The following is a 56284-nucleotide window of genomic DNA, read 5'->3' on the forward strand; positions in this document are numbered from 1 at the left end:
TCGAAGAAGCCATCGGCGAGATCTGCGCGATCATCCATGACAACGGCGGCCAGGTGTACATCGACGGTGCCAACATGAACGCCATGGTCGGCCTGTGCGCACCGGGCAAGTTCGGCGGCGATGTCTCGCACCTGAACCTGCACAAGACCTTCTGCATCCCCCACGGCGGTGGCGGCCCGGGCGTTGGCCCGATCGGCGTCAAGTCGCACCTGGCACCGTTCCTGCCCGGCCACGCGCACATGGACAACAAGCAAGGCGCGGTCTGCGCCGCACCATTCGGCAGCGCCAGCATTCTGCCGATCACCTGGATGTATATCCGCATGATGGGAGGCGCCGGGCTCAAGCGCGCATCGCAGATGGCCATCCTCAACGCCAACTACATCGCCCGCCGCCTGGAAGAGCACTATCCTGTGTTGTACACCGGCAGCAACGGCCTGGTGGCGCACGAGTGCATCCTCGATTTGCGTCCAATCAAGGACAGCAGCGGCATTAGCGTCGATGACGTGGCCAAGCGCCTGATCGACTTCGGCTTCCACGCCCCGACCATGTCGTTCCCGGTAGCCGGCACGCTGATGATCGAACCGACCGAAAGCGAGTCTAAAGAAGAACTGGACCGTTTCTGCGAGGCGATGATCCGCATCCGCGAAGAGATTCGCGCGGTAGAAAGCGGTAGCCTGGACAAGGACGACAACCCGCTGAAGAACGCCCCGCACACCGCCGCCGAGATCGCCGGTGAGTGGAGCCACCCGTACAGCCGCGAGCAGGCGGTGTATCCGCTGGCATCGCTGGTGGAAGGCAAATACTGGCCACCGGTCGGCCGGGTCGACAACGTGTTCGGCGACCGCAACCTGGTCTGTGCCTGCCCGTCGATCGAGAGCTATCAGGACGTCTGAGTCCGGCCTGCTGGCCTCATCGCTGGCAAAGCCAGCTCCCACAGGTTTCGAGAACACCAAAGAACCCTGTGGGAGCCGGCCTTGCCGGCGATGCTTCTCCCCAACAATGAGGGTACGACCATGTCACTAAGCGTCTTCGACCTGTTCAAGATCGGCATCGGCCCCTCCAGTTCCCATACCGTCGGCCCCATGCGCGCCGCCGCGCGCTTTGCCGAAGGCCTGCGCCGCGACGAGCTGCTCAGCGCCACGGTCTGCGTCAAGGCCGAACTCTACGGCTCGCTTGGCGCTACCGGCAAAGGCCACGGCAGCGACAAGGCCGTGCTGCTCGGCCTTGAAGGCGAACACCCGGACACGGTCGATACCGAAAGCATCCCCGCACGCCTGCAGGCCATCCGCAGCAGCGGCCGGCTCAACCTGCTCGGCGAGCATGAAATCGACTTCGTCGAAAAGCAGCACCTGGCAATGATCCGCAAGCCCCTGGCCTTTCACCCCAATGGCATGATCTTCCGTGCCTTTGACGCCGCCGGTTTGCAGATTCGCAGCCGCGAGTACTACTCGGTAGGCGGTGGTTTCGTGGTCGATGAGGACGCGGCCGGCGCCGATCGCATCGTCGAAGACAGCACCGTTCTGCCCTACCCGTTCAAGACCGCCAAGGAACTGCTCGGCCATTGCACCGCGCAGAACCTGTCGATCAGCCAGATCATGCTGGCCAACGAAGCGGCCTGGCGCCCGGAAAGCGAAACCCGCAGCGGCCTGTTGCGCATCTGGCAGGTCATGCAGGACTGCGTGTCCGCCGGTTGTCGCAACGAGGGCATCCTGCCTGGCGGGCTCAAGGTCAAGCGCCGTGCCGCAGCGCTGTACCGCCAGCTGTGCAGCAACCCGGAGGCGAGCCTGCGCGATGCGCTGTCGGTGCTCGACTGGGTCAACCTGTATGCCCTGGCCGTCAATGAAGAAAACGCCTTCGGCGGACGCGTGGTCACCGCGCCGACCAATGGCGCCGCCGGTATCGTCCCGGCAGTGCTGCACTACTACATGCGCTTTATCCCGGGCGCCAACGACGACGGCGTGGTGCGCTTTCTGCTCACGGCCGCCGCCATCGGCATCCTCTATAAAGAGAACGCCTCGATCTCCGGTGCCGAAGTCGGTTGCCAGGGCGAGGTCGGCGTCGCCTGCTCGATGGCCGCCGGCGCCTTGTGCGAAGTGATGGGCGGCAGCGTGCAGCAGGTCGAGAACGCCGCCGAGATCGGCATGGAACACAACCTGGGCCTGACCTGCGACCCGATCGGCGGGTTGGTCCAGGTGCCCTGCATCGAGCGCAACGCCATGGGCTCGGTCAAGGCTATCAATGCCGTGCGCATGGCCCTGCGCGGTGACGGGCAGCACTTCGTCTCGCTGGATAAAGTCATCCGCACCATGCGCCAGACCGGCGCCGACATGAAAAGCAAATACAAGGAGACCGCCCGCGGCGGTCTGGCCGTCAACATCATCGAATGCTGACACCCTCTCAAGCCCCAAGGAGTCATCAATGTCCACCGAAACACTGCTCAAGACCCCGCTGCACGCCCTGCACCTGGAACTGGGCGCCCGCATGGTGCCCTTCGCCGGTTACGACATGCCAGTCCAGTACCCGCTGGGGGTGATGAAAGAGCACCTGCACAGCCGCGAGCACGCCGGCCTGTTCGATGTTTCGCACATGGGCCAGATCCGCCTGAGCGGCGCCGCTGCGGCCAAGGCCCTGGAATCCCTGGTGCCGGTCGACATCATGGACCTGCCGGTGGGCATGCAGCGCTATGCCATGTTCACCAACGAACAAGGCGGCATCCTCGACGACCTGATGGTCGCCAATCTGGGCAACGACGAACTGTTCCTGGTGGTCAACGCGGCCTGCAAGGAACAGGACCTGGCCCACCTGCGCAAGCACATCGGCGATCAGTGCCAGATCCAGCCACTGTTCGAAGAGCGCGCCCTGCTGGCCCTGCAGGGGCCGGCGGCGGTCAAGGTACTGGAGCGCCTGGCACCTGCGGTTGCGAAAATGACCTTCATGCAGTTCCAGCCGGTGCAACTGCTGGGCGCCGACTGTTTTGTCAGCCGCTCGGGCTACACCGGTGAAGACGGTTTCGAGATTTCCGTTCCGGCAGAAAAAGCCGAAGAACTGGCGCGCCGTCTGCTGGCCGAACCGGAAGTAGCCGCAATCGGCCTGGGGGCACGTGATTCGTTGCGCCTGGAAGCCGGCCTGTGCCTGTACGGCCACGACATGAACACCCAGACCACACCGATCGAAGCCAGCCTGCTGTGGGCCATCTCCAAGGTCCGCCGCGCCGACGGCGAGCGTGCCGCTGGCTTCCCGGGCGCCGCAGCGATCTTCGCCCAACAGCAAAGCGGCGTTGCCCGTAAACGCGTGGGCCTGCTGCCGCAGGAACGAACGCCGGTCCGTGAAGGCGCCGAAATTGTCGATGAAGCGGGCACGGTAATCGGTAGCATCTGCAGCGGCGGCTTTGGTCCGTCATTGAACGCGCCAGTGGCAATGGGTTACCTGGATGCGGCGCATACCGCACTGGATACCCCGGTGTGGGCCATTGTTCGCGGCAAGCGCGTGGCAATGAAAGTCAGCAAGATGCCGTTCGTTGCGCAGCGCTATTATCGCGGCTGAATCGTTACTTGAAACAGAGTGTCATGACGCGTTCGGGTTTTCGATTTCGAACGCGTTTTATAACTTTCGAAAAGCGTTGCAACACCGCTTGGAATGAGCCGGAAAAAATCCACCGAACGGTGGCTAAAAGGCACAGCGGCAGCGGTCTGCAGGGCTTGTTTTTGTCTTCAAAGTTAGCGTATTGTCTGTGCACTGTGTTTGCATGGGTCGCTATGGTTCGTGACCTGGGCAGTAGCTCTGATGTTTGCTACACCCGTTCGACGTCTCTTACTTTCCTGCAACCCAGCCCAGTACTCTTTCATTTGGAAGAAGCTGTTACTAATTCTAAGTTTCAAAGGAAATAAGACAATGTCCCAACGTCAGAGCGGTACCGTCAAGTGGTTTAACGACGAGAAAGGTTTTGGTTTCATCACTCCAGAAAGCGGTCCGGATCTGTTCGTACATTTCCGCGCTATTCAGGGCAACGGCTTCAAGAGCCTGAAAGAAGGTCAGAAAGTCACCTTCATCGCCGTGCAAGGCCAGAAAGGCATGCAGGCTGACGAAGTTCAAGCCGAAGGCTGATCTTCATCAACAAAGAAGCCTCTGCTGGCAACAGCAGGGGCTTTTTTGTGCGCGCAATTCCGTAGAATGGGCGTTTTGCGCAAGGAGGGCCTCGCCAGTGCCCAAGCACCTGTTACAGCCCGAGGGTGAATTTCCCCCTGTCGACCTTGGCCGCCGCCTGGCCGCCATGTTCTATGATTTCCTGCTGTGCACCGCGCTGCTGATCGTCACTGCCGGTGCATACAAGATGATCCAGATGGCCTTTCTCGGTGAGGCGCGCATGCGCGAATTGACCGAAGCCGGCGCCCTGGACGGCGACCCGCTGCTATCGACTATTTTGCTATTCGCCCTGTTCGGTTTCTTTGCCAAGTTCTGGACCCATGGCGGTCAGACCCTGGGCATGCAGGTGTGGGGCATCCGCGTGCAGAACGCTGATGGCAGCGCCATCAGCCTGTGGCAGGCGCTGCTGCGTTTTGTGGTGTCGATCGGCTCGTGGCTGTGCCTGGGCCTGGGTTTCATCTGGGCACTGTTCGACAAGCGCAAGCGCAGCTGGCACGACATCTACTCCGACACTCAGCTGGTGCGAATTCCCAAGCTCAAGAAATAGCAGGCAGAAAAAAGCCGACCCAAGGGTCGGCTTTTTCTTGTGTGCAACGCCCTATCCAGCGCGCCGCAACAACCACAACCCCGCCACCGCACAGATCGCCGCCGGCAGCACCACCGCAAGCAACGGCGGGAAGCCGAATACCTGACTGGAAGGCCCGAGCAGGTCCTGGGCGATGCGGAACACAAAGCCCACCAACACCCCGGTGAATACTCGCTGGCCCAAGGTCACCGAACGCAGGGGGCCGAAGATGAAGGAAATGGCCATCAGCACCAGGGCCGCAGTCACCATCGGCTGCAGCACCTTGGTCCAGAACGCCAGCCAGTAACGGGCGTTGTTCAGGCCCTGGTCGGACAGGTAGTGGATGTAATCCCACAGGCCGGTGATCGACAACGACTCTGGCGCCACGACCACGGTATTGAGCAGTTGCGGAGTGACGGAAACATCCCAGCGCTCTTCGGCGGCCTTGACCACTTCGGTGTGGTCACCGCGGAAATGCGTGGTGGTCACATCGCTGAGCTGCCAGTGATCGTCCTGGTACTGGGCGCGCCGGGCAAAGCTGGACGTCAGCATATGCCGCTCGTTGTCGAAGCGATAACGGGTCACGCCATACAGCAGACCATTGGGCTGCACCGAGTTGATGTGCACGAACTCATCACCCTGGCGGTGCCACATGCCACGTTTGGAACTCTGCGCCTCACCACCGCCCTGGGCCAGGGAGCGGTCGGCCTGGGCCTTGTTCTCGGTTACCGGGGCCAGGTACTCGCCAATCAGGATACCGGCCAGCATCAACACCAGCATCGGCTTCATCACCGCCCAGACAATCCGGCCAATGGACACGCCAGCGGCGCGCATGATGGTCAGTTCGCTGCTGCTGGCCAGGCTGCCCAGGCCGATCAGGCAGCCGATCAGCGCAGCCATCGGCAGCATGTCGTACAGCCGCCGCGGCGCGGTGAGCAAGACGAAGTTGCTGGCGTCCATCACCGTGTAGGTGTCGGTGATGTCGCCCATCTCGTCGATGAAGGCAAACAGCGAAGCCAGGCCGAGAATGATCCCCAGCACGGCCAGAATGGCCATCAGCACGCTTTTGCCGATGTAGCTGTCGAGCTTAACCATGGGCCACCTCCGCACGGCGAGCGGCACGCTTGAGGCGCAACGGCTCCCAATACATAAGCCCCAGGCCGATCAGCAAGAACAGGCCGTGAACCCACCAGATGCCCAGGCCGATCGGCAGTTTGCCTTTCTCCAGGGCGCCACGCACGGCGATCAGCATTGTCAGGTACGCCATATACAGAAGAATCGCCGGCAGCAGCTTGAGGAAACGGCCCTGGCGCGGGTTGACCCGCGACAGCGGCACCGCCAGCAGGGTCACGATGAATACCAGCAGCGGCAACGACAGGCGCCATTGCAGCTCGGCACGTTCGCGCAGGCCGTCACTGCCAAAGAGTTGCGAAGTCGGGATGGCCTCACGCTCGGTGATTTCCTCGCTGACTTCAGGCTTGGGCAACAGCACCCCGTAGGTGTCGTACTTGATCGCACGGTAGTCGGCCTGGCCGGGGTTGCCGTCATAGCGGTAACCGTTTTCCAGGATCAGGTAACGGTTGCCATCGGCGTTGACCTGCTGGTGGCCCTTTTCCGCGACCAGTACCGACGGTCCGCGATCCTTGGTCTTGTCCTGACTGAAGCGTTTCTCGGAAATGAACACGCCGCCCAGGTTGACCCGGTCTTCCGACAGTTCTTCGGTGTAGGTCACCCGTGAACCATCGCGCAGGGTCTGGAAGCGACCCGGCACCAGGGTGTCGAACTCGGTCAGGGCGTCCTGCTGGTTGATGATCTGCGCCACCTGGGTAACGCCCTGGGGCGCCAGGCTCAGGCTCAGCCAGGCCACCAGCAGGGCAACCAGTGCCGCCGGAGCCATGGTCATGCCCAGCAGCCGCTGCTGGCTCATGCCGGTGGCCGACAGCACGGTCATCTCGCTTTCCAGGTACAGCCGGCCATAGGCCAGCAAAATACCGAGGAACAGGCCGAGGGGCAGGATCAACTGCAGGAACCCCGGCAGGCGATAACCCATGATCAGGAACAGCACGCTCGGATCGAGCACGCCCTGGGCCGCCTGGGCCAGGTACTTGATGAAGCGCCCGCTCATGATGATGACCAGCAGCACGGCGCTGACGGCACTCAAGGTCACCAGGACCTCGCGGGACAGATAACGAAAGACGATCAAACCAGACACTCCTGGGTTGTCAGGCTCGGACAGCCGAACAAGAAATCCATAACAGCCAAGATAGTAGCCCGCTCGCCAGAGCGGACCCGGGTAAAAGTTGGCGCATTATCCTGTGATTGACCGTGCCTGTCACTTGGCGCTGCACAATGGTTCATCTCGGGGTTGTCAGGGCGGGCGAAGCAGGCTCAAACTGGGGGCTTTAGCACTGGTACGCGACCACGCGGCCACGACAGCGCCTGCATAGACAACGCGCACCGACAGATCATTCGGGGAACCTGACATGGAACTGGTTGTAAAAAGCGTAGCCGCAGCATCCTTGAAAACCGCCACCCTGGTACTGCCCGTGGCAGAAGGCGGCAAACTCGGCGCCATTGCCAAAGCCATCGACGAAGCCACCGGCGGTGCCCTGGCCAGCGTGCTCAAGCGCGGCGATTTGGCCGGCAAGGTCGGCCAGACCCTGCTGCTGCACAGCCTGCCCAACCTCAAGGCCGAGCGCGTACTGCTGGTCGGTACCGGCAAGGATGCCGAACTGGGTGATCGTAGCTGGCGCAAGGTCATTGCCAGCGTGCTGGCAGTGCTCAAAGGCCTGAACGGCAGCGATGCGGCACTGGCCCTGGACGACGTCGCCGTCACCGGCCGCGATGCCTTCTATGGCAAGACCCGCCTGCTTGCCGAAACCCTGCTCGATGGCCAGTACGTTTTCGACCAGTTCAAGAGCAAGAAGGCCGAACCTCGCGCCCTGAAGAAGATCACCCTGCTCAGCGCCAAGGCCGGCGCCAGTGACGTTGAGCGCGCGGTCAAGCACGCTGTCGCCATCGCCAACGGCATGGGCTTCACCCGCGACCTGGGCAACCTGCCACCGAACGTTTGCCACCCGAGCTACCTGGCCGAACAGGCCAAGGCCCTGGGCAAGGAATTCAAGGGCCTCAAGGTCGAGGTGCTGGACGAGAAGAAGATCAAGGACCTGGGCATGGGCGCCTTCTACGCCGTTGGCCAGGGCAGCGACCAGCCGCCACGCCTGATCGTGCTCAACTACCAGGGCGGCAAGAAAAGCGAGAAGCCTTTCGTGCTGGTGGGCAAAGGCATCACTTTCGACACCGGCGGCATCAGCCTCAAGCCCGGCGCCGGCATGGATGAAATGAAATTCGACATGGGCGGTGCTGCCAGCGTCTTCGGCACCCTGCGCGCCGTGCTCGAACTGCAACTGCCGATCAACCTGGTGTGCCTGCTGGCCTGCGCCGAGAACATGCCAAGCGGCGGCGCTACCCGTCCGGGTGACATCGTCACGACCATGAGCGGGCAGACCGTCGAGATCCTCAACACCGACGCCGAAGGCCGCCTGGTGCTGTGCGATACCCTGACCTACGCCGAGCGCTTCAAGCCACAGGCAGTGATCGACATCGCCACCCTGACCGGCGCCTGCATCGTCGCCCTGGGCAGCCACACCTCAGGCCTTATGGGCAACAACGACGAGCTGGTCGGGCAACTGCTCGACGCCGGCAAGCGCGCCGACGACCGCGCCTGGCAGCTGCCGCTGTTCGACGAGTACCAGGAGCAACTGGACAGCCCGTTCGCCGACATCGCCAACATCGGCGGGCCGAAAGCCGGCACCATCACCGCCGGTTGCTTCCTGTCGCGCTTTGCCAAGGCCTACCACTGGGCCCACCTGGACATCGCCGGTACCGCCTGGATCAGCGGTGGCAAGGACAAGGGCGCCACTGGCCGCCCGGTACCGCTGCTGACCCAGTACCTGCTCGATCGCGCCAACGCCTGAGATGACGCTGGCCGTCTGCGCCTTCGGGCGTAGCCGGCCGGCAGGCTGACCATGACCAAAGTCGATTTCTACATATTGCCCAGCGCCGCGCCCTCGGCGCGCCTGGATTTCGCCTGCAAGCTCTGTGACAAAGCCTGGCGCCTTGGGCACCGGGTCTACCTGCATTGCAGCGACGCCGCCCAGCGCGATGAACTGGACGCACGCCTGTGGGCGTTCAAGGGCGAGGCCTTCGTGCCCCACAGCCCGGCTGAAGACGACCCGCAGGGCAGCGTGGCCCTGGGCCTTGGCGATGATGCCGGCAGCCATCAGGACCTGCTGATCAACCTTGACCTCAAGGTGCCGCCGTTCGCTGCCCGCTTTGCCCGGATCGCCGAGATCGTGGTCGAAGAGCCGGCGATTCGTCAGGCGGCCCGAGAGAGTTTCCGTTTCTACCGCGAACAGGGCTATGCTCTGCAAGATCACCGCTTACAGCGACTCTGAAGACGATGGACAAACCCACTCCCCTGCCCCAATCCGCGCACTTGCTGGACGACCTGGAGTCGATCCGCCAGTTGCTAGGCGATGCATCCCTCGAACCACCGCTGTTGACCGACACCGTCGAGGAGCAGATCCCGCTGTTGCTCGAAGAGGCCGAAGCGGTGCCTCAGCCTGCACCTGAAGCCCCTGCCGACCCGCAGGCCAAGCGTCAGGAAACCCTGCTGCACCTGAACGCCGAACTGCGCGCGGCCGCGCAACTGATCATGCAGGACGTGATCAACGATTTCGCCCCGCATATCGAGAGCGAGATCAAGCGCCGCCTCGATGCCAGGCTTGAGCGCATGCTTAACCAATAAAAAGCAGTTACAAGCTTCAAGCGACAAGCTGCAAGAGCCGTGCGGCGCTCTGAGCTTGCAGCTTGTCGCTTGAAGCTTGCTGCTTCGTTATACTCTCCGGCTTTCCTGAATAAATGCCTAAGGGTCCCGCCGCGCATGGATAAGACCTACCAGCCGCACGCTATTGAAACTTCCTGGTACAACACCTGGGAGTCCGAGAATTATTTCGCTCCGCAAGGCGCGGGCGATTCCTACACCATCATGATCCCGCCGCCGAACGTCACCGGCAGCCTGCACATGGGGCATGGCTTCAACAACGCGATCATGGACGCCCTGATCCGTTTCCGCCGCATGCAGGGCCGCAACACCCTGTGGCAGCCAGGTACCGACCACGCCGGTATCGCCACGCAGATGCTGGTCGAGCGTCAACTTGAGGCCAAGGGGCAGAGCCGCCACGACCTGGGCCGCGAGAAATTCCTGGAAAAGGTCTGGGAATGGAAGGATCAGTCCGGTGGCAACATCAGCCGCCAGATTCGCCGCCTGGGCTCGTCGGTCGACTGGAGCCGCGAGCGCTTCACCATGGACGACGGCCTCTCGGAAGCTGTGAAAGAAGCCTTCGTGCGCCTGCATGAAGACGGCCTGATCTACCGCGGCAAGCGCCTGGTCAACTGGGACACCAAGCTGCACACGGCGATCTCCGACCTTGAAGTGGAAAACCACGACGAGAAGGGTCACCTGTGGAACCTGCGCTATCCGCTGGCTGACGGCGCCAAGACCGCCGACGGCAAGGATTACCTGATCGTCGCCACCACTCGCCCGGAAACCATGCTCGGCGACGCCGCCGTTGCCGTGAACCCGGAAGACGAGCGTTACAAGGCGCTGATCGGCAAGTTCGTCGAGCTGCCGCTGGTTGGCCGGCGCATCCCGATCATTGCCGACGACTACTGCGACCCTGAATTCGGCACCGGCTGCGTGAAGATCACCCCGGCCCACGACTTCAACGACTATGAAGTCGGCAAGCGCCACAACCTGCCGCTGCTGAACATCTTCGACAAGAATGCCTTCGTCCTGCCGGCCGCCCAGGTGTTCAACCTCGATGGCAGCGTCAATGAAAGCGTCGACGCTACCCTGCCTGCCCAGTATGCCGGCCTGGACCGCTTCGTCGCACGCAAGCAGATCGTCGCCGATTTCGACGCCGCAGGCCTGTTGGTCAGCGTCGACGACCACGCCCTGAAAGTACCGAAAGGCGACCGTTCCGGCACCATCATCGAGCCGTGGCTGACCGACCAGTGGTACGTGTCGACCAAGCCGCTGGCGGAGCCGGCGATTGCTGCCGTTGAAGACGGCCGCATCCAGTTCGTGCCCAAGCAGTACGAAAACATGTACTTCTCGTGGATGCGCGACATCCAGGACTGGTGCATCAGCCGTCAGCTGTGGTGGGGCCACCGTATTCCGGCCTGGTACGACGAATCCGGCAAGGTCTATGTCGGCCGCAGCGAAGAAGAAGTCCGCAGCAAGCACAACCTCGGCGCCGACGTGGTCCTGAACCAGGACAACGACGTACTGGACACCTGGTTCAGCTCGGGCCTGTGGACCTTCTCGACCCTGGGCTGGCCGCAGCAGACCGAATTCCTCAAGAAATTCCACTCCACCGACGTGCTGGTCACCGGCTTCGACATCATTTTCTTCTGGGTAGCCCGGATGATCATGCTGACCATGCACCTGGTGAAGAACGAGGACGGCACCCCGCAGGTACCGTTCAAGACTGTCTATGTGCACGGTCTGGTGCGCGATGGCCAGGGCCAGAAGATGTCCAAGTCCAAGGGCAACGTCCTTGACCCGCTGGACATCGTCGACGGCATTACCCTGGACGAGCTGCTGGAAAAACGCACCAGCGGCATGATGCAGCCCAAACTTGCCGAGAAGATCGCCAAGCAGACCAAGGCCGAGTTCCCTGAAGGCATCGCCAGCTACGGCACCGACGCCCTGCGCTTCACCTTCTGCTCGCTGGCCTCCACCGGTCGCGACATCAAGTTCGACATGGGCCGCGTCGAAGGCTACCGCAACTTCTGCAACAAGATCTGGAACGCCGCGCGCTACGTGCTGGACAAGGGCGAAGACTGCGGCCAGAACGGTGAGGCTTACGAGCTGTCGCTGGCTGATCGCTGGATCATCTCGCAACTGCAGCGCACCGAAGCCGAAGTGACCCGCCAGCTCGATCAGTTCCGCTTCGACCTCGCCGCCCAGGCGCTTTACGAGTTCATCTGGAACCAGTATTGCGACTGGTACCTGGAACTTTCCAAGCCGGTCCTGTGGGACGAGAACGCGCCGGTCGAACGCGCCCGTGGCACTCGCCGCACCCTGGTACGGGTACTGGAAGTGGCACTGCGCCTGGCCCATCCGTTCATGCCGTTCATCACCGAAGAAATCTGGCAGCGCCTGGCGCCGCTGGCCGGCGCCGAAGGCAAGACCATCATGCTGCAGCCATGGCCAGTGGCCAATGAAAGCCGCATCGATGCCGCTGCCGAAGGCGATATCGAGTGGCTCAAGGAGCTGATGCTCGGCGTGCGCAACATCCGCGGCGAAATGAACATCGGCCCGGGCAAGCCGCTGCAACTGTTCCTGAAAAACGCCAGCGCCGAAGACCAACGCCGCCTGCAGGAAAACGAAGCGCTGCTGAAGAAGCTGGCGAAGATCGAATCCTTCACCGTGCTCGGCGAGCAGGACGAAGCGCCACTGAGCGCCACCGCCCTGGTTGGCGACCTGCAGGTGCTGGTGCCGATGGCCGGCCTGATCGACAAGGACGCCGAGCTGGCTCGCCTGAACAAGGAAATCCAGCGTCTGCAGGGTGAAGTCCAGCGCGTCGGCGGCAAGCTGTCCAACGCCGCCTTCGTCGACAAGGCACCGCCTGCGGTGATCGACAAGGAGCGCGCGAAGCTGGCTGAAGCCGAACAGGCCCTGGCCAACTTCACCGAGCAGCATGCGCGGATTGCCGCCTTGTAACACTCGCTGATCTCAGCGACGCTATCGCGGGTCAAGCCCGCTCCTACAGTCTCTGTGGGAGCGGGCTTGACCCGCGATGCTTTCCACCGGACATCAAGATGACCACAACCAACAAACCGACCCTGCACCCGCGCAACCGCCACCAGGGCCGCTACGACTTCCCCCAGCTGATCAAGAGCAGCCCTGAGCTGGGCCGGTTCATGATCACCAACCCCCACGGCAAGCCGAGCATCGACTTCGCCAACCCGGACGCGGTCAGGGTATTCAACCGCGCCCTGCTCAAGGCCCAGTACGGTATCCAGCACTGGGATATTCCGGCCGATTACCTGTGCCCACCGATTCCCGGTCGTGCTGACTACGTGCACGTGCTGGCAGACCTGCTGGCTGAAGAAAACGGCGGTGAAATCCCCCGTGGCGCGCAAGTCCAAGCGCTGGACATCGGCATCGGCGCCAACTGTATCTACCCGTTGCTGGGCCACAGTGATTATCGCTGGCGTTTTCTCGGCTCGGACATCGACGCCACGGCGCTTGCGGCAGCCGGCGCAATCGTCCAGGCCAACGGCCTGGGCAAGGCCATCAGCCTGCGCCAGCAAGGCAATCGCAAGCACATCCTGCTGGGGCTGCTGAACAGCGACGAGCGCTTCGACCTGACCTTGTGCAACCCACCTTTCCACGCCTCGCGCGAAGAAGCCACCCGCGGCAGCCAGCGCAAATGGCGGGCCCTGGGCAAGGCCGATCCAAAGCGCAAGTTGCCGGTGCTGAACTTTGGCGGGCAGAACAACGAACTCTGGTGCGAGGGCGGCGAGATCCGCTTTGTCAGCCAGTTGGTGGCCGAAAGCGCCAGCCTTGGCCAGCAGGTGCTGTGGTTCACCAGTCTGGTGTCCAAAGCCTCCAACCTGCCCGGTATCCAGGCAGCGCTAAAAAAGGCCGGTGCTGTCGAACAGCGAGTGGTGGAGATGGGCCAGGGGCAGAAGCAGAGCCGCATGATCGCCTGGACCTTCCAGGATGCTGCGGCGCGCCAGGCCTGGCGCAACAGCCGTTGGGCGATGTAGGAGCGGGCTTGGCTCGCGATACGAGGTGACTGACAGGCCGCGATCGCGGGGCAAGCCCGCTCCTACAGAGGCATAAAAAAACCGCGTCCGGGCAACCCGGACGCGGCTTTTTCGAGCTGCTTACAATTACTTGTTTACAGCGTCGGTCAGCACTTTGGCTGGTACGAACTTGACGACTTTCTTGGCAGCGATTTCGATGGCAGCGCCAGTCGAAGGGTTGCGGCCGGTACGGGCAGGACGCTCGGTGATTTTCAGTTTGCCGATGCCTGGCAGGGTGATTTCGCTGCCATTTTCCAGTTGATCAGCAACGATCTGGCCCAGTTGCTCCAGAGCGTTACGCGCGGTGGTTTTTGGCGCGTCGATAGCTTCAGCGATATCGGCGATCAGTTGGTCTTTGGTCAATGCCATGGTGGTGTTCCTTCCCTATCAAATTCAGTGAGTATGCAGAGTGCTACGTCAGTCATCGAGCCAGACCTGCGGGGTAACCGGCGGTCCGGTGTTACAGCCACGTCAATCGCGTATGTAGATACGTAAAACGACGTTTGGTTCGACGTGACGCGAGCGGTCTGCCAGCAATGCGCCACACACGGGGCGCAAGACCGGGCAAAACTACCACAGGAATAGATAAATATCCGCCTCCCACAGGGCAAATGTGCAGGTTTTTCGGGGGTTTGCGCGAAAAAACGCAAAATTTTGAACAAAAAACGAACAACCGACATATCTGCCAACATCTGGCCGCTGAATCACCCCTGTGCTGAGGTACACTTGGCGACTTTGCAACGCGGCCAGCACCGCCCATTTTCGACCGAGAATCCCATGCCGATCCGTCATTGCATCGTCCACCTGATCGACAAGAAACCCGATGGCAGCCCCGCCGTGCTGCACGCCCGCGACTCTGAACTGGCCGAGTCCGGGGCCATCGAAAACCTTCTGGCCGACCTCAACGACAGCTACAACGCCAAACAGGGTAAAGCCTGGGGCTTCTTCCACGCAGAATCCGGCGCCCACCCGTTCAGCGGCTGGCTCAAGGAATACCTGGATGAAGGCAGCACCTTCACCGCCTTCAGCCGCGTCGCCGTCGAGCACCTGCAAAAGCTGATGGAAGAGTCCAACCTGTCCGTCGGCGGCCACGTCCTCTTCGCCCACTACCAGCAGGGCATGACCGACTACCTGGCGATCGCCCTGCTGCACCACAGCGAAGGCGTGGCGGTGAACGCCGAGCTGGACGTGACCCCGTCGCGCCACCTGGACCTGGGCCAGTTGCACCTGGCTGCGCGCATCAATATTTCCGAGTGGCAGAACAACAAGGCCTCCAAGCAGTACATCTCGTTCATCAAGGGCAAGAACGGCAAGAAGGTCTCGGAGTACTTCCGCGACTTCATCGGCTGCCAGGAAGGCGTCGACGGCCCGGGCGAGACCCGCACCCTGCTCAAGGCCTTCAGTGACTTCGTCGAAAGCGAAGACCTGCCCGAGGAAGCCGCCCGCGAGAAAACCCAGACCCTGGTCGACTATGCCACCAGCCAGACCAAGGCCGGCGAGCCGGTGGCCCTCGAGGAGCTATCGGGACTGATCGACGAAGACCGGCCACGGGCCTTCTATGAGCACATCCGCAACAAGGACTACGGCCTGTCGCCGGAAATCCCCGCCGACAAACGTACCCTCAACCAGTTCCGCCGCTTCACCGGCCGCGCCGAAGGCCTGTCGATCAGCTTCGAGGCGCACCTGCTGGGCTCGAAGATCGAGTACGACGAAGAAGCCGGTACGCTGATCATCAAGGGCTTGCCGACGCAATTGACCGATCAGCTCAAGCGCCGCAAGGACTGAGACCGGGCCAGGAGGCCACCAGGGCTTCCTTGGCGCTTTTGCGCAGCTTCTTCACCAGCCGCTCCTGTTGCAGGGCCTTGGCCTTGTCCGGCCAGGCTTCGACATAGACCAGCGCCACCGCCGGGCTAGTGCTGAAGTAGCGTGCACCCTGGCCCTTCTGATGGGCCAGGAAGCGCCGCTCGGGGTTATCACTGATCCCGCAGTACAGCGAGCCATTGGCGGCGCGCACCAGGTAGACGTACCAGGGTTTGTTCAGCGGTTCGGGAGTGGGCTCGGACACGGTGGCTACTATCGACGGCAAAGCGCACAGCTTAGCGCCTCAGCGCCCCGCCTGGAACGCCCGCAGGCCTTTCTGGGCCTGGGCGCGCACCTTGCCCTGCACCAGCGGTGACCAGCCCAGCAACCACCCGGTGGTACCCAATGCCTGACGCGACCAGCGCCACAAGTCGAAGCTGTCGTGGTGTTCGCAAATCTTGCCGTCACGAAACACGAAGCGTGCCTGGATGTCGTTGACCACGGTGCGGCCGGTCTGGCTGAACAGGTAGCGGGCCACCCAGTGGGCACTGCCGCCACGCTCGTCGGCACGCACACTGTCGAAGGCCAGGGAAAAGTCCTTGGCGCGGGTGGTGAGCATGCGCCACATGTCAGCGGCATCCTTGCCGCGCAAGGTGCCGAAGGCCGGGTCGCTGAAGACGATATCGTCGCTGTAGCAGGCGATCATGGCTTCGGCGTCCAGGCGCTGGAAGGCCTGGTAGAAGCGGGTGATCAAGGCGGTGTTGGCGTCGCTCATGGGGCGGGTCCGTTTCCGAGGGAATAGACCTGAACGATAGTCCGCAGATGTGGCAAAAAGCTATGGGCATTTGCCTGGCGAATGCCTGGTTAAATCCGGGCTGCTTCGCAGCCATCGCCAGCAAGGCTGGCTCCCACAAGAGTGCGCCGTACTCTTGTGGGAGCAACTGTCTTGATCAGGCTGTTTGCACTCGCCAAGGGGTATTGTCCCGCAGCATTGCATTCAGCCTGACGATCAGCACCCGCATGCAAGCTACGAGTGCCACCTTGGCGCACTTGCCACGTGCCCGAAGTGCTTCGTAGCGTGCTTTAAATTCTGTGTTGTGACGGATGATGATCCAGCTCGACATGTACAGCACTCGCCTTACATGGGCCCGACCACCCCATATCTGGCGGTGCCCTCGATGGCTACCACTATCGTTGTTGTAAGGCGCTACGCCCACCAGAGCGGCGATCTGACGGCGGTCCAACTGCCCCAGTTCAGGCAGTGAGGCGAGCAGATTTGCGGCGGTTACTCGACCGATTCCGGTCACTGCCAATAACTGACGCGCCCTGGTATCGTCCAGTTGCACCATCGCCTGGTCAATTTCTTCGTCGAGGCGTTTGATCAGCACTTTCAGGTGTTCTATGTGCTCATCAAAGTGGGCCATCGCCATTGCCGAGCGGCATTGCAGGCGACGCCGTTTGTCGTCATCACGGCTCTGCACAAATTGGGCGCGCTGCTTCACCAACTCGCGCAGCTCTTCGCGTTCCGGGCTGATCGGTTGGCTTTGAGGAACGCTGAGGTGTGCAGCGAAGTCCGCAAGGACTTCGGCGTCGATCTTGTCGGTTTTGGCTTTTTTACCCATGGCATCGGCGAATTTCCGGGCACGGGCTGGGTTGATGCAGATGGTTTCCAGTCCTGCTGAGGCCAGGGCGATCAACACATCTTTCTCGTAGCCGCCTGTCGCTTCGATCAGCACTCGGCTGATATTGAAGTCCTTCAGACGCTCAAGCAACGCCTCGAAGCCTGCGGAGTTGTTGGCCACTTCGAAGCGGATTTTCTGAGGTTTGATGCAGATCTCTAAAGTGGCTTTGGCAGTGTCGATTCCAACAGAAGACAACATGGCTGAACCCTCTTACACTCAGTTGTGAGAGCGCTCTGGCTTGGCCCACGCTTGTGATTCGAGAGGCGCTCAATCAACTGTTCGGGCTCGGGCCAGAGTGGAGAGGTGAATGGCAGCTTTGCTCCCACACGTGCTTTAAGCACTACCGGCGTACAGCTTGCCATTCACCGCTCTCACTTCTGATTCTATTCCTACCTCAAGACACAAGCCGGCCTTGCCGGCGATGGCTTCAACGCACTCTCAAACCCGCTCGCTGACTACCTGCACATGCAGGTTGCGCCCGGCCTTGAGGCCAAAGCCGATAGCGCCGACACCGAGCACGGCAAAGATCCAGCCCACCGCGTTCCAGCCACCGGTCAAGTCATGCACCAGGCCGACCGCGAACGGCCCCATCGAAGCCAGGGTATAACCGATGCCCTGGGCCATGCTCGACAGGTTGGCCGCCACATGGGCGTCCTTGGAGCGCAAGACGATCAGGGTCAGCGCCAGGGCGAAGGTGCCGCCCTGCCCCAACCCAAGCACGATGGCCCAGCCCCACAGGCCGTCCAGCGGCGCGTACAGGCAGCCAAACAAACCGGCCAGGGCCATGAGCATGACAATCACGATGGCCAGGCGCTGGTCCTTGCCGCGGGTTGCCAACCAGGGCGCGCTGAGGGAGCTGATCAATTGCACGATCACCGAACCGGACAGCACCAGCCCCGCCTGGGTCGGGCTCAGGCCGCGACCGATGAGGATCGACGGCAGCCAGCCGAAAACGATGTAGGCCAGCGACGACTGCAGGCCCATGTACAGGGTCACCTGCCAGGCCAGCGGATCACGCAGCAGGCCTCGTACGCGGTAGGCCACGTGGTGGGCACCATGGCCGTGACGGGCCTGGGGCAACCAGATCAGCGCCGCCAGCAGTGCGGGGATCAGCCAGAAGCCCAGCCCCAGCGACCAGCTGTCGCCCAATTGCTCGGTCAATGGCACGGTAGCGCCAGCAGCCATTGCCGCGCCCAGGCACAAGGCCATGGTGTAGACCCCCGTGAGGGTCCCGGCATGCTGGGGGAAATCACGCTTGACGATGCCCGGCAGCAACACACCGATCACGCCAATGCTCGCCCCGGCCATGAGGCTACCGACGAAGACGCCGGTGGCGCCAAAGGCGCTACGCACCGCAATACCCGCAGCCAGCACCAGAAGAATGCCGAGGATCACTCGCTCACTGCCAAAACGACGCGCCAGAACCGGTGCCAGCGGGGCGAAAAGGCCCAGGCACAGCACCGGCAAGGTGGTCAACAGGCCCGCCTGAGAGGCTGTCAGGCCGAGGCTGTCGGACACCTGGCTAAGCAGCGGCGCCATGCTCGACAGCGCCGGACGCAGGTTCAACGCCACCAGTACCAGACCGAGCAGCAACAGCCAGGGCCGGCTCAACAGCAGGGGCTGGTGCTGGACCTGTTCGTCGTCGGCTTCGGCGTCGATCAGCAGTTCTTCAAGTTCCGGCGCGCGTCCTGCGCGTTCGGTCTGGACAATATCCTGGGACATGGCGGTCTCGGTGTCAGGGTTCATTGATAAGTGTCCGGGTCAGGGCCTTGGCGCGCTCCGCGTCGCCTTGCTCTACTGCCTCGAGGATCTCCCGGTGCAGGTCCAGCACCGGTTGGCGTCGCGGTCCTTCGTTCATGCTGTGATGCAGAGTGCTGGCCAGCACGCCGGAAAAGTAGCGGTACAACTCGCTCAACGCCGGATTGTGCGCAGCGTCGACCAGACGCTGGTGGAACACCAGGTCGCAGGCGATATAGCAATCCAGGTCGTGATGAAAATGCGCACTGCTGTCGCGCAAGGCTTCGTGCAGGCCCTTGAGGTCTTCGTCGGTACGGCGCAACGCCGCCAGGCCGATGGCTTCGGCTTCGAGGATGTGCCGCACTTCGCGCGCCTGCTTGAGACTGCAGCGCGACAAGGCCTGTACGGTTTGCAGGGGGTCGACCGTGGCCCGCAGGTAACTGCCGTCACCCTGGCGAACCTCGACCAACCCGCTGAAGGCCAGAACGCGCATGGCTTCACGCACGGTATTGCGGCTGATACCCAGTTCGCTGGCCAGCTCTGGCTCAGTGGGCAGGCGCTGGCCCACGGTCCAGGCGCCGCTGGCGACGCGCTGGCGCAGTTGCTCGACGGCTTGTTCGACCAGGGAGCGCTTGATCAGTAAGGTCATGACATCCAATCATCGGATGAATTTGAGAAAGGGAGGTTACCGGTAAAATCCATCGCGGGGCAAGCCCGCTCCCACAGAGGGTCACTGTGGGAGCGGCGGTGCGACGCCTCGACTTGCCCCGCGACAAGGGCTGCGCTCTATCAGTTCAACGCATCAAGCAACGCCTGGTTCTGCTCCGGCGTACCAATGGTGATGCGCAGGAACTGGGCAATCCGCGCCTGCTTGAAGTGCCGCACGATCACCCCTTGTTCACGCAGGCGGGCTGCCAGTTCGGCAGCATCCTGCTGCGGGTGGCGGGCAAAGATGAAGTTGGCCGCCGACGGCAATACTTCGAAACCACGGGCGCTCAATTCCTTGACCAGCAACTCGCGGCTGTCGATCACTTTGCGGCAGGTTTCGTCGAAGTACGCGCGGTCTGCAAACGCTGCCGCCGCACCGACGATCGCCATACGATCGAGCGGATAGGAGTTGAAGCTGTTCTTGATCCGCTCCAGCGCCTCGATCAGGTCCGGATGGCCCACCGCCAGGCCGACCCGCAAGCCCGCCAGCGAACGCGACTTGGACAGGGTCTGGGTGACCAGCAGGTTGTCGTAGCGATCCACCAGGCTGATCGCCGTCTGACCACCAAAATCGATGTAGGCTTCATCGACCACCACCACCGAATCGGGGTTGGCCTCGAGCAGTTGCTCGATGGCGTCCAGAGCCAGCAGGCAACCGGTCGGCGCGTTGGGGTTGGGGAAGATGATCCCGCCATTGGCCTTGCGGTAGTCCCCGACGCGGATCTGGAACTGTTCGTCCAGCGCCACCGCCTCGAACGGGATGCCGTACAGGCCGCAGTAGACCGGGTAGAAGCTGTAGCTGATGTCCGGGAACAGCAGCGGCGCATCGTGCTGGAACAGGCCATGGAAGATGTGCGCCAGCACTTCATCCGAACCGTTGCCGAGGAACACCTGGTTGCCCTGCACCCCGTAGTAGTCCGCTACCGCCTGCTTGAGCAGGTCGCTGTTAGGGTCCGGGTACAGGCGCAGGTTGTCGTTCAGCTCGCCGCGCATGGCTTCCAGCGCCTTGGGCGATGGGCCGTAGGGGTTCTCGTTGGTGTTGAGCTTGACCAGCTTGGCCAGCTTTGGCTGTTCGCCCGGCACGTAAGGCACCAGGTCCTTGACGAAGGGGCTCCAGAATTTACTCATGTTCAGTTCCCCTTCTTGTCGGCAAGGATGCGGTATTCGGCGCTGCGGGCGTGGGCGGTCAGCGATTCGCCGCGGGCCAGCACCGAGGCGGTGTGGCCCAGCTCGGAAGCCCCCTGCTCGGAGCAGAAGATGATCGACGAACGCTTCTGGAAGTCATACACCCCCAGTGGCGACGAGAAGCGCGCGGTACCGGAAGTCGGCAACACGTGGTTGGGGCCTGCGCAGTAATCGCCCAGGGCTTCGCTGGTGTGGCGGCCCATGAAGATCGCACCGGCATGGCGAATCTGCGGCAGCCAGGCCTGCGGATCGGCCACCGACAACTCCAGGTGCTCCGGCGCAATGCGGTTGGCAACGTCCATCGCCTGCTGCATGTCGCGCACCTGGATCAGCGCACCACGGCCGTTGATCGAGGTCTTGATGATCTCGGCGCGCTCCATGGTCGGCAGCAGCTTGTCGATGCTCGCAGCAACCTTGTCGAGGAACGCGGCGTCAGGGCTGACCAGGATCGCCTGGGCATCTTCGTCGTGCTCGGCCTGGGAGAACAGGTCCATGGCGATCCAGTCCGGATCGGTCTGGCCGTCGCATACCACGAGAATCTCCGAAGGGCCGGCAATCATGTCGATACCGACCTGGCCAAACACATGGCGCTTGGCGGTGGCCACGTAGATGTTGCCCGGGCCAACCACCTTGTCGACCTGCGGCACGCTTTCGGTGCCATAGGCCAGGGCGGCAACCGCCTGGGCGCCACCGATGGTGAAGACCCGGTCGACACCGGCGATGCAGGCGGCGGCCAGGACCAGCTCGTTGACCTCGCCACGCGGGGTCGGCACCACCATGACCACTTCACCGACACCGGCGACTTTGGCCGGAATCGCGTTCATCAGTACCGAAGAGGGGTACGACGCCTTGCCGCCCGGCACATACAGGCCGGCGCGGTCCAGTGGCGTGACCTTCTGGCCGAGCACGGTGCCGTCGGCTTCGGTGTAGCTCCAGGAATCCTGCTTCTGCCGTTCGTGGTAGCTGCGCACCCGCTCGGCGGCCTTTTCCAGGGCTTCGCGCTGGGCCGGGGTGATACGGGTCAGGGCCAGTTCCAGGCGCTCGCGACCGAGGATCAGGTCGTCGATCGAGGTGGCCGGCACGCCATCGAAACGCTGGGTGAACTCTACCAGCGCCGCATCGCCACGCTCGCGCACAGCCTTGATGATGTCGAGCACGCGCTGGTTGACCGCGTCGTCAGAGACACTTTCCCAGCTCAGCAGATGATCCAGATGTCGGGCGAAATCCGGGTCAGCGGCATTGAGTCGGGCGATTGCAGTGGACGTGGTCATAGCGAGGGCCTCAATAAATGGCGAATGCTCAGGCGCCCTAAGCTACCAGTCCATCCGCGCGGGCACCCGAGAAAATTGGCTATGACGCGGATAGACGGGCGCGACAGCGAAGGTCGCGCGCAGAAGTCAGCCGCGGTGTCGCGATTCGACAGCCTGGCGCAGGGTGTCGATCAGGCTCTGGATGCGGGCGTGCTGCATCTTCATCGAAGCCTTGTTGACCACCAGCCGGGAGCTGATGGTGGCAATCAGTTCCTGGGGTTCCAGGCCGTTGGCACGCAGGGTGTTACCGGTATCGACGACGTCGATGATCTTGTCGGCCAGGCCGATCAGCGGCGCCAGCTCCATCGAGCCATACAGCTTGATGATATCGACCTGACGGCCTTGTTCGGCGTAGTAACGCTTGGCGACGTTGACGAACTTGGTGGCGATGCGCAGACGGCCTTTAGGCTCGGCAGCGCCGATCTTGCCGGCGGTCATCAGCTTGCACTGGGCAATCTGCAGGTCCAGCGGCTCGTACAGGCCCTGGCCACCGTACTCCATCAGCACGTCCTTGCCGGCCACGCCCAGATCGGCGGCACCATGCTCGACATAGGTCGGCACGTCGGTGGCGCGCACGATCAGCAGACGTACGTCTTCCTGAGTCGTAGGGATGATCAGCTTGCGGCTCTTGTCCGGGTTCTCGGTCGGAACGATACCGGCTTCCGCCAGCAGCGGCAGGGTGTCGTCGAGAATCCGACCTTTGGATAGCGCGATGGTCAACATGGGAAACGTCGGTCCTTATGCGGCTACAGCCGGCCGGGCACTCAACAGGCCCGACCGCATTAATTCGGTGCAGCAATTGGCTGGCGCGTCCCTGCGCCACTCACAGACTAGCCCGGTACGCGACGGATCTTGGCGCCGAGCATCTGCAGTTTTTCCTCGATGCACTCGTAACCACGGTCGATGTGGTAGATGCGGTCGATCAGCGTATCGCCTTCGGCAACCAGCGCCGACAGCACCAGGCTGGCCGAAGCCCGCAGGTCGGTGGCCATTACTGGAGCGCCTTTGAGGGTCTTGGTCCCGGTAACGATGGCAGTGTTGCCTTCGACCTGGATCAGGGCACCCATGCGGTGCATTTCGTAGACGTGCATGAAGCGGTTTTCGAAGATCGTCTCGATCACCGCACCAGTGCCTTCGGCAATGGCGTTGAGCGAGATGAACTGCGCCTGCATGTCGGTCGGGAACGCCGGGTACGGAGCGGTGCGCAGGTTGACGGCTTTCGGCCGCTTGCCGTGCATGTCCAGCTCGATCCAGTCTTCACCGGTGGTGACTTCGGCGCCGGCTTCCTTGAGTTTCTCAAGGACGGCTTCAAGGATGGTCGGATCGGTGTCCTTGACCTTGACGCGGCCGCCAGTAACGGCAGCGGCGACCAGGTAGGTACCGGTTTCGATGCGGTCAGGCATGACGCGGTAGGTCGCCGAACCCAGGCGCTCGACGCCATCGATGGTGATGGTGTCGGTACCGGCGCCCTGGACTTTCGCACCCATGGCGTTGAGGAAGTTGGCAAGGTCGACCACTTCCGGCTCGCGCGCGGCGTTTTGCAGCACGCTGCGGCCTTTGGCCAGGGCTGCGGCCATCATGATGTTCTCGGTACCGGTCACACTGACGGTATCGAAGAAGAAGTGTGCGCCACGCAGGCCGCCTTCAGGGGCCTTGGCCTTGATGTAGCCGCCTTCGACCTCGATCTTCGCGCCCATGGCTTCAAGGCCGCGGATGTGCAGGTCGACCGGACGCGAACCAATGGCGCAACCGCCAGGCAGGGCCACTTCGGCTTCGCCAAAGCGGGCAACCATCGGGCCCAGTACCAGGATCGAGGCGCGCATGGTTTTCACCAGCTCGTAAGGCGCGACCAGGGTCTTGATGGTGCGTGGGTCGATTTCGACCGAGAGCTTCTCGTCGATCACCGGCTCAATGCCCATGCGGCCGAACAGCTCGATCATCGTGGTGATGTCATGCAGGTGCGGCAGGTTGCCAACGGTGACCGGGCCATCGCAGAGCAAGGTGGCCGCCAGAATCGGCAGGGCAGCGTTCTTTGCCCCGGAAATGCGGATTTCGCCATCGAGGCGAACGCCGCCAGTAATAATCAGTTTGTCCATTAGAGTCTCGCCGCCAAGTTGGCTCAGGTGCGCTCAGCCCAGGCTGCGCTGCTGAAAAATTTCATGGTTACCGCATGGATGCTGCCATCGGTGATCCACGGGTTAAGGTGAGCATAGATCTGCTGCTGACGCTTGACCGGGCTCAGGGCCGCCAATTCGTCGCTGATCACGTTCAACTGGAAGTTGCAGCCTTCGCCTTCAACTTCGACCCGGGTTCCCGGCAACTTTTCTTCAAGGAAGTTCTTAACTTCTACGGCCTGCATGCTCAACCTCAATCGGCGCCCTTTGCGCGCGGGTCGGCCATCATACAAAAAAGCCCCTCGCCTGCGAACCCCGTAATCGGAGACTCTGACAGAGGGGCCAGTCGCTGGCTGGCGGTCATTGACCGGCCAGCACCTCGTCGAGGTCATAAACCTCGGCGATTTCACGCATGTCCTGGGGCATCGTGCGAACTTCGACGGCCTTGCCGGCCGCCTTGCCATCGCGCATGAAGGCCAGCAGCAGGGACAGACCGACGCTGCTGGATTTCTCCACTTTCGAGCAATCCAGCACCAGGCCCGGGGCCTTGCACGCCGCAATCAAGGCCTTGCCTTCCTTGCGCAAGGCCGGCCCGCTGCGATAGTCGAGCACCCCGGCCAGGCTCAATATACCTGGCTCGCTCATGGTCACGGCGCTGTCGGTCATTGCGCTTGCTTCTCAGCCGCTTGTTCGGTGGTTTCCTTGGCCTTGGCCACTTCACCGGCCCACCCGTCGATGGTCTTGTCCAGGTCGTTGCCGTTGCGCTGCATGGCATCGGCGAACTGGTCACGGAACAGCTTGCCGATGTTGATACCGTTGACGATAACGTTGCGCACCTTCCACTCGCCATTGAGCTTGGTCAGGGTGTACTGCACCGGGTACACGGCACCGTTGTTGCCCTTGACGCTCATGTCGACGCTGGCACGCTCGTCACCATCTTTCTTCTCGCTGCCGACGGTGATGCCCTGGTTGTTGTACTCGAGCAGGGCATTGCCATAGAACTGCATCAGGCTGCGCTTGAAGTTCTCCTGAAAGCGCTGCATCTGCTCAGGGGTGGCCTTGCGCGAATACTTGACGGTCATGATGCTTTTCGAGATGCCATCGGCATCGACAACCGGGCCCAGGTTGGCGTTGAGCGCATCGTAGAACGCGCTCGGGTTGGCCTTGTACTGCTCTTTGTTGGCCTTGAGGTCAGACAGCAACTGGGTGGTGGTCTTCTCGATCACTTCTTTGGGTGACTGAGCAGCCGCACCGGCCATCAATGGCAGCGCTGCCAGCAACACCAGCAAGCCGCGTCGCAGGATAGAAATCATGGAAACTCCTTATTTAGCTTCTTTGCCAACGGTATTGAGCAGGAACTTGCCAATCAGATCTTCCAGTACCAGCGCCGACTGGGTGTCATGAATGGTTGCACCATCCTTGAGCACCGCATCTTCTCCGCCCACGCTGATACCGATGTATTTCTCGCCGAGCAGCCCGGCGGTGAGGATGGATGCAGTGGAATCGACAGGCAGGTTATCTACCCGTTTTTCCAGCTGCAGCGTCACTCGACCGGTAAAGGTGTCACGATCCAGATCGATGGCAGTGACCTTGCCGATGGTCACACCGGCCATGGTCACTTTAGCTCTGACAGTCAAACCGGCGATATTGTCGAAATTGGCATAAAGTTTATACGTGTCGCTGCTCGGGCTCGCCGACAGGCCGCTGACGCGCAGGGCCAGCAGGATCAGCGCCAGGATCCCGGCCAGAAGAAACAGGCCGACACCGATTTCCAGGGTGCGGTTTTGCATCAGAAATCTCCAAACATCAAGGCGGTCAGAATAAAGTCCAGACCCAGGACTGCCAATGAGGCATAGACCACGGTCTTGGTGGTGGCACGACTGATCCCTTCTGAGGTGGGCTCGCAGTCATAACCCTGGAATACGGCGATCCAGGTCACGACGAAGGCAAAAACCAGGCTTTTGATCACCCCGTTGAGCACATCATCGGTAAAGGAAACACTGTTCTGCATGTTGGCCCAGAACGAGCCTTCGTAGACGCCCAGCCAGTCCACCGCGACCCACGAACCACCCCAGATGCCGACCACGCTGAAGATCAGCGCCAGCAACGGCAGGGAGATGAAACCGGCCCACAGCCGCGGAGCGACAATGTACTTGAGCGGGTCGACACCGATCATTTCCAGGCTGGACAGCTGCTCGGTGGATTTCATGTTGCCGATCTCGGCGGTCAGCGCCGAACCGGCGCGGCCAGCGAACAGCAGCGCGGTAACCACCGGCCCCAGCTCACGCAGCAAGGTCAGGGCGACCATCTGCCCCACCGCCTGCTCGGAACCGTACTTGGTGAGGATGCTGAACCCCTGCAGGGCCAGCACCATGCCGATGAACACGCCGGAAACGACGATGATCGCCAGCGACAGCACGCCCACCGAGTAAAGCTGCCGGACCAGTAGCTGGAAGCCGCCGCCGGTGCCACTGCGCCCTACCAGCGAATGCAGCAGGAACAGAAAGGAACGGCCGAGCACGGCCAGTACGTCGATGGCCGAGCGGCCAAAGCGACGAATACGTTCGAGCATGGATTTTCTGCGCATCAACGCTTCCCCAGAAGATCGGCGCGGTAATCCGGCGCAGGAAAGTGAAAGGGTACCGGGCCATCCGGGTCGCCTTTCATGAATTGACGAATGCGCGGGTTGTCGGAGCCCATCAGTTCTTCTGGCGTACCCTGCCCCAGCACCTGGCCATCACCGACCACATAGATATAGTCGGCAATACTGGCGGTTTCGGCCAGGTCATGGGAAACGACGATGCTGGTGATGCCCAGGGCATCGTTGAGCAGGCGAATCAGCCGCACCAGTACACCCATGGCAATCGGGTCCTGGCCGACGAACGGTTCGTCGTACATGAGGATCTGCGGGTCAAGGGCAATCGCCCGGGCCAGGGCGACGCGGCGCTTCATGCCACCGGACAGCTCGTCGGGCATCAGTTCGATGGCGCCGCGCAAGCCAACGGCCTGGAGCTTCATCAGGACGATGTCGCGAATCATCTCGTCAGACAGCTGAGTATGCACCCGCAACGGGAACGCCACGTTCTCGAACACATCGAGATCGGTGAACAGCGCACCACTCTGGAACAGCACGCCCATCTGCTTGCGGGCATCGAACAGGTCGCTGCGCGACAGGGTCGGCAGGTTCTGCCCGGCCACCCAGACCTCGCCACTGGCCGGACGCAACTGTGCGCCCATCAGCCGCAGCAGCGTGGTCTTGCCGCACCCGGAAGGCCCCATGATGCCGGTAACCTTGCCGCGGGGAATGCGTATATCGACATTATTGAAGATGCTGCGCGAACCGCGCTTGAAGGTCACACCCTTCAATTCGACCGCGTAGGCGTTATCAACGCTCATCTAGACTCCTTGCGATGCAGCCTTCTCACTCAGACGCGCGCCCCCTTCGTGGAGGCACGCACGCGCCGAGCGGGCCGAACAGCGGCGAACTATAGCACCGCTGATAGGGCCGCCCCAAGGCCGCCACGGTGCTTGTTCAGGTATGGTTAAGCTAAGTGGACGACTGTATGACAATCACAAGGTGAGGCTTTTGCCCTTTACCGCTATAATCGCCGCCTTTTCATCAGGCAATCCGATTTTCGACATGAGCCAATCCAGCGACCTGATCCAATCCGCGCAGCGCACCATCCGTTTCGAACTCGAGGCGGTTGAGGGCCTGCTGGCCCACATCGACGCCGATTTCGTCAAGGCATGCGAGCTGATCCTGGCCAGCAAAGGCCGGGTAGTGGTGGTCGGCATGGGCAAGTCGGGGCACATCGGCAACAAAATTGCCGCCACCCTGGCCAGCACCGGTACGCCGGCGTTTTTCGTCCACCCGGCCGAAGCCAGCCATGGCGACATGGGCATGATCACCCGTGATGACGTGATCCTGGCCCTGTCCAACTCGGGCTCGACCGCCGAGATCGTTACCCTGCTGCCGCTGATCAAGCGCCTGGGCATCCAGCTGATCAGCCTCACCGGCAACCCCGACTCGCCGCTGGCCAAGGCCGCCGAAGTCAACCTCGATGCCCGCGTTGCCCAGGAGGCCTGCCCGCTGAACCTGGCACCGACGTCTTCGACCACCGCGGCCCTGGTCCTGGGCGACGCCCTGGCCATCGCCTTGCTCGAAGCCCGTGGTTTCACCGCTGAAGACTTCGCGTTCTCGCACCCAGGCGGCGCCCTGGGCCGACGACTGCTGCTGAAAGTCGAGAACGTCATGCACGCGGGTGAAGAGCTGCCCCAAGTACAACGCGGCACCCTGCTCAAGGACGCACTCCTTGAAATGTCTCGCAAAGGTTTGGGTATGACCGTGGTGCTTGAAGCCGACGGACGGCTGGCCGGGATCTTCACCGACGGCGACCTGCGCCGCAGCCTCGATCGCAACATCGACGTACACAAGACCCTCATCGAAGACGTCATGACCGCCCACGGCAAGACCGCACGCGCCGAAATGCTCGCCGCCGAAGCCCTGAAGATCATGGAAGACCACAAGATCAGCGCCCTGGTGGTGATCGACAAGGACGAGCGCCCGGTCGGCGCCCTGAACATGCACGACCTGTTGCGTGCGGGAGTGATGTAAATGACCCAGGACCTGCTCCAGCGCGGCAAGGCCATCAAACTGGCGGTTTTCGACGTAGACGGCGTACTCACCGACGGACGCCTGTACTTTCTCGAAGATGGCAGCGAATTCAAGACCTTCAACACCCTCGACGGTCAGGGCATCAAGATGCTCATGAACTCGGGCGTGACCACCGCCATCATCAGCGGGCGCAAGACCCCGGTGGTCGAGCGCCGGGCAAAGAACCTCGGCATCCCCCACCTGTATCAGGGGCGCGAAGATAAATTGGTGGTTCTGGACGAGCTTCTTGGCCAGCTCAACCTAAGCTATGAACAGGTCGCCTATCTGGGCGACGACCTGCCCGACCTGCCGGTGATCCGCCGGGTGGGCCTGGGCATGGCAGTGGCCAATGCCGCTACCTTCGTCCGCGAGCACGCCCATGGCGTAACCCGCGCGCGCGGTGGCGAAGGCGCAGCCCGCGAGTTCTGCGAACTGATCCTGCAAGCCCAGGGCAACCTGGACGCGGCCAATGCCCACTACCTGTAGAGCGACACATGTTCAGTAAGAAAATCCGTAACATTGCGCTGTTCAGTGTGCTTGCCGCCTTGCTGGTGGCGGTTGGCTACTGGAACATCAGCCCCGAGAGCTTTCTCGACAACAAGCCGGTAGCCGCGCCCGACCAGAGCGCCATCGACTACTACGCGATCAATGCCCATAGCGTGCAGTTCCTGCCCGACGGCAAGATGCAGTACGAGATGACCGCCGACAAGGTCGAACACCTCAAGGTCAGCGAAGTCACCCTGCTGACCACGCCTGACCTGCAGATGTACCGCGGCACCACCTACCCGTGGCACGTGCAGAGCGAGCGCGGCGAGGTCAACCCCGATGGCAGCGAAGTCGAATTGATCGATTCGGTACGGGTTGCCCGCACCGATGAAAAAAACCGCACCATGATCATTACCACCAGCCGCATGACGGTATTCCCGCAGAAGCAATATGCGCAAACCGAGCAAGCCGTTAGAATCGACGGCGCCGGTGGCGTAACTACGGGCAATGGAATGAAAGCGTATTTGAAAGACGGCAGGATGGACCTGCTGTCCAACGTAAGAGGACAGTATGAGGCTCGTTAAAACCCTCCCCTTTTTGCTCAGCCTGAGCGCAGCACTGGGAAGCGCGAGCGCCTGGGCCCTGCCGACCGACCGTGACCAGCCGATCCGTATCCAGGCTGACCATGCTCAACTGGATGACAAACAAGGCGTCGCCACCTACACCGGTGACGTGATCATCACCCAGGGTTCGATGATGATCAAAGGCAACACCGTGACCATCACCCGCACTGCCGGTGGCGACATCGACGTGGTGACCTCGGTGGGCAACCTGGCCTACTTCGAACAGCAGCAGAGCGCGGCCAAGCCAGACAAGATGCAAGGCTATGGCAAGACCATCCAGTACAATGCGCCGCAAAACCGCATCGTCCTGATCGACCGCGCCAAAGTGATCAACGAAGGCAACACCACCGAAGGCGAGAAGATCGTCTACGACACGGTGAAACAGATCGCTACCGCCGGTCGCGGTGGCAAAGTCACCGAGTCGCGTCCGCGCATCGACATGGTGATCCAGCCGAAGAAGAAGGCCGAGTAAATGGCAACCCTCAAAGCCCAGCACCTGGCCAAGAGCTACAAGAGCCGCCAAGTGGTTCGCGACGTCAGCCTGTCGATCGACAGCGGCCAGATCGTCGGCCTGCTCGGCCCCAACGGCGCCGGCAAGACCACCTGTTTCTACATGATCGTCGGCCTGGTCCAGGCCGATCAGGGCCGCGTCCTGATCGACGACCTCGATGTCAGCCACCAGCCCATGCACGGCCGCGCCCGCGCCGGCATTGGCTATCTGCCGCAGGAAGCCTCGATCTTCCGCAAGCTGTCGGTGGCCGACAACATCATGGCGATCCTCGAAACCCGCAAGGACCTGGACCGCGATGGCCGGCGCAAAGAGCTGGAAAGCCTGCTGCAGGAATTCCACATCAGCCACATCCGCGACAACCTCGGCATGAGCCTCTCCGGTGGCGAACGCCGCCGCGTCGAGATTGCCCGCGCCCTGGCCACCGCGCCCAAGTTCATTCTGCTCGACGAACCCTTTGCCGGTGTCGACCCGATCTCGGTCGGCGACATCAAGCAGATCATCCACCACCTGAAGGCCAAGGGCATTGGCGTTCTGATCACCGACCACAACGTCCGTGAGACCCTGGATATCTGCGAAACCGCTTACATCGTCAACGATGGCCAACTGATCGCCGAAGGCGATGCAGAAACCATCCTGGCCAACGATCTGGTCAAAGAGGTTTACCTCGGCCATGAGTTCCGCCTGTAGGCTCAAGGTGTAAGGCGCTGCCAGAGCGCTCTCGATCAAGCCAGTTCATGGCTTAATTGTTACGGCGCTCTAGGCAAACGCTGCAATTTCAGGCATATAATTTGCTTAAAGTTGGCGCTTCGGTGCCCTTGTAGTGGATGGCGCATGTGCGCCGGCAAATAAGGTGTTAAGCCCCTGCCATGAAACCATCGCTCGTCCTAAGAATGGGCCAGCAACTGACGATGACCCCGCAGTTGCAACAGGCCATACGTCTGCTCCAGCTTTCTACCCTGGACCTCCAGCAGGAAATCCAGGAAGCGCTGGAATCAAACCCGATGCTCGAGCGCCAGGAAGATGGCGACGACTTCGACAACAGCGACCCGATGGCCGACAACGCCGAGAGCAAACCCGTCGCCGAAGTTCAGGAAACCAGCTTCCAGGAGACCGCCCCGACGGTGGACAACCTCGAAGAAGGCGAGTGGAACGAACGCATCCCCAACGAGCTGCCGGTCGACACCGCCTGGGAAGACATCTACCAGACCAGCGCCAGCAGCCTGCCCAGCAACGACGATGACGAGTGGGACTTCACCACCCGCACCTCCGTTGGCGAGAGCCTGCAAAGCCATCTGCTCTGGCAACTGAACCTGGCTCCGATGTCCGACACCGACCGGCTGATCGCCGTGACGTTGATCGACTGCATCAATAACCAGGGCTACCTCGACGAAACCCTGGAAGAAGTCTGTGATTCCTTCGACCCCGAGCTCGACATCGAGCTGGATGAAGTCGAGGCCGTGCTGCACCGTATTCAACAGTTCGAACCGGCCGGCATCGGCGCGCGCAACCTCAGCGAGTGCCTGTTGCTGCAACTGCGCCAGCTGCCGCCGCGCACGCCGTGGATGGCCGAAGCCCAGCGCCTGGTCAGCGACTACATCGACCTGCTCGGTGGCCGTGACTACAGCCAGCTGATGCGCCGCATGAAGCTCAAGGAAGACGAACTGCGCCAGGTCATCGAGCTGGTACAGAGCCTCAACCCGCGCCCCGGCTCGCAAATCGAGTCGAGCGAAGCCGAATACGTGGTGCCGGACGTGATCGTGCGCAAGGACAACGAACGCTGGCTGGTCGAGCTCAACCAGGAGGCGGTCCCCCGCCTGCGGGTCAACCCGCAGTACGCCGGCTTCGTTCGCCGCGCCGACACCAGCGCCGACAACACCTTCATGCGCAACCAGCTGCAGGAAGCGCGCTGGTTCATCAAGAGCCTGCAAAGCCGCAACGAGACCCTGATGAAGGTCGCCACCCAGATCGTCGAGCACCAGCGTGGCTTCCTCGATCATGGCGACGAAGCGATGAAACCGCTGGTGTTGCACGATATCGCCGAAGCGGTGGGCATGCACGAGTCGACGATTTCCCGGGTGACCACGCAAAAATACATGCACACGCCCCGCGGTATTTACGAGCTGAAGTACTTTTTCTCCAGCCACGTCAGCACCTCCGAAGGCGGCGAATGCTCGTCCACGGCGATCCGCGCGATCATCAAAAAACTTGTTGCAGCGGAAAATCAGAAAAAGCCATTGAGTGACAGCAAGATCGCTGGTTTACTGGAGGCACAAGGCATCCAGGTAGCACGTCGCACCGTCGCCAAGTACCGCGAGTCCCTCGGCATTGCACCGTCGAGCGAGCGCAAGCGATTGATGTAACGGCTCCTGAGGTGTGCCACCGCAGTTCAGTGGCAGGCGCAACACCTGCCTCTTATGCACCGGCAACAAAGGAGAAGCTGTATGCAAGTCAATATCAGTGGACAGCATGTAGAAGTTACTCAGCCCCTGCGTGAGTACGTCGAGCAAAAATTGAAACGGCTGGAGGGGCATTTCGACAAGATTACCAATGTGACGGTAATCATGAAGGTCGAGAAGTTGCAGCAGAAGATTGAAGCAACGCTGTTCATTCCCGGCGGCGAAGTGGTTGCAAATGCCGAACACCAAGACATGTATGCAGCGATCGATGCCTTGACTGACAAGCTCGACCGCCAACTGAAAAAACACAAGGAAAAACAGCAAAGCCTGCTGCAAGGTGCAGCGGCCCGCTGATCCCCCTCATCCATGATCCGACTTGAAACCATCCTGACCCCCGGCCGTTCCCTTGTGAACGTGCCGGGCGGCAGTAAAAAGCGTGCGCTCGAACAGATCGCCAATCTGATCGGCAAACAAGTGCCCGAGCTGGACACCCAGGACGTGTACGAAGCCCTGATCGCCCGGGAAAAACTGGGCTCTACCGGCTTCGGCAACGGCATTGCCATTCCGCATTGCCGCCTCAAGGGCTGCGAATCGCCGGTCAGCGCACTGTTGCACCTTGACGCCCCTATCGATTTCGACGCCATCGATGGCGCTCCGGTCGACCTGCTGTTCGTACTGCTGGTCCCGGAAGCGGCTACCGATGCGCACCTGGAGCTGCTGCGCCAGATCGCCAGCATGCTCGATAGCAAGGACGTACGCGAAAAACTGCGTGCGGCCACCAGTAACGAATCCTTGTACCAGGTCGTGCTGGACGTACAAAACGGGCACTGAACATGCGCTTGATCATCGTTAGCGGCCGGTCCGGCTCCGGCAAGAGCACCGCCCTCGATGTACTTGAGGACAACGGTTACTACTGCATCGACAACCTGCCGGCGGGCTTGCTGCCGCAGTTGGCCGAAAGCGCCCTGATCAACACTGAATTGATGCAGCCCAAAGTGGCCGTATCGATTGACGCGCGCAACCTGCCCAGCCACCTCTCGCGCTTTCCCGAGTTGCTTGAGGACGCCCGTAGCCGGCACATCCAGTGTGACGTGTTGTACCTGGATGCCGATGAAGAAACCCTGCTCAAACGCTTCTCGGAAACCCGCCGCCGCCACCCGCTAACCAACAACGAACGCTCGCTGGCCGAAGCGATCGAGGTCGAAAGTGAACTGCTCGGGCCGATCGCTGACCTCGCCGACCTGAAAATCGACACCACCAACCTGAACCTGTATCAGCTGCGTGATTCGATCAAGTTGCGCCTGCTCAACCAGCCGGAGCCAGGCACGGCATTCCTGGTCGAGTCCTTCGGCTTCAAGCGGGGCATGCCGGTAGACGCCGACCTGGTGTTCGATGTGCGTTGCCTGCCCAACCCCTACTGGAAGCCGGAACTACGTGACCATTCGGGCCTCGAGCAACCGGTAATCGATTACCTGGCAGCGCAGCCGGATGTCGAGGACATGTTCCAGGACATCTCCAGCTACCTGCTCAAATGGTTGCCACGCTTTGCCGCCAGCAACCGTGCTTATGTCACCATTGCCATTGGCTGCACTGGCGGCCACCACCGTTCGGTGTACCTGACCGAGCGCCTGGGCCAGTTACTGCAACAATCGTTAAAGAACGTCCAGGTCCGCCACCGCGACCTCTAGCCCACAGGACCAGCGCCTCGATGCCCGCAAAAGAAATCACCATCATCAACAAGCTGGGGCTGCACGCCCGGGCGGCGGCAAAGTTCGTTGGAGTCGCTGGCAGGTTCCCCTGCCAGGTTCGCGTTGGCCGAGCCCCGGAATCATTGGTCGATGGCAAGAGCATCATGGCGGTCATGATGCTGGCGGCCGGTAAAGGCACCGCCATTCATCTGCACACAGAGGGCGAACAGGACGATGATGCACTCAAGGCCCTGATCGAGCTGATCAACAATTACTTCGACGAGGGCGAGTAACCGCCCCCGTTTTCTCACGAAAGCGCCGTATCCATCACCATCATCAGGCAGAAGCCGATGCACAGGCCAAGACTGGCCAGCCGGTGATGGCCATTGCTGCGTGATTCCGGAATGATTTCCTGGGTCACCACCAGCAACATCGCACCCGCCGCGCAAGCCAGCCCCAATGGCAGCAACAGCTCCGCCACGCTAACCAGCCAGGCGCACACCACCGCCGCCAGCGGCTCGACCAGACCTGAAGCCGCACCGATCAGAAACGCCTTGAAGCGGGCCATCCCCGCCCCTGCCAGCACCAGGGCGATGACCAGGCCTTCGGGCACATCCTGCAAGGCGATACCCATGGCCAGGCTGTCGGCATCAGGCATGCCGCCGCCGGCAGACACGCCAATGGCCATCCCTTCCGGAATGTTATGGGCAATGATGGCGATGACGAACACCCAGATCCGCGCGGCGATCACCGGCTGCTGGGCAGTGCCGACCAGCGCCTCCGGTGAAGCGCCGGAGACCTTCAGGTCCACCAGGTACAGACAGAAGGCCCCGAACAACAAGCCGAAGCTGACCAACCCACCCGCACCCCATTTACCCAGGCCAATGGCCTGGGCGGCATCCAGCCCGGGAATGATCAGCGAGAAAGCCGTGGCTGCCAGCATTACCCCGGCCCCGAAGCCCAGCAGGGTATCGGCGAGCGCCACCGGCATGTTGCGGATCACCAGCACCGGCACGGCGCCCAGGGCAGTGCCCAGGGCGCACAGCGCACCGCCTTCAAGTGCCCGCAACATGCGCGGCTCAAGATCAAGCCAGGCGATACCCTGAGCCACCAGCAGCGCGAAGCCGACCAGCAACAACAGGGTACCGAGCGCCAGGCGAAACAGCCGCACTCCGGCAATGGACATCACATCCGAACGCATACCAGCGCGACTCACACAAGCGCGGCTGCGTAACGACGCTCTACCTCGGACCAGTCGATCACGTTGTAGAACGCGTTGATGTATTCCGGACGGCGGTTCTGGTACAGCAGGTAGTAAGCATGCTCCCAGACGTCCAGGCCGAGTATCGGCGTGTTGCCGTTCATCAGCGGGCTGTCCTGGTTACCACTGCTTTCGACCACCAGGGTCTTGGCCGGGGTCACGCTCAACCAGGCCCAGCCGCTGCCGAAACGGGTCAGCGCAGCCTTGGTAAAAGCGTCCTTGAAGGCGTCGAAACCACCCAATTGCTCCTCGATGGCCTTGGCCACGGCGCCTTGTGGCAAGCCCCCGCCCTTGGGCGACATCACCCTCCAGAACAGCGAATGGTTGGCGTGGCCGCCGCCCTGGTTAATCACTGCGTTCTGCAACTTCTCCGGCAACTGCCTGACGCTGGCGACCAGTTTTTCCACCGGCCACTCGGCATACTCGCTGCCTTCTACCGCCGCATTGAGGTTGTTGATATAGGTCTGGTGGTGCTTGCTGTGGTGAATCTGCATGGTCTGAGTATCGATGTGCGGTTCCAGCGCATCGTAGGCGTAGGGCAATGCAGGCAAGGTGTAAGGCATTTCACTGGATTCCATATTGTAGGGGTGAAGGCCCGGCGCTTTCCTGGCCGGCATGCAGGGCCGGCTGCGGCTCGTGCCGGTAGAGCAGGCGTTCGGTACGCGGGTACTGGCCGTACTCGCCGATGAAGCTCAACAACTCGGTGTAGGTCTTGCTGCTGTGGCGCAGCGCAGCTGTGCGCAGCATCGGCGCCATGCGCGGATCCTGGGCGGTCTGTAACAGCCGCTGATGAATGGCGCAGAGGTACTCGGCGCTTTCCTGCGGCTGATTCAGGCGCAGGTGCAGGTCGGCCAGGTTGTGGTGAGCGATGACACAAACGGCCACCGCTTCGTCGGCGTCATGCCAGCGCTCGAACAACACCTGGGCAAGCGCCAGGGCCTGCAGATACAACTCGCGGGCGTCGACCAGCTCGCCCTGTTCGAACAGGCGGTTGGCAATTTCGGTGGTGCGTTTCCAGTGCTGCATGGCAAACCTCCAGAGCGGTGGACCGGCTCAGATCCCGCCAGCGGTGAGCTTTTCCGGGTCGAGCAGCGCTTCAAGCTGGCTGCGCGGCAGGTCGGTATGTTCCAGGGCCACGTCAATGATCGGGCGTCCCTGCTTGTAGGCGGTCTTGGCGATCTCGGCAGCCTTCTGGTAGCCGATGATCGGGTTCAGCGCGGTCACCAGGATCGGGTTGCGCGCCAACGCTTCCTTGAGCTTGGGCTCATTGACCTTGAAGCTGGCAATCGCCTTGTCGGCCAGCAAACGGCTGGCATTGGCCATCAGCTCGATACTGCTGAGCAGGTTCTGGGCGATGATCGGCAGCATCACGTTGAGCTCGAAGTTGCCCGACTGCCCGGCCACGGCGATGGTTGCGTCGTTGCCGATAACCTGCGCGGCAACCATGGCGGTCGCTTCCGGAATCACCGGATTGACCTTGCCCGGCATGATCGAGGAGCCCGGCTGCAACCCTTCGAGCTCGATTTCGCCAAGGCCTGCCAGCGGCCCGGAGTTCATCCAGCGCAGGTCGTTGGCGATCTTCATCAGCGCCACGGCGGCGGTCTTGAGCTGACCGGACACCGCCACGGCGGTGTCCTGCGAGCCGATCAGGGCGAACAGGTTCTGCCCCGGGACAAATTCGACGCGGGTCAGCGCGGTCAGTTGCTGGCTGAAGCGCGTGGCGAATTCAGGGTGGGCATTGATGCCAGTACCTACGGCAGTGCCGCCCTGGGCCAGCGCCTGCAGGCTTGGCAGGGTGGCCTGTAGATGGCCGATGGCCGCCTTGATCTGCGCCGCCCAACCACCCAATACCTGGCTCATGCGCACCGGCATGGCGTCCATCAGGTGGGTGCGGCCGGTCTTGATGAACGGATGCACCTGCTCGGCCTTGGCGTCGATCACCTTGACCAGGTGGTTCAGCGCCGGCAGCAGCTGCTCGTGCAACGCCAGGGCGGCACTGACATGAATGGTGGTGGGAATGATGTCGTTGCTGCTTTGCCCGCAGTTGACGTGATCGTTGGGGTTGACCGTGTCGCCCAGCACGCGGCTGGCCAGGGTGGCGATCACCTCGTTGGCGTTCATGTTCGAGCTGGTCCCGGAACCGGTCTGGAAGATATCCACCGGGAAGTGCTGCATGAAATCGCCCGCCAGCAGTTGCTCCACGGCGTTGACGATCGCCTCGCCACGGGCCTGGTCCAGCTGCTTGAGCTCGATATTGGCCTTGGCCGCGGCAGCCTTGGCCAGCAGCAGCGCGCGGATGAACTGGGTCGGCATGCGTTGCTGGCTGATCGGGAAGTTGTTCACCGCGCGCTGGGTCTGAGCGCCATACAGGGCCTCGGTCGGCACCAGCAGTTCACCCATGCTGTCGCGCTCGATACGGGTATTACTCATCATCAAGTCCTTGCATCAGTTCATCGTAGGAAATCGAAGGCAGCAGCACGCAGTTCGCCAGTTGCAGGGCGAAGGGCTGCCAGCGCTGGTTGTGTTCGCGACGGTCGAGGTTGCGCAGTTCCAGCAGCGGTCGCCAGGCCTGGTCCAGGCACAGGCAGCGCCAATGCCAGGGCAGCGCGCGATCGCAGGCGGTATCCAGCAGCAGGCGGAAAGAGGTCAAGGCGACGGTCCAGGCGCTGGTATCGGTGCAACACACCAGATAGCGGCCTTCGGTGAGGTAGTGTTCGATCAGCCGCGGCTCGTCCGGGTCAAGGGCACAGCGAATGCGCCGGCTCAGCCAGCGCCAGTTTTCCAGGTAGGGCAATTCGTGGAGGACTGGTTTCATGAACATCATCGCCTAGATAATGATATTCATTATTAAGTGATAATCAGAATCAGTTCAAGGAAATGAAAAAAGAAAAACAAAAAGCCCGACACATGGCCGGGCTTTTGGAGGGGATGTAGGAACGGGCTCTGCGCGCTCGATCACTGGCAAGTCCAGCTCCCACAGGTCCAGCTTACATCGAACCATTGTGGGAGCTGGCTTGCCAGCGATGAGGCCGGTAGGGGCTTAACTGCCCGCTACGGTCATCCGCTCGATCAACACGGAGCCTGTGTGGATATTGCTGCGGGTTTCCAGATCATTACCAATCGCGACGATTTGCTGGAACATATCCTTCATATTGCCGGCGATCGTCACTTCTTGAACGGCGAACTGAATCTCGCCGTTTTCTACCCAGTAACCTGCGGCACCACGGGAATAGTCGCCAGTCACCATGTTCAGGCCATGGCCCATCAGCTCGGTGACCAACAGGCCACGGCCCATGCGCCGCAGCAAGGCAGGCTGGTCTTCTACACCATGGGTAACAAACAGGTTATGCACGCCACCGGCGTTGGCAGTACTCGGCAAGCCGAGCTTGCGCCCGGAATAGGTACCCAGTACGTAGGACACCAGCTGGCCATTTTCAACGAACGGTTTGGCGTAGGTCGCCAGGCCGTCACCGTCGAACGCAGCACTGGCCAGCGCCCTTTGCAGGTGCGGACGCTCGTCCAGGGTCAACCAGGAAGGGAACAGGCGCTGGCCCATGGCGCCGTCGAGGAACGATGACTTGCGGTACAGGTTGCCGCCGGAAATCGCCGAGAGGAAGCTGCCGAACAACCCGCCCGCCAGCTCGGCCGAGAACAGCACCGGCACTTCACAGGTCGGCACCGGGCGTGCGCCCAGGCGGCTCGCCGCCCGTTGCGCGGCGCGTATACCGATGCTGCGCGGGTCAGCCAGCAATTCGCCCTGGCGGTTGACGTCATACCAGTAGTCGCGCTGCATCTGCCCGTCGGCTTCGGCGATCATCACGCAGCTCAGGCTGTGCCGGGTCGAGGCGTAGCCGCCGATGAAGCCATGGCTGTTGCCATAGACGCGGCAGCCCTGGTGAGTGTTGAGGGTGGTGCCGTCGGCGTTCTTGATCCGCGCATCGGTGTCGAACGCCGCAGCCTCGCACTCCAGGGCCTTTTCGATGGCCTGCTCGGGGGTGATGTCCCAGGCGTGATACAGGTCGAAATCCGGCTGTTCACGGGCCATCAGCGCCGGGTCGGCAAGCCCGGCGCACTCGTCTTCGGAGGTGTGCCTGGCAATCGCCAGGGCCGCGGCAACGGTTTCCCGGATCGCCTCGCTGCCGCTGGCCGAAGTGCTCGCCGAGCCCTTGCGCTGCCCCACGTACAGGGTGATACCAAAGCCCTGGTCGCGGTTGAACTCGACGGTCTCGACTTCGCGCTGGCGCACCGAGGTCGACAGCCCCTGCTCCAGCGATACCGCCACTTCACAGGCACTGGCCCCCTGGCGCCTGGCTTCGGCGATGATCTGTTCGACCTGTTCCTGCAACGCCGGCAGGGCCTGCGGACCTACGCTCTGGACTGCACTCATGGTTTTCTCCACTCAAATTCTGCGTTCGGCACGGGTCAATCTACGACCGGACCGGACAAGCGGCCCCCGACTGGTTATCATGGCGGCGATTCTCAGCGGACTGCCCCCATGGTTGATTCTTACGACACCGCCTTTGACGGCGAAAAAAGCAAAACCCAGATCAAGCGCGAGATGCAGGCGCTGGTCGACATGGGCGAGCGCCTCACCACGCTCAAGCCCGACACCCTGGCCAAACTGCCGTTGACCGACGAACTGCGCGCGGCTCTGGAAGAACACAAGCGGCACACCGCGAACGAGGCCAAGCGGCGTCACAAGTCGTTCATCGGCAAGCTGATGCGCGACCAGGACATCGACGCGATCAATGCCCTGCTTGACCAGCTCGACGCATCCTCGCGCCAGTACAACGAGCGGTTCCACAACCTCGAACGCTGGCGCGACCGGCTGATCGACGGTACCGACGAAGTCCTGGAGAAGTTCGTCCAGGAGTTTCCGGAAGCCGATCGCCAGCAGCTACGCTCGCTGATCCGCCAGGCCCAGCACGAGCTTGCGCGCAACAAGGCGCCAAGCGCGAGCCGCAAGATCTTCAAGTACATCCGCGAACTCGACGAGGTCCAACGCGGCCTGCGTTGAGCCCCGCACACGGGCAGGCGCCCTGCCTGCCCGGTTTCATCTTCATGCGCCCGTGCCACCGACGGTGATCGCATCGATCTTCAGGGTCGGCTGGCCAACGCCCACCGGCACCGATTGCCCATCCTTGCCACAAGTACCGACACCGCTGTCCAGTGACAGGTCGTTGCCGACCATCGATACCCGGCTCATGGCTTCCGGCCCGTTGCCGATCAGGGTTGCGCCTTTGACCGGGGCGGTGATCTTGCCGTCTTCGATCAGGTACGCCTCGCTGGTAGAGAACACGAACTTGCCGCTGGTGATGTCCACCTGGCCACCGCCGAGGTTGGCGCAGTAGATGCCCTTTTTCACCGAAGCGATGATTTCTGCCGGGGCGCTGTCGCCGGCACGCATGTAGGTGTTGGTCATGCGCGGCATCGGCAGGTGCGCGTAGGATTCGCGGCGGCCGTTGCCAGTGCGGGCCATGCCCATCAGGCGGGCATTGAGCTTATCCTGCATGTAGCCCTTGAGAATGCCGTTCTCGATCAGCGTGGTGCACTCGGTCGGCGTACCTTCGTCATCGACGCTCAGCGAACCACGGCGGCCTTCCAGGGTACCGTCATCGACAATGGTGCACAGGCTCGAGGCGACCTTTTCGCCCATGTGGCCGCTGTAGGCCGAGCTGCCCTTGCGGTTGAAGTCGCCTTCCAGGCCATGGCCCACCGCCTCGTGCAGCAACACCCCGGACCAGCCCGAACCGAGCACCACCGGCAGGGTACCGGCCGGCGCCGGAATGGCTTCGAGGTTGACCAGTGCCTGACGCAAGGCCTCACGGGCAAAGCCCATGACCCGTTCGTCGGTGAAATAGCGGTAATCGGTGCGCCCGCCACCACCATGACCGCCACGTTCGCGGCGACCGTTCTGCTCAACGATGACACTGACGTTGAAGCGCACCAGCGGGCGAATGTCGGCCGCCAGGCTGCCATCGGCGGCGGCGACCAGAATGCGCTCCCAGACCCCGGCCATGCTCACGGTGACTTGCTGGATACGTGGATCGAGCTTGCGCGTGGCGGCGTCGACGCGCTTGAGCAGCTCGACCTTTTCGGCGCGGCTGATCACCTCAAGCGGGTTGTCGGTGCCATACAGCTGGGTAACGTCCTGGCTGTTGAACGCCTGCACGCTGCCGTTCTGCCCGGCACGGGAAATCGAACGGGCCGCGCGGGCCGCCGAGGTCAGGGCTTCAAGGTTGATGGCGTTACTGTAGGCAAAGCCGGTCTTCTCGCCGGACTGGGCACGCACGCCCACGCCTTGGTCAAGATTGAAGCTGCCTTCTTTGACGATGCCGTCTTCCAGCGCCCAGGATTCGGAAATCTGCCCCTGGAAGTACAGGTCGGCGGCATCGATGCCTGGCCCGGCCAGCTCGCCCAGCACCGACTGCAGGCTGTCGAGGGTCAGGCCGCCCGGCGCCAGCAGGTGTTCGCTGACAGTGGATAACATCTCGCTCATAGTCACTCCGAGGTGTGCGCAGGCCGCAAAGCGTCCTGCGAGAAAAAGCGCCGGTGCAAGGTCACCGGCATCCGCGCCCGGATGGACGCTTGTTCGCTGCTGTCGCGTTCGCTCAGCAGCACGGCTTCGCCACTTGCCTGTTCGGCGACGATGCGCCCCCAGGGGTCGACGATCGCCGCATGGCCATAGGTTTCCCGCGGCCCCGGGTGGGTTCCGCCCTGGGCCGCGGCCAGGACATAACATTGGGTTTCGATGGCCCGCGCCCTGATCAGCACTTCCCAGTGCGCGGCACCCGTCACGGCGGTGAAGGCCGACGGTGCACTGATCAATTCGGCCCCGGCCTCGCGCAACGCGCTGTACAGCTCGGGGAAGCGCAGGTCATAGCAGACGCTCAGGCCCAGGCGTCCCACCGGGGTATCGGCGACCACCACCTGCCCGCCATGGGCATAGTCATCGGATTCGCGATAGCGACCGCGGTTATCGGCCACATCGACATCGAACAAGTGCAGCTTGTCGTAGCGCGCCACCTGCTCGCCGTGCTCATCGATCAGCAAGGAACAGGCATGGGACTTGGCCTCGGCCTGGCCGACCGGCGGCAACGGCAAGGTACCCGCCACTATCCATAACTTGAGGTCGCGAGCTGCCTGTTTCAACCAGGGCAGGATCGGGCCTTCGCCCAGGGCTTCGGCACGGCCGATTGCAGCGCTGTCACGCCGGCCCATGGCGGCGAAGTTCTCCGGCAGCACGGCAAGCCGCGCGCCACCTGCGGCCGCCTGCTCGAGCAGGTGCCGGGCTCGTTCCAGGTTGGCCAGAACGTCGCTCTGGCTGACCATCTGGATAACCGCTGACTTCATGCCGGCTCCTAGCGCGATTTTTCGAAGGGTTTGATAAAGCTAATCTTAGGCTCTTTCCACGGCCCCTCGACGCGATAATGCACACTGGCGTAACGCGCCACCCGATCACCGAGCAGCCGGTCGACCAGGAACAGCGCCCCGCCGATGGCCGGCGCTCCGACAATCAGCGCGGCAATCGGCAGGTTGTTGGTCACCGGCAAGGTGACCAGCAGGTTGGCATCGACCCGGTCGCGGACCATGTCCAGGGTACCGTCCAGTTCAAGATTGCTCGAGGGGCCGGTCACGGTGATCGGTTCACGGGTCACATAGACCCCCTCACTGGCCACCAGCAGGCCCTTGACCCGGTCGTAGCTCAGGCCTTTGTCGAGCAAGTCGGAAAAGTCCAGGCGCAGGCGCCGGCCAATCGAGTTGAAATTGAGCAGGCCGAACACCCGCAGGGCCTGGGCACCGCCTTCGACTTCAACGAACTGGCCCTTGCGCAAGGCGGCATCGAGGCTACCGGAGAAACGCTTGAGACCGACCCAGGCCGGTGAGCCGGGCCAGCGACCATCGACATCCAGGCGAAAATCTCGGCTGGTAACCGTCGGCGCGAAGTTGAAGGCCTTGAGGATGTCCGCCAGGTTCTTGCCTTCCAGGCGGCCCTTGTACCAACTGCTGCTGGCTCCCGGGACGCCTTCCCAACCGCCGTTACCGTCGATCTGCAGGCCTTTGACGTTGACGTCCAGGTCATTGAGGGCGATGCCCTTGGCGGTCGGGCGGACTTTTACCGCCCAGCTGCCGAGCGGGTCGTCACCGCGGAACAGCTTGTCGATCGATAGATCAACGGCCGGAATCTTGCGCGGATCGATGCTGGCCATCGGGTCCGGGCCATCATCGGAAGTAGTTTCAGCAGGGTCGGCAGCCGGCAAGTGAATGGTCTGCAGGTTGATCACCATCGGCGCGCCCTTGGCATCAGGGATGCGTGCGTTGCCGATGACTTCCTTGCTGTCCAGGCGCACGGCCCACAGGTTGCCGCCGCGGTCCACACGCACCACCGCCTGGGCCAGGTTCAGGCCAAAGCCCTTGAGCTGGCCGATGCTCAGGTCGACGCCGCGCAGCATCTGCTTGGCGCTGCCACCGGGGTCGTTACCGGCAACGCGATCAAGCTGTTTCTGCCAGGGTTCCAGGTCCAGCTCTGCCAGACGACCACGCACCCGCAGGCCCTGGCCCGGTGGCAACTGGGCGGTCCCGGCGCCGAAGAGCAATTCGCCGCGACCCTGGTCGAGCTTGTCCATGGGCGCCGCATAGATAGCCTTGGCGACATCGGCGTAAGTGACATTGAACCGCCGCTCCGGCCCCTGCAGGCTCATGCTGAACTGGCTGTTGCGAGTTTCGTTGGCGGCCTTGCCGAAAGGCGCGGGCAAGTCCACCGCCAGGCCCTTGAGGCTGGAATCGACCGTCAGCTGGTTGTCGCGACTGCCCAGGCTCACCTGCAACTGATAAGGCAATTCGCCGGACAGCGGCAAGGTTTGCTTGAGCTGCAGCCAGTCAGTCAGTGCCTTGAGGGGCATCTGACCTTTGGCGTTGACCCGTGTCTGTAACTGACCAGGCTTGCCTTCGGCAAAGATTTGCGCGGTCATCGGCTTGTCGAAGGCCCGCGCACTGATGTTCTCGCCACTCAGGCCCTTGTCGAAGTCAAAGCGGAAGTCGCCCTTGAGCTGGTGCAACTCCAGGGCGGGCGAGGCGATCTTCAGCCGTGCGTCGCGGGTATCGAAGTCGACCACGATCTTCGGTTGCTGGCCTTTGGCCAAGGGGATATCCAGCTTCAACTTGCCCTTGAGGCTGCCCTCGCCTTCCCAGCCGGCGAAAATCTGCCCGGTACCGATAGGCGCATCCTGGAGGATTTTCAGGCCGTCACCGAGCCCGCCGTCGAATTCGCCGTCCAGATACAGGTGATTGTGTTCACCGGCCGCAACATGGGGAATGTTGACCGCCACGTTACGCACCTGGGTATTGAGCAACTGCCCGCTTTGCGCCTTGATGCGTACGCCATCGTCGTCGATGAAGACATCACCCGTGACTTTCTGCACCTGCGGCCAGCCCGGCTGGAAATCCAGTGCGGCATCGTGGACCTTGAAGAACAGGCTGATACTGCGGGCCTGCTCCGCGGCACCATGATTGAGCGAACCCTGGTACTGGAAATAACCTTCATCGACCGCGCCTTTGAGGATTGCCGTGCGCAGCCACTCATCCAGCGCCGGGCTGAGCACCTCGGGCAGGTACTTGGCGGTGTAACGACCATCACCCTCGACCAGGCCGACGCGCAGGTCCATGTAGTCTTCGCGGGTTTCATCGAACAGCAGGCGAATCAGGAAGTCGCCAGCGATCTTGCCCTCTTCGCCCAGCACCTTGAGATACGGTGCAATCAGGGTGAAGCCTTCCTGGTCCAGGCGCCAGGTCAGACGCGCGTTGGCCTTCTGGTAGTGCCAGGGTTTTTCGAAGATCGGGTACAGGTGCAGCATGAAGGCATCGGTATCCAGGCGCAGTTCGCCCTGACCGAGGTCGCCGCTGATGCTGCCGCTGACATTCCCGGCGGCCGGGGCACCGTGGTAGGCGTCGAAGCCAACCCGCTCCAGGTTGGCGGCAAAGCTCAAGCGCTGGTCACCGGTCGCTTTGGGCCGGACGTCCAGGCGCACATTGCGCAAGGCGCCGGTGACCTTGAGGCCATCGACCACGGCCATGAGTTTTTCCGGCAGCGGCGCCAGTGCATCGACCAACGGGGTAACCGGCGTCAGATCGAGGCGGTCGGCCTGGATCTGCCAGGTTTCTTCGCTCGATTCAGTGGCGGCCGTCTGCTTGAGCTGCAGGTGGGACTCCCAACGGGTCTTGCCCAGGCTCATGGCCAGCGAGTCGACCAGTACGTCAACGCCCTTTTCGCCTCGCTGGAACCAGGCATTGAGGGCCAGGTTGTCGATCTGCACCGGCTTGCGGTCGGTGTAGTTACCGCGCAGCTCCGGCGCATTGAGGCGAACCATCGCGCTCTGCAGCTGGCCCTTGCCCCAGTTCACCCAGAACTCGCCGCCCGCACGCAGTTCGGCAGCCTGCCACTTGCCCAGCAGGCGCGGCGGCAGCCAGCGCGCCCAGTCGCTCTGGGGCAGGCTGAGGTAGGCATCGATTTCACCATCGCGCCACTGGCTGGGGCGAATGCGGCTGCGCAGGCTCAACGCCAGCGGCTGGCCATCGGGCAGGGTCACCCGCGCGTCCAGGCGCTGACGCACGCTGCCCGTCTGCAGGCCGAGGCTGACGTAGGTGAGGGTCATGGGGTCGCGCTGGAACGGCTCCAGGGTCACCTGGCTGTCGACCACCGTGACTTTGGACACAACCTGTACCTGCTTGAGCAGTTGTTCGGGGTCCAGCGGCTGGTCGTCTTTTTTCGGCAACCCTTCCAGGGCCCAGGCGCCGCTTTCATCTTCGCGCAGGCTCAGGTGCAGGCCGCCGACTTCAAGGTTAGCCAGGCGCACCTGGCGCTGAACCAGACTGGCCCAGAGGTCAGGCACCAGCTTGACGCCATCCAGGCGCAGGGCACTCGGCCCTTCGCCGACCTGGATGTCGCGTACCCGCACTATCGGCGCCAGGCCGCTCCAGTGCCCTTCCAGGGCGCCGATATGCACCGGCATGCCCAGGGCCTGCTCGGCCTTGTCTTCGACTTCGGCCCGGTACTCGGCCACCAGCGGGATGAACTGCCGGCCAAGACTGACATACAGCGCCACCAGAACTGCCAGCAAGGCACTGATGCCCAGCCCCCAGCGGGTCAAGGCGCCGAGAACGCGCATCAGTCGTTCCATGCCAGTGGCCCTCCGGTTCGTGCCTTAACTATGGCCGCAAGCCGGCGGTTTGCCAGCCCGGACAGCGCGCATTGGTGTTCAGACCGAGTCAGAGCAGCACCACATCGTATTGTTCCTGGGAATACATGGACTCGACCTGGAAGCGAATGGTTCGGCCGATGAAGGCTTCGAGCTCGGCAACGTTGCCCGATTCCTCGTCCAGCAGGCGGTCGACCACCTTCTGGTTGGCTAATACTCTATAGCCTTCGGCCTGATAGGCGCGGGCTTCACGAAGGATCTCGCGAAAAATCTCGTAACAGACAGTTTCGGGGGTTTTCAGCTTGCCGCGTCCCTGGCAGCAATAGCACGGCTCGCACAGCACCTGCTCGAGGCTTTCGCGGGTGCGCTTGCGGGTCATCTGCACCAGCCCAAGCTCGGTGATGCCTATGATGTTGGTCTTGGCATGGTCGCGCTCCAGCTGTTTTTCCAGGGTGCGCAGCACCTGGCGCTGGTGTTCTTCATCTTCCATGTCGATGAAGTCGATGATGATGATCCCGCCGATGTTGCGCAGGCGCAGTTGTCGGGCAATGGCGGTGGCCGCCTCCAGATTGGTCTTGAAGATGGTCTCTTCGAGGTTGCGGTGGCCGACAAAGGCCCCGGTGTTGACGTCGATGGTGGTCATCGCCTCGGCCGGGTCGACCACCAGGTAGCCGCCGGACTTGAGCGGGACCTTGCGGTCGAGGGCGCGCTGGATCTCGTCTTCGACGCCATAAAGGTCGAAGATCGGCCGCTCGCCTGGGTAATGTTCCAGACGATCGGCGATCTCTGGCATCAGTTCGGCGACGAACTGCGTGGTTTTCTGGAAGGTTTCCCGCGAGTCGATACGGATCTTCTCGATTTTCGGGTTGACCAGGTCGCGCAGGGTGCGCAGGGCCAGGCCCAGGTCTTCGTAGATTTCGGTCGGCGCGCCGACGGTCTTGATCTGGGTGCCGATCTGCTCCCAGAGCCTGCGCAGGTAGCGGATGTCCATGAGGATTTCATCGGCCCCGGCGCCTTCGGCGGCGGTACGCAGGATGAAACCGCCGGCGTCCTGAATGTTTTCCTGGGCGATGCAGTCGGTGACCACCTGCTTGAGGCGCTCACGCTCGGCTTCGTCTTCGATCTTCAGGGAAATGCCGACATGACTGGTGCGCGGCATGTACACCAGGTAACGGGACGGGATCGACAACTGGGTGGTCAGGCGCGCGCCCTTGGAGCCGATCGGGTCCTTGGTCACCTGCACCACCAGGCTCTGTCCTTCATGCACCAGGGCACTGATGCTCTCGACCGACGAGCCTTCGCGCAGGGAAATTTCCGAGGCGTGAATGAACGCTGCGCGGTCCAGGCCGATGTCGACGAACGCCGCCTGCATGCCCGGCAGCACCCGCACCACCTTGCCTTTGTAGATGTTACCGACGATGCCACGGCGCTGGGTGCGCTCGACATGCACCTCCTGCAGTACACCATTTTCCACCACCGCCACGCGTGATTCCATCGGTGTGATGTTGATCAGAATCTCTTCACTCATGGCAGGCTCTCGTCAAAGGACTTCAGTAATGATGGATCGCTCGCGGGCGACTGGCTAGGGCTGTTCTGGCTTATCCTCGCTCAACGGGCCGGCAGGCGCTGCCAGCAAGGGATGCCGAATTGACCGAGCAGCTCGGCGGTTTCATTCAGCGGCAGGCCGACTACCGCCGAATAGCTACCTTCAAGGCGTTGTACGAAAACTGCCCCCAGACCCTGTATGGCATAGCTGCCGGCCTTGTCGGCCGGTTCGCCGCTGGCCCAGTAGGCCTCGGCTTCCTCAGCACCGATGGAGCGAAACAGCACATGGCTGCTGACACTGACGCTCAGGCAACGCTGATGATCGGCCACGGCGACGGCGGTCAGCACCTGATGCTCGCGCCCGGAAAGGGCTGCCAGCATCGCCAGGGCATCTTCCCGGTGTTGTGGCTTGCCGAGAATTCGACCTTCGAGCACCACGGCGGTATCGGCACCCAGCACCGCTACCGGGCTGTCGTCGCCCTGGGGCAACGACGCCAGGCCGGCGCAGGCTTTTTCCCGCGCCAGACGCTCGACATACGCCTCGGCCAATTCGGCGGGCAGCGGCGTCTCGTCGATCGCGGCACTCAGCGAAATAAAGGGAATGCCGATCTGGGTCAGCAACTCACGGCGGCGTGGCGAGCCAGAGGCCAGGTACAGCAGGGTCATCTTGACGTCTCCCTGTCAGCGTCGAATGTGAGTGCTCAGTTGATGCTCAGGCGGCGGCGCAGACCACGCAGGCCATAGCTGATCCACGGCCAGAGCAAGGCGCTGATGACCGCCGACCAGATCAGCGCCAGGGTCGGCAGGCGGTTGCCGGTCAGGGCACTGAGCCACAGCTGGATCAACTGGGCCAGGCCGAAGATCACCAGGATCACCAGGCTCTGCTGCCACATCGGGAACATCCGCAAACGCTGTTGCAACGACAGCACCAGGAAGGTGATCAGGGTCAGCACCAGGGCGTTCTGCCCCAGCAAGGTGCCATACAGCACGTCCTCGGCCAGGCCCAGGACGAATGCGGTGGTCATGCCCACCCGGTGCGGCAGGGCCAGGGTCCAGAAGGCCAGCAGCAGTGCCAGCCACATCGGCCGGAACACTTCGGCGAAGGGCAGCATCGGCGATACGCTGAGCAGCATACCGATCAGAAAGGTCAGCCAGACGACCCAGCCATTACGGCTGCGGGTGCTTACCATCAGTGTCTCTCCCGGGAAATGACTGGCGCGCCCGGCGTTGCAGCAGGGGCTGCGGGGGCTGCCGTGGCGGGCGGATGGGCACTGGTTGCCGGAGTGGCGGGTGCGGCAGGCGCTGGTGCTGCTGGCGTCGAAGCGGACGTTGCCGGTGTGACCGCAGCAGGCGCAGCCGGGGACGTGGCCGGCGCAGTACCCGCCGCCGAAGCAGGCAGGCCCTGACGATCAGCCTGTTCCTGGGCAATCGCGGCATCGCTGGCACGTTGCTCGGGCGAACGGCTGTCGGTGAACACCAACAGCAGGTAGCGGCTGCGGTTAAGCGCAGCCGTCGGGATCGCCCGGACGATGGCAAACGGCTGGCCGGAGTCGTGGATCACTTCCTTGACCGTGGCCACCGGGTAGCCAGCCGGGAAGCGCTGACCGAGGCCCGAGCTGACCAGCAGGTCACCTTCCTTGATGTCGGCGGTGTCGGCAACGTGGCGCAGCTCAAGGCGCTCCGGGTTGCCGGTACCGCTGGCAATCGCCCGCAAGCCGTTGCGGTTGACCTGCACCGGAATGCTGTGGGTGGTGTCGGTGAGCAGCAATACCCGAGCGGTGTAGGGCATCAGTTCGACCACCTGGCCCATCAGGCCACGCGCGTCGAGCACCGGCTGACCGAGGACCACGCCATCGCGCTCGCCCTTGTTGATCAGGATCCGGTGGGTGAAAGGATTGGGATCGACGCCGATCAATTCGGCGACTTCGACCTTCTCGTTGACCAGCGCCGACGAGTTGAGCAACTCGCGCAGGCGCACGTTCTGCTCGGTCAGGGCCGCCAGCTTCTGCAGGCGACCTTGCAGCAGCAAGGCTTCGGTCTTGAGTTTCTCGTTTTCGGCAGCGAGTTCGGTACGGCTGCCAAACTGGCTGGCAACCCCCTGCCACAAGCGCTGGGGCAGATCGGTAACCAGGTAGGACGGCATCAGCACCAGGCCCATCTGGCTGCGCAGAGGCTTGAGCAGGGTGAAGCGTGCATCGACCACCATCAGGGTGATCGACAGCACAACCAGCACGAGCAGGTGTACGCCCAGCGAAGGGCCCTTGGCGAAAAGCGGTTTAATGGGCCGCTCCTCGTGGACGACGATTCAAGAGGTCATTCATACGGCAACGCACCGGCCTGCTTGCGGATTGACGGAAAACGACGCCCACACGGACGTCAGCCCAGCACATACAGGTAGCACTGTGGGCACTACCTGTAAACCGGGCGGCGTGAACTGCAGGCTCCGGCTTATTCGCTGGAGAGCAGGTCCATGGTGTGTTTGTCCATCATTTCCAGGGCACGGCCACCACCGCGAGCCACGCAGGTCAGCGGGTCTTCGGCGACGATTACCGGCAGGCCGGTTTCCTGGGCCAGCAGCTTGTCGAGGTCGCGCAGCAGGGCGCCACCACCGGTCAGCACCAGGCCACGCTCGGCGATGTCCGAAGCCAGCTCTGGCGGCGATTGCTCCAGGGCGCTCTTGACTGCCTGGACGATGGTCGCCAGGGATTCCTGCAGGGCTTCAAGCACTTCATTGGAATTCAGGGTGAAGGCACGTGGCACGCCCTCGGCCAGGTTGCGGCCGCGGACATCGACTTCACGGACTTCGCCGCCCGGGTAGGCAGTACCGATTTCCTGCTTGATGCGCTCAGCGGTGGATTCACCGATCAGGCTACCGTAGTTGCGACGTACGTAGGTGACAATGGCTTCGTCGAAACGGTCGCCACCGACCCGTACGGATTCGGCGTAAACCACACCGTTCAGGGAGATCAGCGCGATTTCAGTGGTACCACCACCGATATCGACGACCATCGAACCGCGGGCTTCTTCAACCGGCAGGCCGGCACCAATGGCGGCCGCCATCGGCTCTTCGATCAGGAACACTTCGCGGGCACCGGCGCCCAGCGCCGACTCGCGAATGGCCCGGCGCTCGACCTGGGTCGATTTGCACGGCACGCAGATCAGAACCCGCGGGCTTGGCTGCAGGAAGCTGTTCTCGTGAACCTTGTTGATGAAGTACTGCAGCATTTTTTCGCAAACGCTGAAGTCGGCGATCACGCCGTCTTTCATCGGACGAATGGCAGCAATGTTGCCAGGCGTACGGCCCAGCATGCGCTTGGCCTCGGTACCGACAGCGACGACACTTTTCTGGTTGCCGTGAGTACGAATGGCCACAACCGATGGCTCATTCAGGACGATACCGCGCTCACGCACGTAAATAAGGGTGTTGGCAGTGCCCAGGTCGATGGAAAGATCGCTGGAAAACATGCCACGCAGTTTCTTGAACATGGGAAAGTGACCCTAGGCAACGCGTGGGTAAAAAAGTGCGGCAAACTCTAACAACGGCGGGGATTTTGGGCAAGGCACCAATATGTTAAATTGGCGGTTTTTCCGAGCAAGCCTGCACATGATCGCGGCCTTATGACCGTAATACTGCCAGCATGTTCCTCATCGCGGAGCAAATCCGTTTCTGTTTTCCCAGGAGATCCCCATGGCGCTTGAACGCTGCGACGTGGAAAAGATCGCTCATCTGGCCCGACTGGGCCTGAATGAAGGCGATCTGCCACGCACTACCGATGCCCTGAACAGTATTCTGGGACTGATCGACCAGATGCAAGCGGTCGACACCACTGGCATCGAGCCACTGGCCCACCCTCTGGAAGCCACTCAGCGCCTGCGCGCCGATGTGGTAACAGAAAGTAACCATCGCGACAGCTACCAGGCCATCGCCCCGTCGACGGAAGACGGCCTGTACCTGGTTCCGCAAGTCATCGAGTAAGGGAATAGAGCCTGCCATGCATCAACTGACCCTGGCCGAGATCGCCCGCGGACTCGCCGACAAGAAGTTTTCTTCCGAAGAGCTGACCCGTGCCCTGCTGGCGCGGATCAACCAGCTCGACCCGCAAATCAACAGTTTCATCAGCGTCACCGAAGAACTGGCCATCAGCCAGGCCCGGGCCGCCGACGCCCGCCGCGCCGCCGGCGAGAACGGCGCCCTGCTCGGCGCGCCGATCGGCCACAAGGACCTGTTCTGCACCCAGGGCATCCGCACCAGCTGCGGCTCGAAGATGCTCGACAACTTCAAGGCGCCGTACGACGCGACGGTGGTCAGCAAGCTGGCCGAAGCCGGCACCGTGACCCTGGGCAAGACCAACATGGACGAATTCGCCATGGGTTCGGCCAACGAGAGCAGCTACTACGGCGCGGTGAAAAACCCGTGGAACCTCGAGCACGTGCCCGGTGGTTCTTCCGGTGGTTCGGCTGCCGCGGTTGCCGCGCGCCTGCTGCCGGCAGCCACTGCCACCGACACCGGCGGCTCGATCCGCCAGCCGGCGGCACTCACCAGCCTGACCGGCCTGAAACCGACCTACGGTCGTGTTTCGCGTTGGGGCATGATCGCCTACGCGTCGAGCCTCGACCAGGGTGGCCCGCTGGCCCGCACCGCCGAAGACTGCGCGCTAATGCTGCAAGGCATGGCCGGCTTCGACCCCAAGGACTCCACCAGCATCGATGAACCGGTGCCGGACTACAGCGCCAGTCTCAATGCCTCGCTCCAGGGCCTGCGCATCGGCCTGCCGAAGGAATACTTCGGTGCCGGCCTCGATCCGCGCATTGCCGACCTGGTCCAGGCCAGCGTCAAGGAGCTGGAAAAGCTCGGCGCGGTGGTCAAGGAAATCAGCCTGCCGAACATGCAGCACGCGATTCCGGCCTACTACGTGATCGCCCCGGCAGAAGCCTCGTCCAACCTGTCGCGTTTTGACGGCGTGCGTTTCGGCTACCGCTGCGAGAACCCCGTCGACCTCACCGACCTGTACAAGCGCTCCCGTGGCGAAGGCTTCGGTGCCGAAGTGCAGCGCCGGATCATGGTCGGTGCCTACGCTCTGTCGGCCGGTTACTACGATGCCTACTACCTGCAGGCGCAGAAAATCCGTCGCCTGATCAAGAACGACTTCATGGCTGCGTTCAACGACGTCGACGTCATTCTCGGCCCGACCACGCCAAACCTGGCCTGGAAAATCGGCGCCAAGAACAACGACCCGGTCGCTGAGTACCTGGAAGACGTCTACACCATCACCGCCAACCTCGCCGGCCTGCCAGGCCTGTCGATGCCGGCCGGTTTCGTCGATGGTCTGCCGGTTGGCGTGCAGTTGCTCGCGCCGTATTTCCACGAAGGCCGCCTGCTCAACGTCGCGCACCGCTATCAGCAAGTCACTGATTGGCACACTCGCGTACCTAACGGCTTCTGAGGGATCACCACATGCAATGGGAAGTTGTCATCGGGCTGGAGATTCATACCCAGCTCGCCACCCAGTCGAAGATTTTCTCCGGCAGCTCCACCACCTTCGGTTCCGAGCCGAACACCCAGGCCAGCCTGATCGACCTGGGCATGCCCGGCGTACTGCCGGTGCTGAACCAGGAAGCGGTGCGCATGGCCTGCATGTTCGGCCTGGCCATCGATGCCGAAATCGGCCAGCACAACGTGTTCGCGCGCAAGAACTACTTCTACCCTGACCTGCCCAAGGGCTACCAGATCAGCCAGATGGAACTGCCGATCGTCGGCAAGGGCCACCTGGACATCGCCCTCGAAGACGGCACCGTCAAGCGCGTCGGCATTACCCGTGCGCACCTTGAAGAAGACGCCGGCAAAAGCCTGCACGAAGACTTCAGCGGCTCCACCGGCATCGACCTCAACCGCGCCGGCACGCCACTGCTGGAGATCGTCTCCGAGCCGGACATGCGCAGCGCCAAAGAGGCTGTTGCCTACGTCAAGGCCATCCATGCCCTGGTGCGCTACCTGGGCATCTGCGACGGCAACATGGCCGAAGGCTCGTTGCGTTGCGACTGCAACGTTTCGGTTCGCCCGAAAGGCCAGGCCGAGTTCGGTACCCGCTGCGAGATCAAGAACGTCAACTCGTTCCGTTTCATCGAGCGCGCGATCAACACCGAAGTGCAGCGTCAGATCGAGCTGATCGAAGATGGCGGCCGGGTCATCCAGGAAACCCGCCTGTATGATCCGAACAAGGACGAGACCCGCTCCATGCGTAGCAAGGAGGAAGCCAACGACTACCGTTACTTCCCCGACCCGGACCTGTTGCCGGTGGTCATCGAGAACGCCTTCCTCGAAGACATCCGCGCCACCCTGCCCGAGCTGCCACCGCAAAAGCGCGAGCGTTTCCAGAGCCAGTTCGGCCTCTCGGCCTACGACGCCAACGTGCTGGCGACCAGCCGTGAGCAGGCTGACTACTTCGAACAGGTGGTCGGCGTGTGTGGCGATGCCAAGCTTGCCGCCAACTGGGTCATGGTCGAGCTGGGCAGCCTGCTCAACAAGCTGGGCGTGGAAATCGACCAGTCGCCGGTCAGCGCCGCGCACCTGGGCGGCATGCTCAAGCGCATCCTCGACAACACCATCAGCGGCAAGATTGCCAAGGTAGTGTTCGAGAAGATGGCCGCCGGCGACGGCGATGCCGACCAGATCATCGAAGCCGAGGGCCTGAAACAGGTCACCGACAGCGGTGCGATCGAGAAGGTCCTGGACGAAGTGTTGGCAGCCAACGCCGAGCAGGTCGAGCAGTACCGCGCCGCTGACGAAGCCAAGCGCGGCAAGATGTTCGGCTTTTTCGTCGGGCAGGCCATGAAAGCCTCCAAGGGCAAGGCCAACCCGCAGCAAGTGAACCAATTGCTCAAGAGCAAGCTCGAAGGGTAGTTCGCATTACCCTGTGGGAGCCGGCGTTGCCGGCGATGCAAGGCGAAGCCTTGCCAGTTTCTGGGGCTGCCGAGCAGCCCATCGCCGGCAACGCCGGCTCCCACAGGTGATCACTTCACCTCGGAGCAACTGATTTGATGTGGCGTCCCCTCAGCGCACTCGCGCTCTTCACCCTGCTGGCCGGCTGCGCCAGCCACGATATCGACTCCCGCGGTTACGACAAGACCGGCACCGCCTCCTATTACGGCTCCCGACACCACGGTAAACGCACCGCCAGTGGCGAAGCCTTCAACCAACACGGCATGACCGCTGCCCACCGTAGCCTGCCCTTCGGCACGCGGGTCAAAGTCACCAACCTCAACAACGAACGCAGCGTGGTAGTCCGCATCAACGACCGCGGCCCGCATACCCGTGGCCGGCTGATCGACCTGTCGCGCGCTGCCGCGGAAAAACTCGGGATGATCCGTAGCGGAACCGCGCGCGTACGGGTACAAAGTCTCAGCGACTGACCTGCCCCCGGAGCACGACCATTTTCGACCTGGCCGCTTTACCTACTTTCAGCCTGTTGCAACTGAGCATCGGCCTGCTGTTGCTGATCGCCGGCGCCGAACTGCTGGTACGCGCCGCCCTGCGCCTGGCCGCCAGCCTGCAAGTCCGACCACTGATCATCGGCCTGAGCCTGGTGGCATTCGGCAGCAGCGCACCGCAACTGACCGTCAGCCTGCAGGCGGCCTACACCGGCGCGCCGGATGTCGCCGTCGGCAGCGTGATCGGCAGCAACATCTTCAACATCCTGGTAACCCTGGGCCTGGCCGCGCTGATCATTCCGCTGCGGGTCTCGCGCCAGTTGGTGCGCCTGGACATCCCGTTGATGATCGTCGCCAGCCTGGCAGTGTA

At 62.4% G+C, this 56284-nt stretch carries 59 protein-coding genes (2 of these 59 only partly in view); 27 read left to right on the plus strand and 32 right to left on the minus strand.

Translation table 11 applies throughout. The features are described from left to right. The 5 genes from gcvP to CCOS864_RS23055 all read left to right on the plus strand — a co-directional run. On the plus strand, positions 1–893 hold the 3' end of the coding sequence (gene gcvP, locus CCOS864_RS23035) for an aminomethyl-transferring glycine dehydrogenase (protein ID WP_115088561.1). Its footprint begins 1963 nt before the window's first position; the window shows 893 of its 2856 coding nt (coding positions 1964–2856); its start codon lies off the left edge, out of view; its stop codon occupies positions 891–893. Between the two features lie 120 nt (positions 894–1013). Beyond that, positions 1014–2390, plus strand: coding sequence for an L-serine ammonia-lyase (locus CCOS864_RS23040; protein WP_115088562.1), 1377 nt, complete (start codon positions 1014–1016; stop codon positions 2388–2390). Positions 2391–2418: 28 nt separating this feature from the next. Beyond that, positions 2419–3543, plus strand: a complete 1125-nt coding sequence (gene gcvT / locus CCOS864_RS23045; RefSeq protein ID WP_115088563.1) for a glycine cleavage system aminomethyltransferase GcvT — start codon at positions 2419–2421, stop codon at positions 3541–3543. 348 nt (positions 3544–3891) lie between these two features. Continuing rightward, positions 3892–4104 carry a cold-shock protein gene (locus CCOS864_RS23050; protein WP_007931076.1) on the plus strand — a complete coding sequence of 71 codons (213 nt, stop codon included), beginning with the start codon at positions 3892–3894 and terminating at the stop codon, positions 4102–4104. Positions 4105–4201: 97 nt separating this feature from the next. Beyond that, entirely contained in the window at positions 4202–4690 is a 489-nt protein-coding gene (locus CCOS864_RS23055; RefSeq protein WP_115088564.1) for an RDD family protein, read from the plus strand. A gap of 51 nt (positions 4691–4741) precedes the next feature. Here CCOS864_RS23055 and lptG read toward each other — a convergent pair whose 3' ends face one another. Continuing rightward, positions 4742–5803 carry an LPS export ABC transporter permease LptG gene (lptG, locus tag CCOS864_RS23060; RefSeq protein ID WP_115088565.1) on the minus strand — a complete coding sequence of 354 codons (1062 nt, stop codon included), beginning with the start codon at positions 5801–5803 and terminating at the stop codon, positions 4742–4744. Further along, a complete protein-coding gene (gene lptF / locus CCOS864_RS23065) occupies positions 5796–6911 on the minus strand; it encodes an LPS export ABC transporter permease LptF (protein ID WP_115088566.1) in 1116 nt (371 codons plus the stop codon). The genes lptG and lptF overlap by 8 nt, the downstream gene beginning before the upstream one ends. 280 nt (positions 6912–7191) lie before the next feature. Here lptF and CCOS864_RS23070 point away from each other — a divergent pair, with 280 nt between their 5' ends. From CCOS864_RS23070 to rlmF, 5 genes are all read left to right on the plus strand, one after another. Then, entirely contained in the window at positions 7192–8685 is a 1494-nt protein-coding gene (locus CCOS864_RS23070; protein WP_115088567.1) for a leucyl aminopeptidase, read from the plus strand. Between the two features lie 51 nt (positions 8686–8736). After that, the gene (locus CCOS864_RS23075) at positions 8737–9165 is read left to right on the plus strand and encodes a DNA polymerase III subunit chi (protein ID WP_115088568.1); all 429 of its coding nucleotides are present in this window, start codon (positions 8737–8739) and stop codon (positions 9163–9165) included. 5 nt (positions 9166–9170) lie between these two features. Beyond that, on the plus strand, positions 9171–9518 hold the full coding sequence (locus CCOS864_RS23080) for a DNA polymerase III subunit chi (protein WP_115088569.1): 348 nt from the start codon (positions 9171–9173) through the stop codon (positions 9516–9518). A gap of 135 nt (positions 9519–9653) precedes the next feature. Beyond that, positions 9654–12500, plus strand: a complete 2847-nt coding sequence (locus CCOS864_RS23085; protein WP_115088570.1) for a valine--tRNA ligase — start codon at positions 9654–9656, stop codon at positions 12498–12500. Positions 12501–12598: 98 nt separating this feature from the next. Beyond that, positions 12599–13552 carry a 23S rRNA (adenine(1618)-N(6))-methyltransferase RlmF gene (gene rlmF, locus CCOS864_RS23090; protein ID WP_115088571.1) on the plus strand — a complete coding sequence of 318 codons (954 nt, stop codon included), beginning with the start codon at positions 12599–12601 and terminating at the stop codon, positions 13550–13552. Positions 13553–13678: 126 nt separating this feature from the next. On the opposite strand, the gene CCOS864_RS23095 is transcribed toward rlmF, so the two are convergent. After that, entirely contained in the window at positions 13679–13960 is a 282-nt protein-coding gene (locus CCOS864_RS23095) for an HU family DNA-binding protein (RefSeq protein WP_009398256.1), read from the minus strand. A 408-nt stretch (positions 13961–14368) separates the two neighbouring features. Between CCOS864_RS23095 and yejK the strand changes: the two genes are divergently transcribed. Further along, positions 14369–15376 (plus strand): nucleoid-associated protein YejK, encoded by a 1008-nt coding sequence (gene yejK / locus CCOS864_RS23100; RefSeq protein ID WP_115088572.1) that lies wholly within the window; start codon positions 14369–14371, stop codon positions 15374–15376. On the opposite strand, the gene CCOS864_RS23105 is transcribed toward yejK, so the two are convergent. The 15 genes from CCOS864_RS23105 to CCOS864_RS23175 all read right to left on the minus strand — a co-directional run bounded on the left by CCOS864_RS23105 (position 15357) and on the right by CCOS864_RS23175 (position 27523). Beyond that, on the minus strand, positions 15357–15656 hold the full coding sequence (locus CCOS864_RS23105) for a GIY-YIG nuclease family protein (protein ID WP_115088573.1): 300 nt from the start codon (positions 15654–15656) through the stop codon (positions 15357–15359). The two genes, yejK and CCOS864_RS23105, sit on opposite strands and share 20 nt — an antisense overlap. Positions 15657–15695: 39 nt before the next feature. Next, on the minus strand, positions 15696–16166 hold the full coding sequence (locus tag CCOS864_RS23110) for a nuclear transport factor 2 family protein (protein WP_115088574.1): 471 nt from the start codon (positions 16164–16166) through the stop codon (positions 15696–15698). Between the two features lie 175 nt (positions 16167–16341). Further along, positions 16342–17271, minus strand: a complete 930-nt coding sequence (locus tag CCOS864_RS23115; protein ID WP_115086194.1) for an IS110 family RNA-guided transposase — start codon at positions 17269–17271, stop codon at positions 16342–16344. A gap of 240 nt (positions 17272–17511) precedes the next feature. Next, entirely contained in the window at positions 17512–18819 is a 1308-nt protein-coding gene (locus CCOS864_RS23120; protein WP_415842469.1) for a CynX/NimT family MFS transporter, read from the minus strand. Continuing rightward, positions 18809–19459: a FadR/GntR family transcriptional regulator gene (locus CCOS864_RS23125; protein WP_415842468.1), complete on the minus strand. Its 651-nt coding sequence runs from the start codon at positions 19457–19459 to the stop codon at positions 18809–18811. The genes CCOS864_RS23120 and CCOS864_RS23125 overlap by 11 nt, the downstream gene beginning before the upstream one ends. A 140-nt stretch (positions 19460–19599) precedes the next feature. Further along, on the minus strand, positions 19600–20646 hold the full coding sequence (gene hisC, locus CCOS864_RS23130) for a histidinol-phosphate transaminase (protein WP_115088576.1): 1047 nt from the start codon (positions 20644–20646) through the stop codon (positions 19600–19602). A 2-nt stretch (positions 20647–20648) separates the two neighbouring features. Then, entirely contained in the window at positions 20649–21974 is a 1326-nt protein-coding gene (gene hisD / locus CCOS864_RS23135; protein WP_115088577.1) for a histidinol dehydrogenase, read from the minus strand. Between the two features lie 126 nt (positions 21975–22100). Further along, a complete protein-coding gene (hisG, locus tag CCOS864_RS23140; protein WP_115088578.1) occupies positions 22101–22736 on the minus strand; it encodes an ATP phosphoribosyltransferase in 636 nt (211 codons plus the stop codon). Between the two features lie 107 nt (positions 22737–22843). Next, positions 22844–24109, minus strand: coding sequence for a UDP-N-acetylglucosamine 1-carboxyvinyltransferase (murA, locus tag CCOS864_RS23145; protein ID WP_010223372.1), 1266 nt, complete (start codon positions 24107–24109; stop codon positions 22844–22846). Between the two features lie 23 nt (positions 24110–24132). Continuing rightward, the gene (locus CCOS864_RS23150; protein WP_010223373.1) at positions 24133–24372 is read right to left on the minus strand and encodes a BolA family protein; all 240 of its coding nucleotides are present in this window, start codon (positions 24370–24372) and stop codon (positions 24133–24135) included. A 115-nt stretch (positions 24373–24487) separates the two neighbouring features. Then, a complete protein-coding gene (locus CCOS864_RS23155; protein ID WP_115088579.1) occupies positions 24488–24793 on the minus strand; it encodes an STAS domain-containing protein in 306 nt (101 codons plus the stop codon). Beyond that, entirely contained in the window at positions 24790–25440 is a 651-nt protein-coding gene (locus CCOS864_RS23160) for an MlaC/ttg2D family ABC transporter substrate-binding protein (protein ID WP_115088580.1), read from the minus strand. Before CCOS864_RS23160 ends, CCOS864_RS23155 begins: the two co-directional genes overlap by 4 nt. A gap of 9 nt (positions 25441–25449) precedes the next feature. Continuing rightward, positions 25450–25917: an outer membrane lipid asymmetry maintenance protein MlaD gene (gene mlaD, locus CCOS864_RS23165; protein ID WP_010223376.1), complete on the minus strand. Its 468-nt coding sequence runs from the start codon at positions 25915–25917 to the stop codon at positions 25450–25452. Then, on the minus strand, positions 25917–26714 hold the full coding sequence (gene mlaE / locus CCOS864_RS23170; protein WP_115088581.1) for a lipid asymmetry maintenance ABC transporter permease subunit MlaE: 798 nt from the start codon (positions 26712–26714) through the stop codon (positions 25917–25919). Before mlaE ends, mlaD begins: the two co-directional genes overlap by 1 nt. After that, on the minus strand, positions 26714–27523 hold the full coding sequence (locus CCOS864_RS23175; protein ID WP_010223378.1) for an ATP-binding cassette domain-containing protein: 810 nt from the start codon (positions 27521–27523) through the stop codon (positions 26714–26716). The genes mlaE and CCOS864_RS23175 overlap by 1 nt, the downstream gene beginning before the upstream one ends. A 244-nt stretch (positions 27524–27767) precedes the next feature. On the opposite strand from CCOS864_RS23175, the gene CCOS864_RS23180 reads away from it, so the two are divergent. From CCOS864_RS23180 to CCOS864_RS23225, 10 genes are all read left to right on the plus strand, one after another. Further along, a complete protein-coding gene (locus CCOS864_RS23180) occupies positions 27768–28742 on the plus strand; it encodes a KpsF/GutQ family sugar-phosphate isomerase (protein WP_115088582.1) in 975 nt (324 codons plus the stop codon). Further along, a complete protein-coding gene (locus CCOS864_RS23185; protein WP_115088583.1) occupies positions 28743–29267 on the plus strand; it encodes a KdsC family phosphatase in 525 nt (174 codons plus the stop codon). 8 nt (positions 29268–29275) lie between these two features. Then, on the plus strand, positions 29276–29851 hold the full coding sequence (gene lptC, locus CCOS864_RS23190) for an LPS export ABC transporter periplasmic protein LptC (protein ID WP_115088584.1): 576 nt from the start codon (positions 29276–29278) through the stop codon (positions 29849–29851). Then, entirely contained in the window at positions 29838–30362 is a 525-nt protein-coding gene (gene lptA, locus CCOS864_RS23195) for a lipopolysaccharide transport periplasmic protein LptA (protein WP_010223382.1), read from the plus strand. Before lptC ends, lptA begins: the two co-directional genes overlap by 14 nt. After that, positions 30363–31088 (plus strand): LPS export ABC transporter ATP-binding protein, encoded by a 726-nt coding sequence (lptB, locus tag CCOS864_RS23200; protein ID WP_038996944.1) that lies wholly within the window; start codon positions 30363–30365, stop codon positions 31086–31088. Between the two features lie 179 nt (positions 31089–31267). Further along, the gene (locus CCOS864_RS23205; RefSeq protein WP_115088585.1) at positions 31268–32761 is read left to right on the plus strand and encodes an RNA polymerase factor sigma-54; all 1494 of its coding nucleotides are present in this window, start codon (positions 31268–31270) and stop codon (positions 32759–32761) included. An 81-nt stretch (positions 32762–32842) separates the two neighbouring features. Next, positions 32843–33151 (plus strand): ribosome hibernation-promoting factor, HPF/YfiA family, encoded by a 309-nt coding sequence (gene hpf, locus CCOS864_RS23210; RefSeq protein ID WP_010223385.1) that lies wholly within the window; start codon positions 32843–32845, stop codon positions 33149–33151. A gap of 12 nt (positions 33152–33163) precedes the next feature. Next, positions 33164–33628, plus strand: coding sequence for a PTS IIA-like nitrogen regulatory protein PtsN (gene ptsN / locus CCOS864_RS23215; RefSeq protein WP_115088586.1), 465 nt, complete (start codon positions 33164–33166; stop codon positions 33626–33628). Positions 33629–33630: 2 nt separating this feature from the next. Continuing rightward, the gene (gene rapZ, locus CCOS864_RS23220; RefSeq protein WP_045196339.1) at positions 33631–34485 is read left to right on the plus strand and encodes an RNase adapter RapZ; all 855 of its coding nucleotides are present in this window, start codon (positions 33631–33633) and stop codon (positions 34483–34485) included. Positions 34486–34505: 20 nt separating this feature from the next. After that, positions 34506–34778 carry an HPr family phosphocarrier protein gene (locus CCOS864_RS23225; protein ID WP_115088587.1) on the plus strand — a complete coding sequence of 91 codons (273 nt, stop codon included), beginning with the start codon at positions 34506–34508 and terminating at the stop codon, positions 34776–34778. A 14-nt stretch (positions 34779–34792) separates the two neighbouring features. Here CCOS864_RS23225 and CCOS864_RS23230 read toward each other — a convergent pair whose 3' ends face one another. The 6 genes from CCOS864_RS23230 to pmbA all read right to left on the minus strand — a co-directional run bounded on the left by CCOS864_RS23230 (position 34793) and on the right by pmbA (position 40133). Continuing rightward, positions 34793–35686, minus strand: a complete 894-nt coding sequence (locus CCOS864_RS23230; protein WP_115088588.1) for a ZIP family metal transporter — start codon at positions 35684–35686, stop codon at positions 34793–34795. Positions 35687–35697: 11 nt separating this feature from the next. Then, positions 35698–36309 (minus strand): superoxide dismutase, encoded by a 612-nt coding sequence (locus CCOS864_RS23235; protein ID WP_115088589.1) that lies wholly within the window; start codon positions 36307–36309, stop codon positions 35698–35700. 1 nt (position 36310) lies between these two features. Further along, positions 36311–36772 (minus strand): hypothetical protein, encoded by a 462-nt coding sequence (locus tag CCOS864_RS23240; protein WP_115088590.1) that lies wholly within the window; start codon positions 36770–36772, stop codon positions 36311–36313. A gap of 27 nt (positions 36773–36799) precedes the next feature. Continuing rightward, entirely contained in the window at positions 36800–38176 is a 1377-nt protein-coding gene (locus CCOS864_RS23245) for a class II fumarate hydratase (protein ID WP_115088591.1), read from the minus strand. Next, the gene (locus CCOS864_RS23250; RefSeq protein ID WP_115088592.1) at positions 38169–38570 is read right to left on the minus strand and encodes a FagA protein; all 402 of its coding nucleotides are present in this window, start codon (positions 38568–38570) and stop codon (positions 38169–38171) included. Before CCOS864_RS23250 ends, CCOS864_RS23245 begins: the two co-directional genes overlap by 8 nt. A gap of 216 nt (positions 38571–38786) precedes the next feature. Beyond that, the gene (pmbA, locus tag CCOS864_RS23255; RefSeq protein ID WP_115088593.1) at positions 38787–40133 is read right to left on the minus strand and encodes a metalloprotease PmbA; all 1347 of its coding nucleotides are present in this window, start codon (positions 40131–40133) and stop codon (positions 38787–38789) included. A gap of 108 nt (positions 40134–40241) precedes the next feature. Between pmbA and yjgA the strand changes: the two genes are divergently transcribed. Continuing rightward, positions 40242–40763: a ribosome biogenesis factor YjgA gene (gene yjgA, locus CCOS864_RS23260; RefSeq protein WP_115088594.1), complete on the plus strand. Its 522-nt coding sequence runs from the start codon at positions 40242–40244 to the stop codon at positions 40761–40763. Positions 40764–40805: 42 nt separating this feature from the next. Here the strand turns inward: yjgA and tldD are convergent, their stop codons facing one another. From tldD to mreB, 8 genes are all read right to left on the minus strand, one after another. Beyond that, positions 40806–42245, minus strand: a complete 1440-nt coding sequence (tldD, locus tag CCOS864_RS23265; protein ID WP_115088595.1) for a metalloprotease TldD — start codon at positions 42243–42245, stop codon at positions 40806–40808. 2 nt (positions 42246–42247) lie between these two features. Next, positions 42248–43099: a carbon-nitrogen hydrolase family protein gene (locus CCOS864_RS23270; protein ID WP_115088596.1), complete on the minus strand. Its 852-nt coding sequence runs from the start codon at positions 43097–43099 to the stop codon at positions 42248–42250. Between the two features lie 8 nt (positions 43100–43107). Continuing rightward, complete coding sequence (locus CCOS864_RS23275) at positions 43108–46923, minus strand: YhdP family protein (protein WP_115088597.1); 3816 nt, start codon at positions 46921–46923, stop codon at positions 43108–43110. Positions 46924–47011: 88 nt separating this feature from the next. After that, on the minus strand, positions 47012–48469 hold the full coding sequence (gene rng, locus CCOS864_RS23280; protein WP_010223400.1) for a ribonuclease G: 1458 nt from the start codon (positions 48467–48469) through the stop codon (positions 47012–47014). Between the two features lie 80 nt (positions 48470–48549). After that, a complete protein-coding gene (locus tag CCOS864_RS23285; protein ID WP_115088598.1) occupies positions 48550–49152 on the minus strand; it encodes a Maf family protein in 603 nt (200 codons plus the stop codon). Positions 49153–49187: 35 nt separating this feature from the next. Further along, the gene (gene mreD / locus CCOS864_RS23290; protein WP_010223402.1) at positions 49188–49676 is read right to left on the minus strand and encodes a rod shape-determining protein MreD; all 489 of its coding nucleotides are present in this window, start codon (positions 49674–49676) and stop codon (positions 49188–49190) included. Beyond that, positions 49676–50737, minus strand: coding sequence for a rod shape-determining protein MreC (mreC, locus tag CCOS864_RS23295; RefSeq protein ID WP_244211947.1), 1062 nt, complete (start codon positions 50735–50737; stop codon positions 49676–49678). The genes mreD and mreC overlap by 1 nt, the downstream gene beginning before the upstream one ends. 197 nt (positions 50738–50934) lie before the next feature. After that, the gene (gene mreB / locus CCOS864_RS23300; RefSeq protein WP_008371426.1) at positions 50935–51972 is read right to left on the minus strand and encodes a rod shape-determining protein MreB; all 1038 of its coding nucleotides are present in this window, start codon (positions 51970–51972) and stop codon (positions 50935–50937) included. A 202-nt stretch (positions 51973–52174) separates the two neighbouring features. Here mreB and gatC point away from each other — a divergent pair, with 202 nt between their 5' ends. The 5 genes from gatC to CCOS864_RS23325 form a co-directional block, all read left to right on the plus strand. Continuing rightward, positions 52175–52462: an Asp-tRNA(Asn)/Glu-tRNA(Gln) amidotransferase subunit GatC gene (gene gatC, locus CCOS864_RS23305; protein WP_115088600.1), complete on the plus strand. Its 288-nt coding sequence runs from the start codon at positions 52175–52177 to the stop codon at positions 52460–52462. A 16-nt stretch (positions 52463–52478) separates the two neighbouring features. Further along, positions 52479–53930 (plus strand): Asp-tRNA(Asn)/Glu-tRNA(Gln) amidotransferase subunit GatA, encoded by a 1452-nt coding sequence (gatA, locus tag CCOS864_RS23310; protein ID WP_115088601.1) that lies wholly within the window; start codon positions 52479–52481, stop codon positions 53928–53930. Positions 53931–53941: 11 nt separating this feature from the next. Next, positions 53942–55387, plus strand: a complete 1446-nt coding sequence (gene gatB / locus CCOS864_RS23315) for an Asp-tRNA(Asn)/Glu-tRNA(Gln) amidotransferase subunit GatB (protein WP_115088602.1) — start codon at positions 53942–53944, stop codon at positions 55385–55387. Between the two features lie 137 nt (positions 55388–55524). After that, a complete protein-coding gene (locus CCOS864_RS23320; protein ID WP_115088603.1) occupies positions 55525–55896 on the plus strand; it encodes a septal ring lytic transglycosylase RlpA family protein in 372 nt (123 codons plus the stop codon). A gap of 62 nt (positions 55897–55958) precedes the next feature. Then, positions 55959–56284 carry the start of a calcium/sodium antiporter gene (locus tag CCOS864_RS23325; RefSeq protein ID WP_115088886.1) on the plus strand. 718 nt of this gene lie beyond the right edge of the window, so only the first 326 of its 1044 coding nucleotides appear in the window; the start codon lies at positions 55959–55961; its stop codon lies off the right edge, out of view.

Origin of the sequence: Pseudomonas wadenswilerensis (assembly GCF_900497695.1) — a bacterium.
GTDB lineage: Bacteria > Pseudomonadota > Gammaproteobacteria > Pseudomonadales > Pseudomonadaceae > Aquipseudomonas > Aquipseudomonas wadenswilerensis.

Bases quoted from the DNA above. Each gene is read 5' to 3' on its own strand.
- CCOS864_RS23250 (WP_115088592.1), bottom strand. From the start codon at position 38,570: ATGATGTTCATGAAACCAGTCCTCCACGAATTGCCCTACCTGGAAAAC.
- CCOS864_RS23120 (WP_415842469.1), bottom strand. From the start codon at position 18,819: ATGAACCCTGACACCGAGACCGCCATGTCCCAGGATATTGTCCAGACC.
- CCOS864_RS23125 (WP_415842468.1), bottom strand. From the start codon at position 19,459: ATGACCTTACTGATCAAGCGCTCCCTGGTCGAACAAGCCGTCGAGCAA.
- CCOS864_RS23320 (WP_115088603.1), top strand. From the start codon at position 55,525: ATGTGGCGTCCCCTCAGCGCACTCGCGCTCTTCACCCTGCTGGCCGGC.
- CCOS864_RS23075 (WP_115088568.1), top strand. From the start codon at position 8,737: ATGACCAAAGTCGATTTCTACATATTGCCCAGCGCCGCGCCCTCGGCG.
- hpf (WP_010223385.1), top strand. From the start codon at position 32,843: ATGCAAGTCAATATCAGTGGACAGCATGTAGAAGTTACTCAGCCCCTG.
- gcvT (WP_115088563.1), top strand. From the start codon at position 2,419: ATGTCCACCGAAACACTGCTCAAGACCCCGCTGCACGCCCTGCACCTG.
- tldD (WP_115088595.1), bottom strand. From the start codon at position 42,245: ATGAGCGAGATGTTATCCACTGTCAGCGAACACCTGCTGGCGCCGGGC.
- CCOS864_RS23185 (WP_115088583.1), top strand. From the start codon at position 28,743: ATGACCCAGGACCTGCTCCAGCGCGGCAAGGCCATCAAACTGGCGGTT.
- CCOS864_RS23070 (WP_115088567.1), top strand. From the start codon at position 7,192: ATGGAACTGGTTGTAAAAAGCGTAGCCGCAGCATCCTTGAAAACCGCC.
- lptG (WP_115088565.1), bottom strand. From the start codon at position 5,803: ATGGTTAAGCTCGACAGCTACATCGGCAAAAGCGTGCTGATGGCCATT.
- CCOS864_RS23180 (WP_115088582.1), top strand. From the start codon at position 27,768: ATGAGCCAATCCAGCGACCTGATCCAATCCGCGCAGCGCACCATCCGT.
- CCOS864_RS23230 (WP_115088588.1), bottom strand. From the start codon at position 35,686: ATGCGTTCGGATGTGATGTCCATTGCCGGAGTGCGGCTGTTTCGCCTG.
- CCOS864_RS23245 (WP_115088591.1), bottom strand. From the start codon at position 38,176: ATGAGTAATACCCGTATCGAGCGCGACAGCATGGGTGAACTGCTGGTG.
- CCOS864_RS23155 (WP_115088579.1), bottom strand. From the start codon at position 24,793: ATGACCGACAGCGCCGTGACCATGAGCGAGCCAGGTATATTGAGCCTG.
- CCOS864_RS23040 (WP_115088562.1), top strand. From the start codon at position 1,014: ATGTCACTAAGCGTCTTCGACCTGTTCAAGATCGGCATCGGCCCCTCC.
- CCOS864_RS23275 (WP_115088597.1), bottom strand. From the start codon at position 46,923: ATGGAACGACTGATGCGCGTTCTCGGCGCCTTGACCCGCTGGGGGCTG.
- gatB (WP_115088602.1), top strand. From the start codon at position 53,942: ATGCAATGGGAAGTTGTCATCGGGCTGGAGATTCATACCCAGCTCGCC.
- lptB (WP_038996944.1), top strand. From the start codon at position 30,363: ATGGCAACCCTCAAAGCCCAGCACCTGGCCAAGAGCTACAAGAGCCGC.
- hisD (WP_115088577.1), bottom strand. From the start codon at position 21,974: ATGACCACGTCCACTGCAATCGCCCGACTCAATGCCGCTGACCCGGAT.
- CCOS864_RS23225 (WP_115088587.1), top strand. From the start codon at position 34,506: ATGCCCGCAAAAGAAATCACCATCATCAACAAGCTGGGGCTGCACGCC.
- mlaD (WP_010223376.1), bottom strand. From the start codon at position 25,917: ATGCAAAACCGCACCCTGGAAATCGGTGTCGGCCTGTTTCTTCTGGCC.
- rlmF (WP_115088571.1), top strand. From the start codon at position 12,599: ATGACCACAACCAACAAACCGACCCTGCACCCGCGCAACCGCCACCAG.
- CCOS864_RS23270 (WP_115088596.1), bottom strand. From the start codon at position 43,099: ATGAAGTCAGCGGTTATCCAGATGGTCAGCCAGAGCGACGTTCTGGCC.
- ptsN (WP_115088586.1), top strand. From the start codon at position 33,164: ATGATCCGACTTGAAACCATCCTGACCCCCGGCCGTTCCCTTGTGAAC.
- gatC (WP_115088600.1), top strand. From the start codon at position 52,175: ATGGCGCTTGAACGCTGCGACGTGGAAAAGATCGCTCATCTGGCCCGA.
- CCOS864_RS23085 (WP_115088570.1), top strand. From the start codon at position 9,654: ATGGATAAGACCTACCAGCCGCACGCTATTGAAACTTCCTGGTACAAC.
- mreB (WP_008371426.1), bottom strand. From the start codon at position 51,972: ATGTTCAAGAAACTGCGTGGCATGTTTTCCAGCGATCTTTCCATCGAC.
- mlaE (WP_115088581.1), bottom strand. From the start codon at position 26,714: ATGCGCAGAAAATCCATGCTCGAACGTATTCGTCGCTTTGGCCGCTCG.
- hisG (WP_115088578.1), bottom strand. From the start codon at position 22,736: ATGTTGACCATCGCGCTATCCAAAGGTCGGATTCTCGACGACACCCTG.
- CCOS864_RS23175 (WP_010223378.1), bottom strand. From the start codon at position 27,523: ATGAGCGTTGATAACGCCTACGCGGTCGAATTGAAGGGTGTGACCTTC.
- pmbA (WP_115088593.1), bottom strand. From the start codon at position 40,133: ATGAGTGCAGTCCAGAGCGTAGGTCCGCAGGCCCTGCCGGCGTTGCAG.
- CCOS864_RS23205 (WP_115088585.1), top strand. From the start codon at position 31,268: ATGAAACCATCGCTCGTCCTAAGAATGGGCCAGCAACTGACGATGACC.
- lptC (WP_115088584.1), top strand. From the start codon at position 29,276: ATGTTCAGTAAGAAAATCCGTAACATTGCGCTGTTCAGTGTGCTTGCC.
- CCOS864_RS23150 (WP_010223373.1), bottom strand. From the start codon at position 24,372: ATGCAGGCCGTAGAAGTTAAGAACTTCCTTGAAGAAAAGTTGCCGGGA.
- yejK (WP_115088572.1), top strand. From the start codon at position 14,369: ATGCCGATCCGTCATTGCATCGTCCACCTGATCGACAAGAAACCCGAT.
- CCOS864_RS23110 (WP_115088574.1), bottom strand. From the start codon at position 16,166: ATGAGCGACGCCAACACCGCCTTGATCACCCGCTTCTACCAGGCCTTC.
- hisC (WP_115088576.1), bottom strand. From the start codon at position 20,646: ATGAGTAAATTCTGGAGCCCCTTCGTCAAGGACCTGGTGCCTTACGTG.
- CCOS864_RS23160 (WP_115088580.1), bottom strand. From the start codon at position 25,440: ATGATTTCTATCCTGCGACGCGGCTTGCTGGTGTTGCTGGCAGCGCTG.
- CCOS864_RS23080 (WP_115088569.1), top strand. From the start codon at position 9,171: ATGGACAAACCCACTCCCCTGCCCCAATCCGCGCACTTGCTGGACGAC.
- CCOS864_RS23095 (WP_009398256.1), bottom strand. From the start codon at position 13,960: ATGGCATTGACCAAAGACCAACTGATCGCCGATATCGCTGAAGCTATC.
- CCOS864_RS23285 (WP_115088598.1), bottom strand. From the start codon at position 49,152: ATGACCCTGCTGTACCTGGCCTCTGGCTCGCCACGCCGCCGTGAGTTG.
- rapZ (WP_045196339.1), top strand. From the start codon at position 33,631: ATGCGCTTGATCATCGTTAGCGGCCGGTCCGGCTCCGGCAAGAGCACC.
- CCOS864_RS23240 (WP_115088590.1), bottom strand. From the start codon at position 36,772: ATGCAGCACTGGAAACGCACCACCGAAATTGCCAACCGCCTGTTCGAA.
- lptA (WP_010223382.1), top strand. From the start codon at position 29,838: ATGAGGCTCGTTAAAACCCTCCCCTTTTTGCTCAGCCTGAGCGCAGCA.
- rng (WP_010223400.1), bottom strand. From the start codon at position 48,469: ATGAGTGAAGAGATTCTGATCAACATCACACCGATGGAATCACGCGTG.
- yjgA (WP_115088594.1), top strand. From the start codon at position 40,242: ATGGTTGATTCTTACGACACCGCCTTTGACGGCGAAAAAAGCAAAACC.
- murA (WP_010223372.1), bottom strand. From the start codon at position 24,109: ATGGACAAACTGATTATTACTGGCGGCGTTCGCCTCGATGGCGAAATC.
- CCOS864_RS23235 (WP_115088589.1), bottom strand. From the start codon at position 36,309: ATGCCTTACACCTTGCCTGCATTGCCCTACGCCTACGATGCGCTGGAA.
- gatA (WP_115088601.1), top strand. From the start codon at position 52,479: ATGCATCAACTGACCCTGGCCGAGATCGCCCGCGGACTCGCCGACAAG.
- CCOS864_RS23050 (WP_007931076.1), top strand. From the start codon at position 3,892: ATGTCCCAACGTCAGAGCGGTACCGTCAAGTGGTTTAACGACGAGAAA.
- mreD (WP_010223402.1), bottom strand. From the start codon at position 49,676: ATGGTAAGCACCCGCAGCCGTAATGGCTGGGTCGTCTGGCTGACCTTT.
- CCOS864_RS23115 (WP_115086194.1), bottom strand. From the start codon at position 17,271: ATGTTGTCTTCTGTTGGAATCGACACTGCCAAAGCCACTTTAGAGATC.